We start from the raw sequence: 57,379 nt of genomic DNA on the forward strand, positions 1-57,379 counted from the left end.
TCTGGCGTGCGTGTCGCGGCTGCTCGATCGGCCGCTCGCGGTGATCATCCAGTCGTCGAGCGCGGCCGGCAAAAGCTCGCTGATGGACGCGGTGCTGGCGCTGATGCCGGATGACGCCCAGGTCCGCTATAGCGCGATGACGGGCCAGAGCCTGTTCTACATGGGCGAAACCAACCTCAAGCACCGCATCCTCGCCATCGCCGAGGAGGAGGGCGCGCAGAGCGCGAGCTATGCCTTGAAGCTGCTCCAGTCGGACGGCACGGTGACGATCGCCTCGACCGGCAAGGATGCGACGACCGGCAATCTGGTGACCCAGGAATACCGGGTCGAGGGGCCGGTGATGCTGTTCCTGACCACGACCGCGATCGACATCGACGAGGAGCTGATGAACCGCTGCCTGGTGCTGACGGTCGACGAGAGCCGCGAGCAGACGCGCGCGATCCATGTCCTCCAGCGCCGTCGCCAGACGCTCGCCGGCCTGCTCGACGAGGAGGACCGGCACGCGATCCTGGCGCTGCACCGCAATGCCCAGACCCTCTTGGAGGGGGTGCATGTGGTCAACCCGTTCGCGGATGCGCTGACGTTCCTCGACGACAAGACGCGCACCCGGCGCGATCATATGAAATACCTCACCCTCATCCGCTCGATCGCGCTTCTCCACCAGCATCAGCGGCGCATCCGCACAGTCCAGCATCGCGGTCGCCCGGTGCGCTACATCGAGGTCGAGGCCGGCGACATCGCGCTCGCTAACCGGCTCGCGCACGAGGTGCTGGGCCGAACCCTGGATGAGCTGCCGCCCCAGACGCGCGGCCTGCTCGGCATGGTCCACGCCTGGGCGGCCGAGGAATGCACGCGGCTCCGCATCAAGCGCGCCGAACTGCGGTTCACGCGGCGCCAGATCAGGGCGCTGACGGGCTGGGGCGACACCCAGCTCAAGGTCCATCTCTCGCGCCTGGCCGAGCTGGAATACGTCCTGATCCACCGTGTGAAGGCGGGTCAGGGCTATGAGTACGAGCTGCTTTATGATGGTGCCGGCGAGGCCGGCGAGCGGTTCCTGATGGGGCTGAGCGACCCTGCCGGCCATGCCTATGACGATCACCGGTCGGGGCTGGAGGGGCAGCGGTCGGGCCCCGGTCGGGGTGCGGCCGGGCCTCGGTCGGCGCGCGGTCGGACGGTCCAAAAGCCCGCAATCCCGCAGCCTTCCTCGCGTTCCGGCGATGCGCCGCCCGCGCTGCCCGAAATACACGTCACCCCGTTGAACGGCGCGGGGCCGTCATACCCGCATCCTTTAGCCGCTTCGCACTGACATGCCGCGCAGGGGGCAATATAGGCCCAAGGTGCCGCTCGGCGATGCGGCTGACCCGGACTCGCTGTGGAACCACATGCGCCGGTTCAGTCAGTGGCAGCTCGAAAAGAACTACTCGTCCAAGACCGTGGAAGGCCGCGAAACCACGCTCGGCTTCTTCATCACCTGGTGCCTGGAACGCGGCCTGACGCGCCCGCAGGAGATCACCAAGCCGATCATCGAACGCTATCAGCGGCACCTGTTCCTGCACCGCAAGAAGGACGGTCAGCCGCTCTCGGCGCGCACGCAGATCGCGTTCACGACGCCTATCAAAGCGTTCTTCAAATACCTCGCGAAGGCCAACCACATCCTCTACAACCCGGCCTCGGAGATCGAGCTGCCGCGCCAGGAGCGCCGGCTTCCCCGGCACATCCTCAATGCGAAAGAGGTCGAGACGATCCTCGCGATCCCCGACCTGAAAACCGTGATCGGCATCCGCGACCGCGCCATCCTCGAGACGTTCTACTCGACCGGCATCCGCAGGCTCGAGCTGATCCATCTCAAGCTCTACGACATCGACACCGAGCGCGGCACGATCATGATCCGGCAGGGCAAGGGCAAGAAGGACCGGATGCTGCCGATCGGCGTCCGCGCGCTCGCCTGGATCGTCAAATACCGCGACGATGTGCGCCCCGAGCTGGCTTGCGGCGCGGACGACGCGACGCTGTTCCTGACCACCTTGGGCGAGGCGTTCGCGCCAAATCGGATGACCCAGATGGTGCGCGAATATATCGACGCGGCCGACACCGGAAAGCGCGGATCGTGCCACCTGTTCCGCCACACCATGGCAACGCTGATGCTCGAAAACGGCGCCGATATCCGGTTCATCCAGGCCATGCTCGGGCACGCCGAGCTGTCCACCACCCAAATCTACACGCAGGTATCCGTGCGTAAACTGAAGGCGATCCATACCGCCACGCACCCCGGAAAGCCGATCGCCGCAGGGGCTTCCCGCGCGCCGGAAAACAGCGCTGGCGATGCCGATCTGTTGCTCGCCGCGCTCGCGATCGAGGCCGAGGAAGACGACTGAAACGACCTCGCACCTGCACCGAAAACCGCGTCAGGGGGTCCGTTCCGCTGCCCTCTTAGCCGCCTCGGAAACGCCCGCGCCAACAACCTGAAACGCATCGGGAATATCGCCAGCTGCACCGTAATCCATGGCGGGGTGCTCTGTTGCCGCAGAGAGGATTCCTGTCGCAGGAGATGCCAATTTTATTGGTCCTATTAAGCCGGACTACATCGGATCGATGTCCGAAAGCTGGGGCGATTATCTTACCAGGTTGAAGGGGCCAGCGCCCGAAGGGATGTCCGACCCTCACGCCCATCACGCTCTCTTCCAAAACGGGAATGGCGTCGCCCAAAAGGCTCTGGTTTCTGAGGGGCAGGACATCCTCCGCGAAGTTGGCATTGACCCGATTTTTGGGCCTGAGAATCTGGGTTGGGCGCCAAATCGTGTAGCTAGCCAGCACTCGATTTCGACGTTGCGTCCCCTCGTTGAAGATCTTCGAGCCGCTCAAGGATCAAGGGCGGACATTGAAGCCATTCTGCGCTATCACGGCGACCTCGCCGCCCAACGGAGATGATACCTGTGAACGACGAAAGAGTTCGGTTTAATCCTAAAATCTCTCAGGCTATCAGGGATAGGAATCTTCCTGCTCTAAAAGAGCTCTTTGCTTCCGAACCCGAGCAGGTTGCGGCGTTCACTCCCTTCGCCGGAGGAACGTGGCTGCATTACGCAGCGCGGGAAGGCGATTCCGACGCGGTATCCCTACTGCTGTCTCTAGGCTTAGACGCGAACATAGGAGACGCTCGAGAGGGCCGCGCAGCGATTTGCGATGCGGCGCTGGGTGGGCATGAAGATGTGGTAAGAATTTTGCTAAGTGCGGGGTCCGGGCTAGACACTTCTGAACCGGTTAGAAATCCGTTGTTCTCCGCAATCGTAGGCAAAAGCCTCCCCGTCGCGAAGCTACTGCTTTCGCAAGGCATTAATAGTAAAGTGAGCTACAACGGCACCTCCATGAAAAACATGGACGCAATAGCGTTCGCGCTAGAGCGCGGTGAGACCTCGATCGCAGAAGAAATAGCCTTTTGGAATAGCGATGGCAACGAGCCTGCGGCGAAAGCCCTCCTGCATCAAGGTAGAGAAGTGGCGAGGCTTAACAACGCCTAAGGTCCTGTTGCCGCAGACAGTATTTCTATTGCCGCTGCGGACGTCGGCGGCTCTGGCGGATTGGCGTCACTCTCATCACTGTCCGCACGACAAGCTGCCATCCATGGGCTTTTGCCTGACGCGGGATCCTACACTCTTTTGCCCAAACGGGGCGTTTCCATGAGCGATCTGCGCTCTATCGGCCAGGTGACCGGTGACGAGTACAACATGTTCACCAATGGTGGGCAGCGGCTGATCGTTCGTGGGTCTGGCAACTCTGTAAGCGTTTCAGCCGGAATGTATGACGACATTTTGGCCGGGCAATATGGCAAATACTCGGGACACACCCACCCGCCGGGCTACGATATTTCACCCAGCGTCGGAGACCGAGACTTCCTCACGAAGTTAGGGCAAGGTAGAAGCGCGGTTTGGGGTGATGGCGGTCATCAGGTCTTCGGCCGCACAGCGGGTGAGGATGCGATAATTCAGTCGCAGATAAATCGTGCCAAAATGGCCAAGCTTTATGGGGGCTATTGAGATGCTGAGCTACGATGAAGCGATCGAACGCGCGTTGGACGCCTTCCACTCGGCGCACCCAACTGAAACTCTTCCCGCATGGTTCAAGAGCGGCGCTTTTCGCGAGGACACGGTGAGCCGCCTCGGAAAAATTCAGGTAAGGTACTATGCGCAACCCGCCTTGCCGCTGGCACCTAATCAAAAGTGGATTGAAACGAATAAGGGGCCGATCGTTCAGGAGGTGGATCCTATCTCTGGTGAAACCAGGGTAGTAATTTCGCGAGACGCGCCGAAAAATATTACGTTGTTCCGAGTGGAGGTCGATCCGGTAAGTGGCGATACGTCGGTGATCGAAGATCGGGATATTTCTGCTATCGCCGACCAAGAAATAGAAACCCCTAAACACATCGTGACTTAAAGGCTCGCCTGCCGCTCGATGTCGAAAATTGAGTTGCCGCAGAGAGGATTCCTGTCGCAGGAGATGCCAATTTTATTGGTCCCATTAAGGCGGCGGGCGGCCTGAAAATACCTCCGGCCGCGAAAAATATTTCGCAGCGATTGAACCGCCACGCCCGGCCTCCCGTCTCGGATTCAGGAGCGCGATGCAAAGGGCATCGGTCCTAGGAGACTGAGCAATGAAAGCATTTCAGATCATGATGGTTATGGCGGCCACTGCCATCGTCGCTTTAGCGACCCCCGCTTCCGCAGCGAAGGTCGGCGACGCCTGCAAGACCAGCAAAGGCGAGCCCGGTCATTTCGTCGCGACGAATGCGGCCGGGCTACCCACCATCAAGTGCAAGGCAGACGCCAGAGTCTCCGTCAGCCCGGGCCCGGACGTGTTTGGCGGCGACGAGACACCTTTCACTGCTCAGCCGACCAAGCCGTCTGCGGCTGCCACGCGAGACGGCTTCGCCGCTGCGACCGCCGCACAACGGGTCAATTCAACGGCGGCGCTGGCGCGAAGCGATGCGGTCGATCAGGCAGAGCAGGCCGAAGCGGCCCGGCCCCGCATTCCGCGCCGTCGGACACCGAAATGCGGCGGAATCATCCGCTGCCCAAGGTGGTAACCGACGCTCGGGTCCCCGATAGCTCAATATTCCAAAGCAGATGACACGACCGGCCTAGATGACACTGCCAGTAATGCGCGATCAACAAGCACCTTCATCGATCTTGCGTCAAGACGCGGACAAGCTAGACCATCTTTCAGGTGGGTATGGGGCGTTCCGAACATAGTGGAAGACTTTGGTGAAGCGCTGCGGTTGATCGCGCAAGGCAGTCAGGCCGCCTTTTCCAGGCTCTATTGCGAGCAACAACCGATCATGCTGCACTTCGCAACGGGGTTGATGAGCGGCCATGGCCAAGCCGCCGAGGACATGGTCGATGAGGCATTCTTCGAGGTGTGGCGCAAGGCCGGGCAATATTCCGGCGATGGCCACCCCCAAGGGTGGTTACGGCGGATCGTTCGCAACAAGGTAATTGACTGGTTGCGCAAACAGCCGCGCGCGGGCGTCGAGATACCGGCGGATGACGCCCTGGCGCAGCATTCAGACGAATGCGATACGCCTGAGGAAACGCTTGCAAAACTATCCGACGCTAATGAACTTCGTCGCTTGCTCGGCCGTCTGAGCCTTGAGCACCGCGAAGCATTGTGGCTCTGTTATTTCGAGGAACTGCCCTTGTCCGAGATTGCCTCCATCGTTGAATGTCCGGAGGGCACGGTCAAGACACGGCTGTTTCACGCGCGCCGGGCATTGCGGGCGATGATGGGCGACCAATCGTGACTGCCCCCCGCTCCTTGCAGGATATAGTGGAGTTGTTGCCATTCTATGCAACCGGGTCACTCGCAGAAGACGATCGGTTACGCGTCGAGCAAGCGCTTGCCGGCGATCCTGGTTTGCGTGACACTCTGGCTCGCATTCGGCGTGAACGAGATTTGCTGGCTATTGGGGCCGCATCGCTGGCTCCACCGGATCGGCCCGCCACCGGTGATCGGTTGGCTCGGTTGCTCGAGCGGATCGACGCCGAAACACCGGTGACTCCGGCAGCGGAGCCGGTGCGACCGACAAGGCAGCTTTCCAGCATCACCGATTTTTTCTCCCGGTTCGGCTCGCCTCGTCTGCGCGGTGCCCTTGCTATGGCCGCGATGGCACTGATCACGGTCCAGACCGGAGTAATCGGGTATATGGCCCGGCCGGCAGCCGAACAGAAGTATCAAACCTTGTCGGGACCTGACGAAGGTGTTGTGGAAGTGACGCCACAAATTCTGCTCCGGCCAGCTCACACCACGCGCTGGGATGATCTGACCAATTTGTTCGAACGCGAGCAGTTGCGCGTTGTCGCGGCGCCCAGCGCCGGAATGCTCGGTCTCAGGCTGAAAGAAGGCGTGTCTCCCGCCAAGCTCGACGCCACGATCGACCATCTACGGCAATCGTCATTGGTGTCTTTTGCCGGGAAAGCCAAGTGAGAGCATCGCTATTTCTTGCCCTGGCGATCGGCTGCTTGATCGGCGCGGATGCCGGTCCGGCATATGCGCAGGTGAATGGGCAAGCCCAACAGCCGGTGGAGCCGCAACCCAGACGCGGCATTGGGTTAGGCGGCATCGGATTGTCGATCTCACTTGGCAAGAAACGCCGCCCACCGGTGTTGGAACAGATGGATCAGCCGGTGGACGCGGCGGTGAATGGCGAGTTGATCATCACGATAAGAGGGGACGCGGCGGAGGCGCGCCGGATCGCCGATCGCGCTCAGGTCGGACTTGCCGAAACCTGGCCGCTGGAGTCGCTTGATACCGTAATGGCGGTGGTAAGGTTGAGGTTCGGCGACAGCGCCGAAACCGCAACCGCGCGGCTGCGCGCGATCAATACCGTCCAATTGGTCGTCCCGAACACGATCTATCAAACAATGGGTCGCGGCGAGAGCAAACCGGCATCGGCCCCCGCCTGGTTCACCTCGGCACGAATTCCTCCCGATAGCGTCAGTGGTCCAATCGCCATGATCGACACGCCGATCGATTTTTCGGTCGAACCGCTCAAGGCAGTGCGCGCCAATCAATCGTTCTTCGGCGTCGCAGCGAATGCTGGTGTTCATGGCACCGCCGTTGCGTCGTTGTTGGTCGGGCAACGCGGCGTAACCGGGTCCGCCCGTGGCGCCCAATTGTTCAACGCCGCCGCTTTCAGCCAAGATGCCCGTGGTGCCACGATCGGCGTGACCAGCAACGTAGCCAAGGCATTGAATGCCGTTGTCCTGCAGCGGCCCGCCGTCCTGGTGCTCGCCTTTGGTGGCAACGAGAACCCCCTCCTCGCTCAACTACTGGATGTGGCGCATCAGCGCGGCATTTGCGTCGTGGCCGCCGTCGGCAATGGCGGACCGAATACACCAGTTGCCTTCCCGGCTTCGCACCGGGCCAGTTTCGCGATCACGGCGGTCGATGAACGGTTTTCGATCTATGCTTACGCCAGTCGGGGGAATGCCATCAGCACGGCGGGCGTCGGAGTCGCACAATTGGCCGCGGTGCCCGGCGGATATCGCGTCATGTCGGGGACATCGTTTGCGGCAGCAAGCGTCGGCGGCGCGCTGATGCATCTCGACGCCTGCGCGCGCGATCACCGTCCCGATCAGGCGCGCTCAATCATTACTGATGCGGCGCTCGACCTCGGCCCTCGTGGGCGCGACCCAATATTTGGTGCAGGATTGTTCCGGTTGCCTACGGGTCGATAGGTATTACGAGGAACATGGTACTGCGCCCGAAGACAGCACGTCCTCATCCGCGGTCGTCCGCCTTCGTTGCATCTTCAACGCTGCCGACCGAACCCCAGCCACGAATATTCTGGAAGGTCGGGAAAGTTCTATTTCGGTAGGCAGACAGAGCAACTCTTCAGGAATGCGACGAATGCCCGCAACGACGCTGATTGGTGACGGCGGCTTGGGAAGTAGAGGTAAAGCGGCGATAATTGGGACTCAGCTGGCGGCTGATTACCTAGCAGCGTCCTCGACGCTGTAGAACATTGGGTTGTGCATCCAATCGGCCACAGCGGATTCTCGCCATCCGACGCAGCGGGCGGCAATCTGTACCTGTGCCGGAAACGTGCCTTGATCGACTTTGCGATAAAGCGTTGAGCGGCTGAGCCCGGTACGTTGGAGGACGGTCTTCAGACGAAGGATACGGTCGGGCGTGTCGGTGGTCATGATATGGTCCTGTCTGCGTTGCTTTGGCGCCCCGCGAACAGGATTGGGATCGAGAAGAAGCACGCAAGTGGGCCAGATCCGAGTTGCACCGCATAGCGCCGCACAGAGCCCAAAAAGACACTCTGGCGTAGGGACGATTTTTTGAGGTCGGAATCCCAGGGCGTCTCACGCCTTTGGCGTGACCGCGCTCTACGCCGCTGTCGCGTCGCCGAGTCGCACATCATGCGTCTCGGTCCATTCGGATGACGATCGCATGACGCGGGCCGAAGCTTCGCTCCGGCGTGCGGACATCGCGCGAGCGCGATGGCGTTGTGCCTCCGGCACTCGAACTGGCGGGGTGGGCGTCGCTTTCCCTTAGTCCCGCCGCGGCGTGCCGCAACTCCGGCTGCGCCGGAGTCCTACTCTTCGTTTCGGCCCTGGCGGGTGCGGCCCACCTTTATCCGCGGGACTGTCGGTCCACTCCTGCCGCCCACCCGCCATTCCGGCGCCGGCTGCGGTGGTTGGGAGTAAGGAAGATGAGCAGGATCGAGAATAACCGGCAGAGCCTCTATGCCGAGGTGACGTCGCGGGTAATCGCCGAGCTGGAGGCAGGGCAGCTGCCATGGGTGCAGCCGTGGGACAGTGCGGCGTGCGGTTGCGCCATGCCACATAATGCCGGGACCGGGCGGCGCTATTCCGGGATCAACGTGCTGATCCTGTGGGCGGCGGTCATTGACGGCGGCTATACCTCGCAGCGCTGGCTGACCTACCGGCAAGCGCAGGCAGCGGGCGGCACTGTTCGGCGCGGCGAGAAGGGAACGGTGGTCTGTTATGCCGATCGCTTCACGCCGAAAGGTGAGGAAGCGCGCGCACGGGACGAGGATCGCGATGCGCGGCAGGTTGCGTTCCTCAAGCGCTTCACAGTGTTCAATGTCGATCAGTGCGAGGGATTGCCCGAGGCGCTGACCGGTACGCCCGATCTTCCTGCCGAGGTGGATATTCTGCCGCAGGTCCAGGCACTGATCGAGGTAAGCGGCGCGGACTTCCGGGTCGGTGGGTCGCAAGTCTATTATTCGCCGGGCGCAGATTTTGTCGCGGTACCGCCGCAAGCCGCATTCCATGAGCCGATCAACTGGTATCGCACTGCGCTGCACGAGCTTGGCCACTGGACCGGGCATCGAAGCCGGTTGGATCGCAATCAGCGTGGCGGGTTTGGCAGTGGCGATTATGCGCGCGAGGAACTTGTCGCGGAAATGGCGAGCGCCTTTGCCTGTGCGTCACTGTCGATCGCGCCGACCGTACGCCACGCCGATTATATCGGCAGCTGGCTGGCCGTGTTGCGCGAGGATGAGAAGGCGATCTTCCGCGCGGCGAGCGCTGCCAGCAAGGCTGCCGACTATTTGCTCGCTTTCGCACAGGAGGGGGTGTGATGCGCGAAGAGTTGAGCGACGCCGAGACTATTGCGCGACTGGAACGGGCGCTACGTCGGATGCCGAAGCTACAGCGCGAAATCTTCCTCGCGATCCGGTTCGATAACCTGGCCTATCCGGAAATCGCTGAGCGAACCGGGCTCAGCGTCAGACAGGTGGAGCGGCATTTTGCCAAAAGCCTGATGCACATTGTCGATGCGCAGGTTGGCGGGGCGACCTGGCGGCGGCTGTTCCGATGTATCAAGGAGAGGAGCCAGCGTTGAGGTTCGGACAGCCTCGCCGCCTTGCTGGCGAGGCTGTCCGAACCGCGATCGTGCCGTTAGGATGAACTGCGATGCGAACCGATCTCGATCATCTCCCCGACAGGAAACGGCGCGACCTCGAGCGCGTCGTGCAGATTTTGTTTGCAGAATTCGAGGATGCGACCGCGCTTGCCACCCAGAAATGGAAGAAGCAGGGCCGCATCCTCAAGGTCATCCTCTACGGCTCCTACGCGCGCGGCGACTGGGTCGAGGATCCGGTCGGTGGCTATTATTCCGACTATGATATTCTCGTCGTGGTCAGCGACGAGCGGCTGACCGATCCGGCCGAATATTGGGCCAAGGCCGACGACCATCTCCTGCGTGAGGTGACGATCTCCAAGCGCATCAGTGCGCCGGTCACCTTCATTGTGCACAGCCTTTCCGAAGTGAACGACCATCTGATTCATGGCCGTCCGTTCTTCATCGATGCCATCGAGCAAGGCATCGCACTCTATGAGGCCGGAGATTACCCGTTCGCGACACCGCAGCCGTTGTCAGAGGATGACGCGCGAGCCGAGGCCGAAAAGCACTATGATTATTGGTACGAGCAGGCTGAAAGCGCTCGTCTCGGTGCGAGATTCTATATCGAGAGCAATAAGCCTCGTGACGCTGCATTTCTGCTGCATCAAATGGCCGAGCGCCTTTATCACTGCGTGCTGCTGACGCTGACTCTCTACAGCCCGAAGTCGCACAAGCTGAATTTCCTGCGCAGCCAGGCCGAGCCGCTGGTGCTCGATCTGATCCAGGTCTGGCCACGCGATACGAAGTTCGGACGGCGCTGTTTTGAGCTGCTCCAGCAAGCGTACGTCAATGCGCGCTATTCGCCACATTACAAGATCACGGCGACAGAATTGGAATGGCTCGCCGAGCGGATCGAGCTGCTGCAGAAGCTGGTGAAAGAGGCGTGCGAAAAGCGGCTCGCGCATCGCGATTGATCGCGCTGCACTCGCAAATTTAGATCGAGGATTCCACGAACGCGCGTTTTCCGCGCCGCCGCCAAAGCACCAGCGCCTGTTCGCGATCTTCGCCCCGCAGCGTCGCCGCGGCTTCGACCAGCACGCCGAAGATCACTGCGCGATCATCGTCGGTAAGATCCACAAGCCTTGCCTTGGCGACGAGGCCGCCAAGCTCGATCAATTGGCGTGTTCGCTCGCGACGCTTCATAACCCAAGTGCGCTTGTCGTTACGCGCGATCCGCAGGCGCAGCCGGTTCAGCGCCGCTGCCACCTGCCGGGTTGCCGCGCGCGTTCTGGTAAGTGCCGCTGCCAGTGTTGCGCGCTGTTCGTTGAAAGAAGGCCGCGCCGCGTTTGCGCCAACCCTCCATTGTCGCCGCGTCCTTCGTTTCGGCCGCGGCAAGCAGCGCACCGGCCAGTTGCTCGACCGGCAGCGCGTCGGCGCCACATGCGATCAACAGTTCGCCGAGCTGGTGCAGTTTCTGGTCTTTCAGGCGCTTGGCCTTGTCGTTCAGCGCCTTCACCTCGGCATCGAAATCGCGGGGTTTGCGCATCGTCCTTCCTTCCATTGTATCGGTTGGACGAACCAGTTATCGAATTGATCGATCAGTCGCAATGCGCTGAAATCTCTTGGGATTACCGTGTCCCGAGATTGATGAAATCTTTCGAGGGCGCGCTTATACGTCGTGCCGACGTAGCTTCTGTAGTGTAAGTGGATTGCCGCCATGGCGATCTACCACTTCTCGGCCAAGATCATCTCGCGCGCCAACGGATCGTCCGCACTCGCGTCCGCCGCCTATCGCTCCGCATCCCGTCTTTACGATCGGCGCCTCGACCGCCACCACGACTTTTCGAACAAGGCAGGTGTCGTTCACTCCGAAGTGATGCTCCCCGAAGGTGCGCCGGAGCAGTTCCGCGATCGGGAAACCTTCTGGAATGCGGTCGAGGGGGTCGAGTTGCGCAAGGACGCGCAGCTATCGCGCGAGGTGGAGTTCGCGATCCCGCGCGAGCTGGACCAAACCGAAGGCATTCGGTTGGCGCGCAACTTCGTCGAGCGGGAGTTCGTCGCCCGCGGGATGATCGCAGACCTCAATGTGCATTGGGACATCGGCGCCGATGGCGAGCCCAAGCCTCATGCGCATGTGATGCTGACGACCCGCGAAGTCGGGGAGGGCGGCTTCGGCGCGAAGGTGCGCGACTGGAACCGTACCGATCTTCTCAACCATTGGCGCGAAGCCTGGGCGAACCACGTCAACACGCGTCTCGCCGAACTCGATATCGAAGCGCGGGTCGATCATCGCTCCCTGGAGGCGCAGGGGATCGACCTCGAGCCGCAGCCCAAGGTCGGCCCTGCTGCGTCGCGGATGGCGGCGAAGGGGCTGGAGCTCGAACGCGTCGACGAGCATCGTGAAATCGCGCGATCCAACGGTGAGAAGATTATCGCCGAGCCGCGCATCGCGCTCGATGCGATCACCCGCACCCAGGCGACCTTCACCACCCGCGATCTGGCCATGTTCGTGCACCGGCATAGCGACGGCAAGGACCAGTTCGACACCGTGATGGCGGCGGTCCGCGCTTCACCGGAGCTGATCGCGCTGGGCAAAGACGGACGCGGGCAGGACCGCTTCACCAGCCGCGCCATGATCGAGACCGAAAAGCGGCTTGAGCGGGCCACCGTGAAGCTGGAAGCAGGTCGGCGGCACGGCATAGATGAGCAGCATCGCAAACTCGCACTCGTACGCGCCGAAATGCGTGAGCTGGTGCTGTCGAACGAGCAACGCAGCGCCTTCGACCATGTGACTAAGAGCCAAGGGCTCGGTGTGATCATTGGGTATGCCGGCACCGGCAAGTCGGCGATGCTCGGGGTTGCCCGCGAGGCATGGGAGGGCGCCGGCTATCAGGTCCAGGGCTTGGCGTTGTCGGGCATCGCCGCCGAGAATCTGGAAAGCGGTTCGGGGATCCAGTCGCGCACCATCGCCAGCCTGGAGCACCAATGGGCACAGGACCGCGAGCTATTGTCGCGCGACCATGTGCTGGTGATCGACGAAGCTGGCATGATTGGAACGCGGCAGATGGAGCGCGTGATCGCCGAAGCCGAGAAACGCGGCGCCAAGGTCGTGTTGGTCGGCGATCCCGAACAGCTTCAGGCGATCGAGGCCGGCGCCGCGTTCCGCTCGATCGCCGAACGGCATGGCAGTGTCGAGATCACCCAGATCCGCCGCCAGCGCGAGGATTGGCAGCGCGACGCTACACGCTACCTCGCTACCGGCCGGACTGGCGAGGCGCTGCTCGCCTATGAGGCGCATGGCCATATTCGAACCGCCGAGACCCGCGAGCAGGCCCGCTCCGATCTGGTCGATCGCTGGGACCGCGATCGTTCCGCGGTGCCGACAGCGACGCGGATCATTCTCACCCACGCCAATGACGAGGTGCAGGCGCTCAACCAAGCCGCGCGCGATCGGATGCGTGCTGCCGGGCAGCTTGGTGAGGATGTAACGCTTCGGGCAGAGCGAGGGCCGCGGACGTTCGCAGCTGGCGACCGCGTCATGTTCCTCAAGAACGAGCGCGGCATGGGCGTGAAGAATGGTTCGCTTGGCATCGTGCAGAGCGTCACGACCGCGCGCATGGCGGTGCTGCTCGATGACGGCCGCGCTGTGGCGTTCGATCTCAAGGATTATGCGCAGATTGATCACGGCTACGCCGCGACGATCCACAAAGCCCAGGGCGTCACCGTCGATCGGGCACTTGTGCTGGCGACACCGGGGCTTGATCGGCACGCCGCCTACGTCGCGTTGTCGCGGCACCGCGATCATGTCGACCTTCATTATGGTCGCGACGACTTCGCTGAACCATCGAAGCTCGTCCGCGCACTATCGCGCGATCGGGCCAAGGACATGGCCTCGGATTACACGCGCGACTTCGCCGACCGACGGCAGATACGGCTGCCAGAGCCAGCGACGGAGCGAGCCAAGCTCGCCCCGACGCGTGATCCATTCGCCGGGCTAGACCTGGGTATGGTCGCACCGAAATCCACCGTGCCGGTCAAGGCACCGGTCCTTGATCGTTCAACGTCGGTGGCGTCTGCGGTTGTGCGACACGCGAAGATCGTCCGCGACGTGCGGCACGCCCGCCGTGTCGGTGATCCCTACACCGCCGCGCAGCGCCAGGAGGTTGCAGCCAGTCGCGCAGCGCTAAACGCGATCCGGCCGCATGCCGCCCCAGACCTGGAAACAGCGTTCGGTAACAACCTTGGTCTAATCCACGAAGCGGCCGAGGGACGGACCGTAGCGACCATTCGGGCTATGCAGTTTGAAGCGGAGTTGCGTGTCGACCCGCAACTCCGGGCCGACACCTTCGTCCAACGCTGGCAGGCGCTGGAGCGGCAACGCCGTCTCCTGCTGCGCGATCACGAGACCACGCGCGCGAATGCGGTGGGCGACCGCATGATCAGCATGGCCAAGAGCCTCGAACGTGACCCGCAGGTTGAGTCCATCCTTCGCAATCGTAAGGCGCAGCTCGGCCTGCCGGAGGTACCAGGACGCAGCATTAGCCAAAGCCTCGCCGATATCGTTGGTCATGGCCGGAGCAGGGGGCTTGAAATCGGGATGTAAGCAGGTGGTCGCGGGCTCAACCTAGGCCTGCGAACTGCCCGGTATCCTGAGGTTCAAATCGAAGGCGAGATAAAAGCGCCGCCGTCGGTCAGGGCGCATGTGGTTGTAGAAATGCGAGAAATTGCGCCCTCGCTCTGCCGGGGTTGCCGTCGCGTCAGCGAAATTTCGTAGGAATTTCAACGGCTGAGGCGCTGGCAAGCCTACCGAATTCGTGCCAAGACGCAATGCCTCGTGCGGCTGCATCGGCGCACGCGCGTCATTTCGTCGAGTCTCGCCGTCGGTTGGCATACGTGGAATCCGGCGCTCAGGATTTCTTGCCGGACTTCCTTTTCTGTTTCGCACTGGCAGCCACGAGCGGCGCAGATCGCGTCTGGAATAGGTTGAACAGATGCTCGACCCTTTCGCGCTCGGTGGCGAAACTCTCTTTTCGATAGAGCCTGTCTACCAGTCGGTCATTCGCTTTGTGCGCCTTGCGTAGATCCACCGGCATGCCCCCGGCGTCGTACATGTCCTCCAGCGTCGCGGGGGCGCATGCTTCCCGCGCGGCCACAATAGCCTTCGCTGACGCGTCTAGTTTTGCCTTGTCGGCATCATCGACGACGGGCCACGGGAAGGAATTATAGACGTTTGGCGCATAGCTGTAGCGACTCTCCAGCCTGCCTGCGACCGTCCGCATCCAACCCATATGCATGGCCGATGTCAGCACCGCCATGATCCAGAGTTCTGGTTTAGGCAGGATCAGGAGCTTGTTGCTCCCAATCACATTCTCGTCGAGAACGCAGATGGGAATGTATTCTCGAGTCTCCGACGACACCTCTGGGACCGCCAGATAGGACGATGACGGCTGTCGGTCCTGCGTAAAGACCCAAGGCGTCGCTGCAAATTCCCGAACGCTGTCCGTTGGGCTCTGCAGCCTTCCGTTCTTGACGCGGGCGAGGCGTTCCTGAATCTCGGGCGAGGATTTCAGCTCCGCCGGCGTGGCGTTTTTCAGCCAAAGACACCATCGCCACTCGCCGGAAATAAGCTCCTGTCCGCCAACATATGGGCGAAGCCATTTTGCGATGCCTGACTCACGGGCGAGCGCAGCCTTCCGGTCTTCCTCGTCAAGGATCAGGTTGCTCGTCGTGACGTATTTCCCGTTCGGGCCTTTGAGCCGTGCGCCGTCCGCAGGCTTGCTGCCTTGGAATAACTTGGGCATCCCGGCGGGCGGGCGGCCCCGTGCGGTGATGAATATTTGCGGGGAGGAGATTAGGTAGCTGTTGATCTGCGGAACGATCGACATGTGAGGATCGCCCTTCACATTGTCGTAGTCGTATATCTGCCTTGATCCATCGCGGTCGAAATCGAGCCCGACTATGATGACGTGAACCGCTGCTTTGCCTCGTGCCTCGCTGAGCCATTGGAACGTGCGGTGGGCGAAGAAAATCCGTGCCCCCGACCGGAAAAGCGGGGGCCACAGGATCGAAGCCTGCTCGCCCTGACATATCGAGTTCGTCGAAACGAAGGCGATTTTAATTGTGGGATTCTTCTGGGCGTAGTCGGTCGCGAGCTTGAACCAGCAGGTAACATAATCGAGCCGGTTGACTTGACCGTCGCGGCCCCAGACCCGGTGCATACCGGCTTTCTGGTCATCGTCGCGCAATGCATGCCCGATGAAGGGCGGATTTCCTAGGACATGCGTGCACTCGTCAGGCGGCAGGACGCTTTCCCACGCCACATTCAGAGCATCGTCATGCCGGATCACAGGCGACTTCCTAAGCGGGATGCGGACGTAGCTCTTGCCGAATGCGAGGGAGAGCCGTGAGTTCATGATGTGATCCATCATCCACATCGCCGTCTCCGCGATGCGCGACGCAAACTCGCCGATCTCGATGCCCGCAAACTGATCAACGTCAACCTTTGAAAGCGCCGAGACGTCTAGGATGAGCTGGTCTTTACCCGCAAAAATCTCGGTGAGGACGTCGAGTTCGAGCAGGCGAAGCTCGCGGTAGGCGATGACAAGGAAGTTGCCGCAACCGCAGGCGGGATCGAGAAATCGCAGCTTGCTCAGCTTTTCTTGAAATTCCGTGAGCCTTGCAATTTTGGCGATGCGCAGGGCCTTTAGCCGCTCAAATTCGGCCCGCAGCTCGTCAAGAAAGAGCGGCCCAATGACTTTGAGGATGTTCTTCTCGGTTGTATAATGCGCACCCTGCCGTCGCCGTTCTGCTCGGTCCATCACAGACTGGAACAGCGATCCGAAGATTGCGGGCGAAATAGGGGACCAGTCGAAAGCAGAAACTTCTATGAGGGCTTCGCGCATCGACCGGTTGAAGTCCGGGATGCGTGTTGACGTTTTGAACAGGTCGCCGTTCACGTAGGGGAACTGGGCCAAGTCCTCATCGAGATTCTTGCTACGCTTGTCCTCTTGGGTATCGAGAACCTCGAACAGCTTGGTCAGCCAGCCGCCCAGATCGGATCCATCCTCGTTGGTCCGGGTCTCTAGAAATTCGAGGAATATTCCGCGCGGCTCGAAAACGCCCGTGTCGTCGGCAAACAGACAGAACACCAAGCGGACGAGAAACCGTTCAAGGTCGTAGCCGGTATAGCCTGACTCCTCTAGAGCATCGTGGAGCTTCCCGACAAGCTCTGCGGCCTTGATGTTTACAGGGTCCTGATCCTGAAACGTGCGCTTTTGCACGCCGAGGATGAAACCGAATTTGTCGATGTTGGCTGGAAGATCGGCCAGCTTGAACGAGGCGTGCTGGCGCTCGTCGAGATCGTGCAATTCGAACGACTGGAAATCGCTGAGCAGGATGTAGCGCGGACGGTCGGCCTCTTTCAGAGAGTCGAAGTAGGCCCCGGCTTGATCGTAGGCAGCGACGAGATCGCGACCGACACTTTTCTGCTCGACGATCAACACACCCGGCCAGAACAGGTCGATGAACCCGGATTTGTTATCGAGCTTTTTGACGTGGTTCTCGAAGCGAGCGATTGACCGGCGACGGACGCCGAACATTTCGAAAAACTCGTTGTAAAAGGTCTGAGTGTCGCCCTTTTCATAGCCTTGGCCTGCCCACTCCGCCGCAAACGTTGCAGCTCTGGCCCGAATTTCATTCCAACTTAGACGCATGAATGTCCCGGCTCCTTTGGAGAGCGTTCTGCATCGGCGATCGGCTAAAAGCCACACCCGGAACAAAAAGCTCAAGACAGACCGCAGACTACTGTAGATCCACTGCCTTCCGGCTCGGGTGACTGGAAATGTCGGCTATGTCGAGAAGACAGCCTAAAAACGGACGGCCTCTAGCCGGCCTAATGGCTGCCGGGCTGGAATGCGCCCCAAAAACTCGCCGTTCTGAGCCGCGAACAACCCCTGAAAGCGGTCCCTCGGATTGCCTAGCGGTGGACGCGATCAGGGGATCAATCCGGCGAACTGCTGCGATGTTCGCCTAGGTCAATCAAGCTACGCCGCTATTTCTTGGATAGATCGATCTGAAGCTTCTCGCGATAGACGCCGATCCGCTGGCTGGCCCGCTTGACGATATCTTCGAAGAAGAGGGTTTCTGCGTAGAGTTCACCCAGGTTCCGCCCGCTTTCGGGATCCTCGAGCGGCGTCGAGCGAAAATAGCCTTTGCCCGCTGCAAACCGGGTCCAGCCCGCCATTCGTAGCGGCGCGATCGTGTCGCCGATTAGATAGCCGTAAAACTTCTTCAGGCGGCCATTCGATTTGGCGGCAAGCAAGTGAGCATATTCTGAGAGGTCGCCGATATGGTCGTCCATGCTGACCCCAGGCGCCTTGAACTCAATGATGATCGCCGAACCTTCTTTGCCGAAGATCGCGATGTCGGGCCGCATCGCGCCATTGTCATCGGCGCGCCGCCGCAACGTCTCGGCCAGCTCGCCATCGATGCTCGCATCGAACAGCTTTTCGCCATCGGCCCATTCGATTTGCGCGAGGGGCTTATCCGAGGCGATATACTCGTAATATTGGTACTCTTCGCTCAGCAGCCAGATGTCGTGATCGGACGCCTCCGTGCTGTCCTTCTTCATCGGGAAGAAGATGCTGTGGATGATACGCTCGTCCTGCCGTCGCTGTCCTTCCTTCACCGCCTGGACCTCTAGCTGGCGGTCGCATGCAAGTGCGAGGATTTCGACTATCGCTGCACGGCGCACGACGAGCTGGGAGAGGTTTGCCATGTCGATCGTCTTGAGCGACGCGGTGTATTTCCAAGAAAGTTCGTGGATCTTTTGCCGAAAGTCCTCGGTGTGCGGCTCGGCTTTTTTGATCCCTTCCCTGAGGTCGAAGATCTCCGCCGTGTCGGCGATGATGCGCTCCTGATATTTTCTCAGCACGCGCTCCGCGACACTCTTCGGGGTATCGCCATAAACGACCCTCGTCTCGGTGTCGGCTAGCATGCCCGCATTGACGCCGAACTTCTCAGTTACGTCCGCCACGACCTGGTCCCTGCTCCAGCCGGACGGCGATACCATTTCTTCGATAATCGGATCGATCTGCTCGAAGATCCCCGCGTAGGACACGGACTCGTCGGCAAAGAAGTCGCCGACCGGAATTTCGTCAGGAATCCCATCAAAGCCATCGCGCTGCTCATTGACGCGCCGATCGAGAAGCTCGCCTTCGATGAGCACGATATGATGAAATCCGTCCACTGCGCGATTTTGCTCGGTGACCGTTCGCAGATAGCGCCGCGTGATGTCTTGGACCGGCGACGATTTAGCGCAGAATGAGATCGCGTTTCGCGGCAGGTCGAAAACGCTCGCGTCGAGCTTGTAGTGCGACAGGATGAGTTTGGTCGACTTACCGAGTGGACTTCCCGACCGTGGGTCCCGTTCCTCCACGTCCGCCGCTCGGACATCCGTCACCAGCGGCAGGTCCGTAGCGCTGAGACTTGCCGTTTCGATCCGATCCTTGGGATATCGCGTCTCGAAAGAGATGCGGAAGTCGCCAAGTTCGGACTTCAGGCTGACGAGGCGCTGCAGAAACGCAATCAGCATGTAGCGCCGCATATTGGCGGCGGAGAACACCTCGCCCAGCGCGTCCGTCTTGTAGAGGCGCTCGCGCGTCGCGGGTTTAAGGCCATCCAATGTGATGGTCGTGCCGATGTCCTCAGCCTTGCCGCCGCTCACGACGAAGTCCGCCAGATCGATCTTTTTGCGCGCCGCGACGAGCGGCAGGGTTCGCGTCAGAACCTTGCCGTTGCTTCGGTAGGTGCTGCGAATGCCGACGCGGTCGAAATGATGGAAGAACTGGATACGGCCCGCGCCCTTGCATTTGCCGATCCCGGCGATCGAGAGGTCGTCCTTGTAGGACGTATCCTTGGTGAGAAACGCCTCGGCCTGGTCGTCGCCAAGGCCGCAACCATTGTCGGTGCAGGAGATGGACAAGTTCTGACCGTCGCCGAGCAGCCCCGTCGAGAGTATCTCCGCGACAAGCTTGACCTCGAGACTCCTTTTCGCGGGATTGTCGTGCTGCCGGATTAGGAAGGAGTCGATTGAGTTGGAAATCAATTCCTCAAGAACCACATAGCGGTTCGAACTGATCTTGGTGTTCTTTAAGCTTCCACGAATATCGAGTGTCATCTGTGATCCGTCGGGAAGCGTTCCCCCTCTAAGAATGTCTGCGGGCCGAGCCATGGCGAAGTCAAGAACCTTCACAACCGGAATCCCCGCGCCTTTAGGAGGGGAGAGCTTCCCTTGAGGCAGCCAGTTGAGAAAATGTCCGCTATCCGGCGCTAGCCGCCCAGATGCTGCATATCCGCAACCGGCCCATCTGCCGCCGTGAATTCCTTGGCGGGAATCGCTTAGATGCTCAAGACGTGCCAAAAGAGGCCGCAACAGCTTCGAAATCCTGTGGGACGAAATGTGGGATGCAATCTGCCCGCATCGTCCGATATGGCGCATTTCCGCCATTTTCCGCTTGACGATGGTGACCGCTACGGGAGTCGAACGGCAGTATTTGGGGAGATCGCTGCCTGGCAGATTTCGATGGGCGATCCCGAGAAAGCTCCCGTCCGTTCAATCAGCGTGTGGAAGGCGAAAAGACCCACAAGTGGACGTTCAGGCCGATCTGCTGGCTTACCAGCTTCGGTCGTTCATTCATGTAGATTGATCCATCGCCGCGAGCGACGTGTCGAGGACGCGGAACGGTGAAAAGTAGGACGAAGCCGTCATTCCTACCCGGATCTCTAATCGTCAGCTCTTGGTAGAAGCTCACGTTCAGCGCCGGCCCGAGCGACGTGGTGTTACGACAGAACCTGGGCCGGTTGCCGACGGGCCACTTTAAAGAAGCTGGCAGAAAAAGGTCTTTCGATTGCTGCGACCAGCGTCTCGACTCCTCACGCCGCCTCCGATTTCTCGCTCCACAGCTGGTCGGCGATGGCCACGAAGTGCGGGATCGAACAGAATTCGCAGTCGACGATGCGGGGGCGACAGCTGCGGAGCTTCCCGATGGGTGACCCCCATGGATCGACCTGCCAGTAGTTGGTGTCTGCCAGACCGGTCTGAACGCGCAGCATCTCGACCACCAGCAGATTGCCGGCGAGAGCACTGACGAACGCGAAGGGGGCGAGAACCTGCTTGCCCTCAGCGGATTTCAACGCCTGCTCAGCGCACAGCTGCTTGAACAGGCTGTCATAGGCCATGCCCTCGATTGCCGCCGGCTGGATCCCCGCGTTGGCGCCAGCGATTAGCGCCGCCGCATCGGCGGAGATGAGACTTTCCCTGACCATGTCCAGGCTGATCCCGAGTCCGCCGGCGATGGCCCGTTCCCGTGCCTGCTCGTCGGGAACGTGGCGGTAGATGCACGATAGGCACGCATTGGTCGTCGGCTGGCGGTGCGAATGCACGACTACCGCCCGGATGTCGGTAGTCGACGCGTCGAACACGCATCCGGGAACTTCGGCCTGAATAGCGCGACGGACGCGACGACTGTCGACAGTAACGAGCGCAGTGCGCTGAGGGCCGTTCTTCGCCACGTAATCGTGGAATTCCCCATTGAAGGGGATTAGCGCGACGTGCGAAAAATCGGGACTGGCGTTCCGCGCCAAAGTTTCAGCCTTGGGGTGCTCGACGTCCGCCTCGGTGAAATAGAGGCACCGGTTCGGATTGCCGCCGCCGACGGCCTTGGGATCGACGATCGGCAGCGTGCCCCGCGCGTCGACATGGCGCAGCGCTCGCAGGAAGGCGTTGCCAACGGCGCCCGCGCCGATGAGCACGGCGCCGTCTAGGTTGATCGACGCATCAAGAGCCTCGCGCGAGATGCCGAGTTGATCGAACGGCACCGTGATCGGAAGGCTGACCTTCGGGAGTCCCTCGGCGTCGATCGCCAAAGACAGCGTCGCGGCCGCCGCCGAACATGCCGCGATCGCCGCGAAGAGGGGAGGCGGCTCCGTAGACGCTACCTTCGGCGGTTCCAAGCCGATCACCGCCTTCGACGCATCGATCCTCGCGTACAACCGCCTGGCGTCCGAACGCGGCACGGCATCGCCGACGATAAGTTCGACCTTCACCTCGTCTGCCGGATCCCGCGTCACCGACATCGTGCGATCGAGAAGATCGCAGATCTCTCTGGCCCAGTCGCCGCAGGAAGCGCGCTCGCCCACCGTGACCAAGATGCGTCCAGCGAGACGGGCCGATGCGGCATCCTCATCGATGCCGAGCGCCGACGCGAGCATCCGCGCATTCTCCTGCCTGGCGTTGATCATGCCACGACTCCGATGCATCCGTCTGGCCCACCTGTCGGTACACGAACCCATTCGTTTTCGCTGGAAAGGCGATAGCTGGCGGCCTGCTCCGCGAAGTTCGCCGGCGTGGTGTTGCGGGCGAATTCCGGCAGCACGAGCGACAGGGCGCCGACATGGCGGACGATCGCCCATTCGTCGTCGGCCTCCGAGTGGAAGGCCCTGCCGGGGTGGCTATGGACCTGCGCCAGTATCTTCAGGCGCGCGCCGCGCAGATGGGTCATCAGGGCGCGCAAGCTCGCCGGCGGCAGCTTGAAATAGTCGATGTCGGTGATCTGATCGGGCTCGTAGACCTCCGTCACCGGCATCGGTTCTCGGATACCGGAGGCGGGTCCCAGCCAGAGGACGACGCGTTCCTCGGAACGTGCGCCGCCCGCACGCAGGATGTCGATCGTTCGTGCGAGCGTATCGGTGGTGCAGCTTAGCGCGGTCATCCTACTGCCTTCTTCCATGAGCGGTAGATTTGGGTGACGATGCCGATGAGGTCGTTGCCCGACGTGCCTCGATAGTTCGACCATGCCTCGGTGAGGTGGCTTTCATGGGTATGGTACTCCCGGACCCCGCGCATGCACACGAACAGACGCCTCGTCACCGGATGGGGGCACGGATGGAAGATGCTGCCCGCGGAAGACGGCGCCGCATCCACCGGCGTGCCGTCGGCACGCAGGAGCTGGATGCTGGGGGGCAGCTCGTTCCACTGCTCGCATTCCAGCCGCAGGCGCAGCGCCGCCGCGGTCGGGTGGTGGAAGATGACGTCGAAGACGGGGTACTCCGCCGACACGATCTCCCAACCCCAGCGACGCACGGCGGCGACGTCAAGGCGGCTCACGTCCGCCTCGAACGCCGCCCGCGAGATCAGCTCAAGCATTGCCGCCACCACCTTCGCGCGGCATCCAGTCGAGTTCGACGGTACCGGTCAGGCCCGCCTGTGCGAAGGTCAGCGAGACGTTGATGTCGTTGCCTGCGACGCTGACAATCCAGCCCGACGTGTCGGCGAGGTCGAGCTTCCGCGCCGCCTTCTCCAGCACGGACGAGATCGTCTCGTCGCTCTTGACGCGCAGCCCGCCTTCCGCCGGGAACACGCCGCTGAGCGTCATCACCGTCACCAGCAGCTTGTCGGCGCCGTGACGCTTGCGCGAGACGATGTGCTCGACGCCCTTCGGGCCGAACGCGATGGTGCTTCCAGGCCGGAGGACCACGTCCGGTTCGTCCTTCCGCTCGAGAACCCAGTCCTGCCCCTCCGGCGCCGGCCAGATGAGGTTGAACTCGTCCGTCTCGATCTGATCCTTTGGCCAGATCTGCCCGATCTCATTCACGGTGAAGGCGGAGGCCTCGTCGGACAGGATAGCGCGCAGCTGACCATGAGGATGATCAGCAAGGACGATTTTCGCGTCTGTGGTCAGATGGCTGGTGCGTCCGTTCTCGATCATGACGGCCTGATGTTCGCTGGCCGGCGTCAATCGGACGGCATTGAGCGCCTCGCGCACCCTGATGATGGCGTCGTCGAACTTGATGAGTTTGCCGTTGATGGGGAATTCGTCGGCGGCGCGATCGCGCCCGGGGTCGAAGATGGTCATTGTGTTTTTCGCTCCACTACAATGCCGGCCACGTCGCCGGGACTCTTGACGATCGAATCATCTGGACTAAAGTACCTAAACAGTCTCGATCTGGACGATGTATGCATCGGGACTAAATCGCGCGTCAAGTCCACATATGGACAAGGAGTAATTTAAGATGGCGATAAACGCCCCCGACACCCATGTGGTCGTCGGGCGATCAGGGATTCCGGCCGAGCTGGAGGCCTTCTTCGCAATGGCCGAGCGGTGGGGCCTTTCCACCGACGAGCAGATCCTACTGCTAGGGTCCCCCGGTCGTTCGACCTTTTTCAAATGGAAGAAGGAGGGCGGCAACCTGCCCGCCGACACGCAGGAGCGGCTCTCCTATATCTTCGGCATCTGGAAATCGCTGCGGATCCTCTTCACCGTCGACGAGCGCGGCGAGGAGTGGGTGCGCAAGAAGAACACGTATTTCGACGGTGCCAGCGCGCTCGACGTGATGCTCGAGGGCAAGGTCACCAGCCTCTACAAGGTGAAGAGCTTCCTGGATGCCCAGCGTGGTGGTTGAGATCGGACCCGTCGTGCCCTGGAAGGGCGAGACCTTCCGGCTCATCCCGTCCCGCTTCCCGCCAGTCTCGGTGTATGAAGGCCTAGTCGCGAACGATCGCCTGGACGCGCTGGTCGACATCGAGAACCTGACCAACCCCCGCCTCCAGTCGCAGGCTCGCATCGCCAGCCTCGAGAACAAGGACCCGAACACTTCGGCGCGCCTCCAGAACTGGAACCTGGCTCCCTTCGCCTACGGCCATCCGGACGGCAGCACCTTTTTCGATGCCGACCGTCCGTGCCTCGAGGTCGCTGCTGACCGCCAGACCGCGCTGGCGATCTCAGTGGCGAAGCGTCAGCGCTTTCTCGCCTGCACTTCGGAGGGCCCGATCGGCCTGGACATGCGGATGTTCAAGACGCCACTGTCGGGCCGGTTTGTCGATCTGCGCGGCCTAGGCGCGGAGAAGGCGCGAGACTGCGGGCGCGAACTCGGCAAGTCCATCGGGGACGATGTGGACGGGGTGCTCTTCCACCCGATCGAACGCCCCAGCGCGACGGCGATCTCTGTGCTGAACGGGTCGATTCTCGAGCAGACCCTCCAGGGGGTCCACTACCGCTATCGGTGGAACGGCGAACGGATATCGCTTCTCTACGCGTTCGACGACAAAGGTACCCAGATTGAGCCGGACCATCTGCGCAGCGAAGCGGACTGCCTCGCCGCCTAGATCGCGGCGGGAATCCTGCCTGCCCGCCAGCCTTCGAGGCGGACGATCTCGTGGAAATCGCAGCCCTGAGTCCTGCACACGATGCTGGGAACGACGCGGCCGTCGGCTTCGATCGTGTGGTCGCGAAGCGCGATGCCGTGCCCTTGGGAGCACGTCACCTCCGCCTTGAAGCGACGTATCGTGGAGGGATGGCTCGCCTTCCAGTGCAGCCTTTCGGGCCGACCTTCTCCGGCATGCTCCTTGAGGCCGATGAGCGGATAAGATCGCTGGCGCGAAGCAGCGCCTGTCGGCCGGGACGTTCGGGAAGCTGGTCGCTGGACGTTCGGCTCGCCGACGAAGAAGTGCAGTACCGCCTTCAACCACTTTGGCATCGAATTCTCCACGCGCGCGCCGCCACAAATTTCCATACGCAGCGGTCTGACTATAGCAAATCGTGGGCGTCTTCGCTGCTATGGATCGGTCTACGGGCTACATGTCCAGAACCTAATGTGTCGCTGAACCCTATCGGGATCTCGATAGGGGCTAAGAAAACGGCGAATTCAGGACCGAAAGTTGAACTCGAAATGGCTGAAATTGCGCGCGTTCCTTACATGGCAAGGCGCTGTGCAATGCCCACCGTCAAACACGACAGGATCTGTCGTTCGACCAAGCCATCTTCAATCTTGGCGGCGGCACCGAGTCGCCGCGAAATCGGAGAACGACATGAGCAAGAGCAAAGGCGGCGGCAGCTTCCGCAGCGCGATAAGCGGGCGATACGTCACGGCGAAGCATGGCAACGCCAGTCCGCATACCACCGTGCGCGAAAGCGCCGGATCGAGCGGCAGCTCGGGCAGCCACTACCGGAGCGCCATCTCGGGTCGGTACGTAACTACCGCCCACGGGAAGGCGAGCCCCCGCACCACCGTCAAGGAATCTTGAGCATGGCGAAGCGATACGTCCGGGCGACTGGCAAGAACACGCAGGGTGACATCGCGAAGCTCTGCAATTCCGGCGACTACTGGTCCCCCCGCAGCAAGGCGGACGCGATCAGCGACATCGAGTGTGGCACCCACGAATACTGGGTGAACTGGGCCAGCGCGCCGGAGACGAAGATTCGGGTCGTGCAGGGCCCGACTGGCAAGTACCTCCGCACCGATCGCGATACCACGTCGCGCAACAACCTCGACGACCTGCCCGACTGCTGACCGGGCCACTCGGGCCGGGGCATAGCCCTCGCCCCGCCTTCTCACGGCATCGAGGGGAAGTCGTCCCGGCGGTGATCCGCGACCATGCAAGCCAGCTCGGGCGGCGACAGCACCTCGACGGCGTCGCCCCACATGTAGAGATGCCAGCACATCTCCAGCAGGCCCGATGCCCGGAAGCGGATCAGCAGCGAACCGTCCGGCTGCTTCTCGACCACCTGCGTCGGATGGAACCGGAAGCTTTCCGCGCGCGGAACCGCCTTCGGGGAGAACCGCCACGCCACGTCGTGCATGCCGTCCGCCTGCTGATACGACCCGAAGCATCGCTGCGCATGTTCGTTGAGGTCGAACCCGGGCTTGCGGACGAACGTCTCCGGCAGGACCGTCGCCTCTTCAATCGCATCAACCCTGAAGTGCTGGATGCCACCGCCGGTCTTCTCCAGATCGACCGCCACGACGTACCTCCTTGCACCCAGCAGAAGTCCATGTGGCGCGATCACCCTGTCCCGGGCCGACGCATCCTTCCAGCCGCGATACCGTATTCGCAGGTGGGAACATCCCTTCAGCGCCGTGGATATGGCAGCGTCGATGGTGTCTCGACCGATCGGACGAGGACCCGGCCGGGCGGCATGGCCAAGGGCGAGCAGCAGCACCTCCTCATCCGCCTCGATACGACGGCTGCGCTCGTCCGGTATCAGCGCGAGGATCTTGGCATGGAGCGACCGGAGCGCCTTGACCTGATCCGCACCCGCTCCGTTCGCAAGCATCTCCTCGGCGAGCGACATCGCAGCCAGTTCGTCCGCCGTGGGCGTCAGCAGCGGTGCTATTCCGGTACGCGGCAGCTTCCATCTCGTCCGGCCCGATTCCTCGTCGCGGAAGTCCTCGAGCTCGGGGAAGCGCTCCCTCAGAGCCCTGATCACCCGCTGTGCTGTCCTGTAGTCGCGTTCCAGCACGCGCTCGATGTCCTCGAGCCCCACTCCCCTTGCCGATGCTGCAAGCGCAGCTATCGTCAGAAGATCGATCGCGTTGCGATACGACATCCTCCCATCTCCCATGCGACAGGATCTGTCGTCTGGCATCGATATGGTCTTCGTGCATTATCGAGTCCAGCGGACGAAAGATCCGAAACGGGGAAACCACATATGCTTCGACATCAGGGCCGAACGATCTTCTCCGCGAGCGATCTCGTGAACTTCATGGGCTGCGTCCATGCGACGACGTTCGATACGGGCAATCTGACCGCGCCGACCGCGTTCCCACCCGACGACGACAGCGCCGTCCTCCTTCAGGAGAAGGGCATCGAGCACGAGCTGGCCTATCTCGCCCGGCTGCGCGGCGAAGGCCGCAGCATCGCGGAGATCGCGGCGGAGGGAACGCTGGAGGAGCGCGTCGAGGCGACCCGGCGGGCGATGCGCGAAGGTCCCGACGTCATCTATCAGGGCGCCTTCCTGGTCGGACGATGGCACGGCTATTCCGACTTCCTGCTCAAGCGCGACGACCTAGTCTCGTCATTCGGCCCGTACGCCTACGACGTCGCCGACACGAAGCTCGCCCGGTCGGCGAAGGCGAAGCACGTCCTCCAGCTCTGCGTCTACGCCGACATGCTGGCCGCCGAGCAGGGCGTCGTACCGGCGGAGATGCACGTCGTCCTCGGGACCGATGAGATCGCGTCGCTGCCCACCGCTTCCGTCCTCCACTACTTCCGTCGCGCGCGGGAACGGTTCGAGGCGTTCGTCGACGCCTCGCCGATCGCATCGTCGACCGATCCCTGCGGCCACTGCACCTTCTGCCGCTGGATCAACCGATGCGACGCCGAATGGGAGGCCGCCGACCACCTGTCGATCGTGGCGGGGATGGGACGCAGCCAGATCGCGGCCCTCCGGTCCTTCGGCGTTGACGACATCGGCGCCCTGGCGGCCATCCCGCCCGGCGAGCGGGTTCCCGGCATGCAGCCCGCGACCGTCGCGAAGCTCTCCGGTCAGGCCAGCCTCCAGCATCACCATCGAACGACCGGCGAACGCCGCATCGATATCCTGCCGCCTGTCGAATGCCGCGGGTTCGGTCGGATGCCCCTCCCCGACGCAGGCGACATGTTCTTCGACATGGAGGGGGATCCCCTTTTCGAGGGTGGGCTGGAGTACCTCTTCGGCGTCGTGGCGTTCGACGACGCGGGCGTCGACCGCTTCCACGCGTTCTGGGCGCACGACCGCGAAGCGGAGAAGCGGGCGTTCGAGGCGTTCATGGACTTCGTGACCGAGCGCATCGCCCGCCATCCGCAGGCGCACGTCTACCACTACGCCTCGTACGAAGAGACGGCGCTGAAGCGTCTCGCGATGTACCACGGCACTCGCGAGAAGGAGGTGGATGATCTGCTCCGCGGCGATCGTCTCGTCGATCTCTACAAGGTCGTGGCCGAATCCATTCGCACGTCGGAACCCCGCTACTCGATCAAGAACATGGAGGCGTTCTACCTCCCAGGCGGCCGACAGGGCGAGGTGAAGACCGCAGGCGACAGCATCGTCATCTACGAACGCTGGCGGCAGCTGGGCGACGACGCCATGCTGCAGGAGATATCCGCCTACAACGAGATCGACTGCCGGTCGACGCGGATGTGCCGCGACTGGCTGCTGTCCCTCCGCCCGCTTGGGACGGAGTGGTTCACCGGTCGGCAGGTCGCGCCGCCGGACCCGGCCAAGGTCGCGGCGCGTGAGGAGGCCGACGAACGCACGCGGGTGCTGACGGAGCGTCTCGTCGCCGGCGACGACGAACCCTGGCGTCGGCTGCTGGTCGACCTGCTCGAATTCCACCGGCGCGAGGCCAAGCCGACATGGTGGGCGATGTTCGCGCGGCAGGACATGGACGCCGAGGAACTGCTGAACGACGCGGAATGCATCGCCGATCTGCAGCCGCACCCGACGATGCGGCCGTGGAATGACAAGCGATCGGTCGTCCACACCTTCGTCTTCCCGCCCCAGGACTTCAAGATGAAGGTCGGCGACAAGCCCCTGCGATCGGGCAGCCTCGAACCCGCCGGCGAGATCGTCTCCCTGGACGAGGACGAACGCATCCTGGCACTGAAGCTCGGTCCCACGCGATCGGCCATCGAACCAGGATGCGCGCTGATCCCCGAAGGCCCCGTGGCCGACAAGGCCCTGCGCGACGCGGTCCATCGGTACGCGACCGACGTGGCGGCGGGCGGATGCCGGTATCCGGCCCTCACCTCGATCCTGCGTCGCGACCGGCCGAGGCTATCCGGCCGTGAACCCGGCCAGCCGATCATCCCCGTGACGGCCGACGCGACGGCGGGGACCATCGACGCCCTGCACATCCTCGACCACAGCTACCTGCTCGTCCAGGGACCGCCGGGCGCGGGCAAGACCTACACCTCATCCCAAGCGATCGTCGCACTGCTGGCCGCCGGCAAACGCATCGGCGTCGCATCGAACTCGCACAAGGCGATCAACAACCTGCTCAAGGAGATCCAGGCGATGGCCACGGCGCAGGGCCTGAACCTCCGCGGCATGAAGAAGTCCAGCCGGGAGGACCAGAAGCTCGACGGTGGCGGCTGGATCGAGGACGTTGTGGGCGGCAGCGGCAGCGGCGTCCAGCCGCATCACCGCCTCGTCGCTGGGACTGCGTGGCTGTTCGCCCGCGAGGAACTAGATCAAGCGTTCGACCACCTCTTCATCGACGAGGCCGGGCAGGTCAGTCTCGCCAACGTGCTGGCCATGGGAACGTCGGCGAGGAACGTGGTCCTCGTCGGCGACCAGATGCAGCTGTCCCAGCCCATCAAGGGCACGCATCCCGGCGGCAGCGGACGATCGGCGCTCGAACACCTTCTTGAAGGACACGCCACCGTCCCGCCCGACCAGGGCGTCTTCCTGCCTATTACCCGCCGCATGCACCCCGACCTCTGCCGCTTCGTTTCGGACGCCGTGTATGAGGGACGGCTGGAGGCCGAGGCGACCACCGCCGTCCAGCGCATCGAGGTCGACGAAGCCCTCGATCCCGAGGCTCTCGCCCCGCACGGCCTCCGCTTCGTCGACGTGCACCATGCCGGACGCACGCAGCGCGCACCCGAGGAGGCGAGGAGGCTGGTGACGAGCTATCGCGCGCTGCTGGGATCGCACTGGACCGATCGCCACGGCGTCCGGCACCGCATCGGAACCGACGACATCCTGGTCGTGTCGCCGTACAACATGCAGGTCGAGCTGCTGAAGCGCACGCTTCCGGAAGGCGCAAGGGTCGGGACGGTGGACAAGTTCCAGGGTCAGGAGGCACCGGTCGTGCTCGTGTCGATGGCGACGTCCTCCGGGGACGACCTCCCACGCAACATCGAGTTCCTCTACAGCCGCAACAGGATGAACGTGGCGATCAGCCGGGCGCGCTGCCTCGCCGTCGTCTACGCCAACCCGCGTCTGCTCGAGATACCGTGCAGGACCATCGCGCAGATGGAACTGGTGGACGGGCTCTGCTGGGCTCGGGAATTCGCGGTCGATCAGGCGTCGCGGAATCGGGCGACGGACGTCGACGACGGAATCGAGGCGCCGATGCATGCGGCATGATCCAACGACGAGGCACGCGACGACCATGGCGATGCCGGACACGCTGCCGAAGTCAGTGAGCACGGAAATACGGTCGTTCTGCCGCGCCATCTCCGAATACGATCCGATCTGGGTACGCTGCCGTCCCGACCGCGACGCCGTCGCTTCGGAATGCTTCGACAACGTGGCGAGGAAGGTCGCCCGCGCTGGCGGATCGGTCGTCAGCGGGTGGGCGATCTGGACGACGCCTGGCCTCTACTTCGAGGCAGAGCATCACGGCGTCTGGCGTCGTCGGACGGGGGAACTCGTCGATGCCTCGCCCCAACCCAATCTGCCCAAGCGCATCCTGTTCCTGCCCGATCCCGAAGCCGTCTATGATCCGCTGCGGCACAGGGACAACGTGCTGGTCGCGGCCAGCGAGGATCCCGCGGCCATTGAATTCGTTGCATTGGGAAACCGAAGGAATCAGATCCACGGCGCCTACCGGGCAGGCGGAAACAGATTGGCGCTGTTCACCCTCTCAGACCAGAAGGAGCTAGGCGTGATTGAGACGCGACTGAGAACGCTCTCGACGCAGTTGTTTCGCTGCGCATGAAGTCCGGCCGACCGTTCGGCTCTTCCACAGGCATGAGATGGATCGACTGCCCGCCCCCGCCGTTCGAAAAGCCCGTCTGGCAGTACCACGCGAACACATGTACGCAGCAGAGATGCATTGGGAAGCACGGCCGAGCGGCTGGATCAAGAACGCCGAGGACGCACGTTCGAATTCGGACATCGACTACGGTCGCATCATCCATTCGGCATCGTTCCGTCGACTACAGGGCAAGACCCAGATCCTGAACCTCGGCGACAGCGACTTCTATCGGACCCGGCTCACCCATTCTCTGGAGGTGGCGCAGATCGCCGGCGGGATCGTCCGACAACTCCGGCAGGACAACGGCGATCACGCCGGGGTCGCCCATCTGCCCGATCTCGCCATGATCCAGGCCATCGGATCGACACATGATCTCGGTCATCCGCCCTTCGGCCACGGCGGCGAGGTCGCTCTCAACTTCTGCATGGCTGGAAATGGCGGATTTGAGGGGAACGGTCAGACGCTCCGCATCCTCACGAAGCTCGAGAAGTTCTCCGATAGGCATGGCGCCGACCTCACCCGCCGGACCTTGCTCGGCACGCTGAAATACCCCGCCTGCTACTCCACCACCTGTCATCCGGAACGGACCCCACGCCTGCAGGCAGGCCCCGTCAGCATCGCCCTGGTGGACCGCGACGCGTCCAAACCGCCGAAATGCCACATGGATAGCGAATGTCCGGAGGTCGATTGGATACTGGAAGTGCTGTCGGAGACGGACAGACGCCTTTTCACCGCGACCGACCGCACGATGGCGGAGGCACGGAGCGAAGCGAAGGCGAAGCATCTCAAGACGCTGCACAAGTCCCTCGACTGCAGCATCATGGACGTCGCCGACGACATTGCGTTCGGCGTGCATGATCTCGAGGACTCGGCGGCGCTCGGCCTCGTGACAGCCGAAGACTGGGAGGCCCATGTCGCGCCGGCCATGTGCGAAGGCTTCTTCGTCTGGATGAGCGATCGCGGCCGGAGCCGCTTCGGGAACGATGCCTACGCCACCCTCATGCGCAAGCTGTTCGGGGATGCTTCCAACCGGAAGCACGCCGTGAGCCTGCTGGTCGGCTACTTCATCCATCGCTGCGAGATTGTCGAACTCGACGAGTTCGACGAACCCCTGCTGCGTTTCCGCGTAACGATGGAGTCGAAGGCCCGCATATTCCTGGATGCGTTGAAGACGCTCGTCTATGAAGCCGTCATCCGCAGCGCCGAGGTCCAGCACCTGGAATTCAAGGGGCAGCGCATGGTGGTCGCCGTCTTCGAGGCGCTAGCGTCAGAACCGGTTGCATTCCTGCCGAAGAACACCTTCCGGCAGTACGAAGCGGCCGGAAAGGACATTCGGGTCATCTGCGACCACGTCGCCGGGATGACCGACATGTTCCTGTTAAAGACCTACGAGCGCCTGTTCAGCCCCCGCATGGGATCCGTGTTCGATAGGATCTAGCCATCAGCGGCGCATTGGGCGTCCTAATTGCGCCCGGCATCAGCAAGGATCGAACGGAAGAGCTGCGGGGGTTCAATTATCGGCGACCGAACGCCGGATTTGATCGAGGTGATCTCCGGAACGCGATACCTCTGCCGAACGTGGATCGTGCTCCGGTGTAGACGGAACGGTTCGGTCGGCAGTCGAGCCATGCCCAGCCACAGGAACGAGCGACAGTTTGTGACTATATCGCTCGGAAGCGAAGGAGCGGCATACCACCATTCACGGGCGCTCACACCCTCGCGGTTGCTACCTGAACGAATGGCCGCCTGTCGCAGTCAGCCTTCGGAAAGCGGCCATTCCGGTTTCCACCAGTCGTTCACCCCGTTCTGGACACACGGTGGCTTTCGGGATCAGCTTTGGAGCGCCCCAATGGCCGGAATTAGGACGCATGGCCGTCACAAGTCGTGCCGCATCGCTCCAGAAAATCTCACGTGCAGTGTGGGGAAAAATGTGGGGTAGCGGATAGTGGGTCTATAAATTTCTCTTTTAGATCAATCTGTTATAGCAGAATCTGGCATTCCTCCCGCTCCGCCACCTAGTCGTAGGTTATCGTTATGAAACGATAGCTGCGCGCAAAGGTGCGCGTTTGCGCGGGGTATCGAAACGGTTCGGCAGATAGAGAGCGGCCGATCGGGGACGAATCTCTGATTTCTCCGGTTCTTTCTCCGCTCACCTTTCGAGTGGTACGGAATTGGATTGGCGATCTTCTTTGGCTCGCCATTCGAGGGCTGTTTGGGGTCAATGTTCACATGGCCGATAGACGCCTGTCCGCTTTCTAGTGGTGAGTGCGGGAAAGCCGCCATTCGTTCGACTAGCTGCCGTATCCAGAAGACCCAGTTGTGGACGTTCAGCGCTCGCCGGCTGCTGCCCAAAAACGGACGCCCGTTCATCTGAGTTGAACGGCAGGTTCCAGGCATCGTTGCGGTTCGGCTAATGACCAAGTGTGGTGGATTGCTGATGGTCAGCTATCGAACTGACGACCGGCGAGCTTTCATCCTATACGAGGTTGGCGGCAAACGCGAACGCCGCCTCGCTGATCACGACCAACCCCAGCACACCGCGACCGATCAAGATCCGCGCGTTGACCGCGGAGAACGGCAGATCGGACGACACGGAACATGACCGGGAGAGACGCGTATTAAAGCGTTACTCGGCCGGAATGACCGATTGGAGATATGAGTGATCGTCAGCGACCCGGCCACGATGTGCGATTTTCTGACTGGTGACGGTGAAATGGCGCAACGGATCGCCGGCTTCGATTATCTGATGCTCCGCCGGGGGGAGCGCCATTCTCTCAGTCAAGCCTGATCGATATTCCACCGAGTTTGTCCGAAATCATTGCTCGATATACCTGCGCGGAGTGCCACGGCCTTGCGGCAAAACGAACATTTGTTATCATTAACACACGTCACATGTTAAGGCGGTCACATCGTCGGCAGCTTAACCGGGTCGTGGCGACTGAGAGATGCGTGAGCTCCCGCCCAGCGGAGAGCCACCGTGTCGCCAGACGAGCCCGTTTTATTGAATATGGTGCGTAAATTCGAGACGCGGGTGCATCTCGACGCCGATGATCGTGCCGCCATTCTGGCGCTGCCGCACGTCCTGCGAACCTATGAAGCGCCTTCCTACGTGCTTCGCGAGGGTGAGCCGTCGAAGAAGCATTGCAGCTTCATCGTGTCGGGGCTGGCCTTTCGCCAAAAACTGGCTGCGACCGGTGCCCGGCAAATCGTTTCGATCCATCTGGCGGGTGACTTCCTCGATCTCCAGCATCTGTTCCTCAACTGGGCCGATCACAGCGTTCAGGCGCTTAACCGTCTCCAGACCGCCGAGGTCGAAAGATCGGCGCTGCAGGACCTGGTCTTGAAGCGTCCGGCCATCGGCAGGGCGATGTGGGTCGACGCGCTGGTGGACGCATCGATCTTTCGGGAATGGGTGCTCAATGTTGGTCGCCGCGACGCGCGCACGCGTGTCGCGCATCTGTTGTGCGAGGTTTCACTGCGCATGGAAATCGCCGGTCTGACCGATGGGCAGGGCTATGATCTTCCCATGACGCAGGAGCAGATCGGCGACGCGGTCGGCCTGACCAGCGTTCATGTGAACAGAACGCTGAAAGCCCTGGCAAGCGAAGGATTGATCCGGCGGGAAAAACGGCATGTGCAATTCGATGACATGGCCCGTCTGAGAGCGGTGGCGGATTTCAGCGCTCTTTACCTTCATCTCGACCGGACGAGTCCGCTCCCGGCGTAACGGCTTCGGATAGAGTGCTCATCTGGCTCTGCAGGCTCAAGTCCGCGCCGCAGGTTCACCGCGCGACCATTTCGTCTCAATAATTGGGCCAAAGGCCCGGTGTCGCCACCTCGAGCACATGGGCATCGGGGTCCTCGAAATAGAAGCTTCGGCCACCGCCCCGCCAGCGCATCTCGCCGCGCTCGACCACGCCTGCGCGGCGAAGATGCCCCCGCCATTCCTCATAGCTTTCGGCTGTAATCGCGAACGCCATATGAAGTGGGCCCGATCCATCATGGCCGGGAATGGTGCCCATGTCGCTATGGGTATCCTGGGTTGAGCCGCCGCGCTGAAAAAGCAGCAGCACGGTACCGCTGCCAGCGTCGAATGCCGCCAGCGTTTCAGTTTCCAGCATGGAGACGAGGCCCATCACATCCCGGAAGAAGCGGACCGACCGGCCCATATCCTCCACGTACAAGGCTGTTTCCAGCAACCCCATGATCTTCGGCATGTAACGCTCCTTCCGGATGGGGCATTCAACTCCATCCCGCACGACTTTAAGCCTGGGATACCGTTGGGCGTCTATGCGCCGCAGCCGGATCGAGGCTGTCAGGTCCTTGCTTGCGTACTATTTCGGACAATGAGCTGGTGAGACAAGGTGATCTGGTCGGCGGGGCTCTCCGATCCGATGAGAATCCTGACAAGCATTTCGACCGTACCGCGGCCGATCATTTCCTTGGGCTGTGCGATGGTCGTGAGTGCGGGCTGAAAGAAGCGCGCCAGAGGCAGGTCGTCGAATCCGACGATCGACACATCGCCCGGGCAGGAGAGCCCGGCGTCGCGCACGGCGCCGATCGCACCCATGGCCATTTCGTCGTTGAAACAGAACAGCGCCGTCACGCCGGCCGCGATCAGATCATTGGCCTGATCATAACCGGACTGAGCCGAATAGTCGCCGGTTCTCACCCTCAAGCGGTCGCGAAGTCCATGCTGCTCCGCCGCCTTCAGGGCGCCGGACAGGCGATCGCGGCTGATTGGGCTGATGAGCGGCCCGGTAATCGCGCCGATCTCACAATGCCCCAGGTCGATCAGATGCATGATCGCATCATGACCCGCCGCGGCGTTATCGATATGGACGCTCGGTACGCCGATATCGGGGCTGTACTCGCATCCGTTGACGATAGGTGCGCGTGCGCCCTGGCTCAGGACCAAAGAGCGAAGGCTTTTCGGTATGCGGTGTCCGAGGAAGATGAGGCCATCGACCTCCCGACGCGACAGCATATCGGCATATTGATCCTCGATGATGGGATCATGGCGCGTGTCGCCCAGGACGACCGCATAGCCCGCGTCCCGTGCCGCCTCCTCGGCGCCGCGGATCACGCTTGCGAAAAATGGGTTGGAGATGTCGGGGACCGTGACCAGGATTTTGGCCGCGCGCAACGTCCGCAGCGACCGGGCCGCCACATTGGGTTTGTAATCCAGCGCATGGACGACCTTGAGGACCCGCGTCCGCGTCTCCTTCGACACCCGGTCGGGATGACTCAGGGCCCGGGAAACCGTGGCTGTGGATACGCCGGCAAGTGCGGCGACCTCAATGATGGTCGGCATTGCAGCTACATGTATCTTGTCGGCCATGCTGTCGACAGCAAAGCGATGTAATCCTTTACATCGGCTTTCGGCTGACATACTCAAATGCCGGAAGCAGCAAAACTGCACAGTGGAGGGGCGTAGGCATGAGCACCGCCGGTACGAGTGTTTCGGAGGCTGTCGCGCAGCCGGTGTCGGCGATGCTGACCGGGCGGCTGAGTGGGCTCATGTTCATGCAGTTCTTCGTGTGGGGCGCATGGAACGTCACGCTCGGCCTGGTCATGCAGACCGTCGGGATCGGCAGCCTGATCGGTAACGCCTTTTCGGTTGGCCCGGTCGCCTCGATCGCGGGATCGTTCCTGCTCGGCATGGCAGCGGCGCGGTATCTCAGCCCGCGCATGCTGATGGTGATCCTCCATCTGGTCGGCGGCGTGATCCTGTTCTTCCTGCCATCCCTGGTGACGCCGGAACATGGTGATACCTTTGTCTGGCTGCTGCTCGGCTATATGATTCTCTATATGCCGACTGTCGGCCTCGCCAACACGATCGCACTCAAGAGCCTGGGCGACCGCGTTGATCGCTTTCCGTTCGTGCGCGCGTTCGGCACGCTGGGCTGGATCGCCGCCGGGCTGATCATCGGCTGGGCCGGCCTGTCCGCCAGCCCGCAGATATTCCAGGTCGCGGCGGTCGTATCGATCGCGCTCGGGCTCTACAGCTTCACGCTGCCTAACGTGGCGCCGGACACGCCGCCTGAGGAAGGGCTGATCAAGCAGATTCTCTGCGTCGATGCGTTTGGCCTGATGCGGCAGCGCTCTTTCCTGGTCTTCATCCTGTGCGCGACGCTCATCTCGATCCCGCTCGCAATGTATTATGCCTATGCCTCGGCCTATGTCGGATCGGTCGGCATCCAGAATGTCGGCGGGACGCTCGCCATCGGGCAAATGTCCGAACTGCTCTTCATGTTCTCAATGCCGTGGCTCTATCGGCGCTTCGGCGTGAAGCCGCTGCTGCTGGTCGGCATGATCGCCTGGGCGCTGCGCTACGCGCTGTTCGCGATCGGTGATGGCGGATCGTCGCTATGGGCGATCTACTCCGGCGTGGCGCTGCACGGTGTGTGCTATGACTTCTTCTTTGTCGCGGGTGCGATCTATACCGGCACGATAGCGTCGCCAAAGGGCGTGAACGCGCAGGCGCAGGGCATGTTGACGCTCTTTACCTATGGCGTCGGCATGTTGCTCGGCTCGCAGATCGGCGCGCTTCTTTACGCTCAGCTGCCCGCGTCTCCAAGTATCGCCGACTGGCACGGCATGTGGTGGTATCCGGCGATTGCCGCAGCGCTGATCGCGATCCTGTTTCAGTTCACCTTCCGCGCCGACACCAGGACGGAGGCGGCGGCATGACAGCGATGAAGGGGCCGGGGATCTTTCTCGCCCAGTTCCTCGGCGATACGGCGCCGTTCGATACGCTCGACGGGCTGGCGGAATGGGCTGCCGGTCTCGGCTATGTTGGCGTGCAGATTCCGTGCGATCCGCGGCTGATCGACCTGCGCCTGGCGGCCGAGAGCAAGGGTTATTGCGACGATTTGAGGGGCGGGCTCGCCAAATTCGGCATCGAACCGACCGAGCTGTCGACTCATCTTCAGGGTCAGCTGGTCGCCGTGCACCCGGCATATGACGCGCTGTTCGACGGGTTCGCGCCGGCCGAGCTGCATGGCAAGCCGGCCGAGCGCCAGCAATGGGCGGTCGAGCAGGTCAAGCTTGCCGCCAGGGCGAGCGCCAATCTGGGCCTGAGCGCCCATGCCACCTTCTCCGGTGCGCTGGCCTGGCCCTATGTCTATCCGTGGCCGCAGCGGCCTGCCGGATTGATCGAGGAAGCCTTCGCTGAACTCGCACGGCGCTGGACGCCGATCCTCGATGCGTTCGACGAGGCCGGCGTGGATTGCGCGTTCGAGCTGCACCCGGGCGAGGATCTGTTCGATGGTGCGACATGGGAGCGCTTCCTTGCGAGCGTGAACGAGCATCCGCGTGCGCGCATCCTGTTCGACCCGTCGCATTATGTGCTGCAGCAGCTCGACTATCTCGACTTTATCGACCGTTATCACGACCGGATCGCCTGTTTCCATGTGAAGGATGCCGAGTTCAATCCGACCGGACGTTCCGGGGCGTATGGCGGATATGAAAATTGGGTTGATCGCGCCGGGCGCTTCCGTTCGCTGGGTGACGGCCAGGTCGATTTCATCTCGATCTTCAGCAAGATGGCACAATATGGCTATGACGGCTGGGCGGTACTCGAATGGGAGTGCGCGCTGAAGCGCGCCGAGGATGGCGCCCGTGAGGGTGCGCCCTTCATTCGCGACCACATCATTCATCTGACGGATCACCCGTTCGACGATTTCGCCTCAAGCGGGATCGAGCGGGATGCGATCCGTTCGCTGCTTGGTCTTACGCCACATCGTTAACTGGACGGCTCCGGCCGGACACATCGGAGATCCAATGGCTCGACACGCTCTTCGGCTCGGCATGGTTGGCGGCGGGGAAGGTGCGTTCATCGGCGCGGTCCACCGCATGGCGGCCGCGCTGGACGGCGACTGGCGGTTGGTGGCCGGTGCCTTCAGTAGCGATGCCGGGCGCAATATGCGGACCGGCGAAGTGCTCGATCTCGACCCGACGCGTGTCTATCCCTCGATCGAGGTGATGATCGAGCGGGAACAGGCGCTGCCGGCTGACAGTCGCATTGACGCGGTGGCGATCGTCACGCCCAACCACCTGCACGCGCCGATGGCGATCACCACGCTCAATGCGGGCTTCCATGTCATGTGTGAAAAGCCGATGGCGATGAATGTCGCCGAAGCCGAGGCGATTGCCGCAGCGGTCGAGGCCAGCGGACGCCAGTTCGCGCTTGCCTTTACCTATAGCGGCTATCCGCTGATCAAGGACGCGCGCGCACGGGTCGCGCGCGGCGATTTCGGCGCAATCCGGCTGGTGCAGGTCGAGTATCTGCAAGGCTGGCTGAGCCAGCCGGTGGAGAGCGGCGGCAACAGGCAGGCTGAGTGGCGCACCGATCCGGCACGGGCCGGGATGGGCGGATGCCTTGGCGATATCGGCACCCATGCCTTCCAGTTGGCCGAGCATGTGTCGGGCTTGCGGGTTCAGGCCGTGTGCGCCGACCTGGCGACGCATGTCGCAGGCCGGCGGCTCGACGATGATGTCAGTGCGCTGCTGCGCTTCGACGGCGGGGCACACGGGGTGCTGAAGGCGACGCAGGTGGCGGCGGGAGAGGAAAACGGGCTGAAGCTGCGGATTCATGGCGAGAAAGGCGGCCTCGAATGGGCCCAGATGGAGCCGAACACACTTGTGTTGCGCTGGCTCGATCGGCCGACCGAGCTGGTACGGGCGGGTGGGCCGGGGACGCTGCCTGGCACGAGTGCGTTGTTCAGAACGCCGGCCGGACATCCCGAGGGCTATATCGAGGCCTTCGCCAATATCTATCGGGCGTTTGCCGCAGCAATTCGTGGTGGACCGGGGCCCGAAAGTCGCGCCTGGATGCCGGGGATCGAGGAGGGTCTGCGCACCATGGCATTCGTCGAAGCTGCAGTGAGAAATTCGGCGTCGAACGAGAAATGGACCGCTGTTGGTGCAGCGCAAAGCAATTTCAGTTAGCCTATATGATATTGATTATACTGGATTTAGCTATGAAAAAAGGCCTGTCACCATGCCTTGGAGATATGGAATGAAGCATCGGGCATATCTGGGAGTAGCGGCCATCGCGAGTGTGGCGCTTGGTGCGGCACTCAGCCCGATTGCTGCGCAAACGGCGCCCGGCACCGCGCCGCCGGCGTTCGCGGCGTGCAAGGCATGCCACACCGTTCAGAAGGGCGGCAAGAACGGCATTGGCCCCAATCTCTACGGCATCATCGGCAAGCCGGCGGCATCGACGCCCGGCTTCGCCTATTCCCCGGCGCTCAAGGCGTCGAAGCTGAAATGGGACGAAGCGACGCTGAACGACTTTCTTGCCGGACCGATGAAGAAGGTGCCGGGCACCAAAATGCCGATCGGCACGCCCGATGCGACGAAGCGGACGGCGATCATCGGCTATTTGAAGGCGGAGGGCGCAAAGTGATTGCGCTCCAGGCATGACTGTCTCGCGTAGAACTGTGCTCGCCGGCGGCGCCGTATCGACGATCCTCGCCGGGGCAGGCGCGACCGTCGCACGCTCGTCGAATGCAGCGACCTTCTCTTTGGGCTTCGCGCCGCATGAGGGCAGCTTCGCCAGTCGCGGCGGCCTGATCGAACAGATCGCCTTTGCCGCCGACCAGGGCTTCCGGGCATGGGAAGACAATGAAGCAGCGGCGCGACCGATCGCGCAGCAGACGCAGATGGCCAGGGCGTTCGCGCAGCGCGGCATGGCGATGGGCGTGTTCGTCGCGAGCATGCCCAAATGGTCGCAGTCGCGCCCGGTGCTCGGCGGCAACGACGAGGCGGAGCGCGAAGGATTCCTCGCCGATGTTCGTGCCTCGATCGACGTCGCGAAGCGGCTCAATGCGACGCATATGACGGTGGTTACCGGTTTTCTCGATGCGCGTTTGCCGTTGGATATCCAGACTGCACGGGTCATCGATGTGATGCGGCGTGCGGGCGACATCGTCGCGCCGCATCGCCTGACTCTGGTGATGGAGCCGCTCAACACCCGGACCAACCATCCCGGCGTGTTCATGCAGACGATCGCGCAAGGCTTCGCCGTCGCACGCGGGGTGAACAGCCCGGCCGTCAAAATTCTGTCCGACCTCTATCACGAGCAGATTCAGTCCGGGAATTTGATCCCGACGCTCGGCACTTGCTGGTCCGAAATCGGCTATATCCAGTTCGGCGACAATCCGGGGCGCAAGGAGCCCACGACCGGCGAAATCAACTACGCCACGATCGTCAAATGGCTTCGCGCAAAGCGCTACACCGGGGTCATCGGCATGGAACATGGTAACTCGATCGAGGGTCGCGCCGGCGAGGAACGCCTGATCGCCGCTTATCGTGAAATTGACCGGGGAGGAGACGCATGATCGATCGCAGAGCCGCGCTTGCCGGCATCGTCGGCATGTTCGGTGCTCAGCTTTTCGCGCCGATCGCCCGCGCCGCTGGACTGGTACCGGCCCAGGCTGCGCCGGTGATCAGTCAGGGGGCTGCCTCAATCCAGGTATTCACTCCCGCCCAGCATGCGCTGATGGCGGCGCTGAGCGAGCGCGTGATCCCGACCACCGATACACCCGGCGCACTGGCCGCGGGCGTGCCGGACTATATCGATAAGCTGCTCGCCGATTGGGCGGAGCCGGGGGACCGCATTCCAATCCTCTCGGGGCTCGACGTCATCGAAATGCGCAGCCTGGCGGACAATAAGGTGTCGGCCGTCCAAGCAAATGCTGCGCAGCAAGACGCGTTGCTGACACTGGCCATGGAAGACAAGATCCCCGGCGGTAAGGTTTTTTTCGAGGCGTTCCGGCAGCTCGTCATCACCGGCTACTACACGTCAGAAATCGGCATGACGCAGGAGCGGGAATATCTCCCCGTTCCCGGCGAGTATAATGGCGAATTCCTCTATTCCCAGATCAACAAGGTGTATTCCGCATGATGCTGAGCCGTCGAGACCTGCTTGCCGGCGCGGGTGGCGCCGCCGCCATCGCTTGCGCTGCGCTGCCCATGAAGAGTGCCTTTGCCGCGCCGCTCAAGAAGATCGGCCTGCAACTCTACACGGTGCGCGAGATCTTCGCCAAGGATCCCGCCGGCACGCTCGAGCAAGTCGCGCGGGTCGGTTACCGTGAGGTCGAGTTCGGCGGTGGCGGATATGACGCCATGGACCACGCCATGTTGCGCAAGACGATGGACCGGCTTGGCCTCAAGGCGCCGTCGATCCATGTCGGCTATGATCTGCTGCTCGGAAGCTTTGAGAAAAGCGTGGCGATGGCGAAGACGCTCGGCGCCGATACCGTCATCCTGCCGTACATGACCGATGAACACCGCAACGAAGCGGCGTGGCAGGTCGCGCTGCCGAACATCAGTCGCATCGGCGCGCAGTTGCAAAAGGCCGGGCTTGGCTTCGCCTATCACAATCACGACTTCGAATTCACCACCAAGCCGGGCGGGATCAGCCTGTACGAACGGCTCGTGACGGGCGTGGACCCGGCACTGATGAAGGTCGAGCTCGACCTTTATTGGGCCGCGCACGCCGGAGAGAACCTGCCGTCGCTGATCGCGAAGCTTGCCGGGCGGCTCTATTCCTATCACGTCAAGGACATGCGGCCCGACCGCAGCATGGTCGCGGTCGGGCAGGGCACGATCGACTTTGCTGCGCTGTTCAAGCTGCCCGGCAGCGCGGGCGTGCGGCACTTTTTCGTCGAGAACGACCAAGCCCCAGCGCCGTACATTCCCGACATTACCACGAGTTTCGCGGCACTTAGCAAGCTGCGCTCTTAACCGGCACCCAGGAAGGAAGATCATGGCTTCGACCAACAGGTTCGACGCGATTGTCATAGGATCGGGCGTCAGCGGCGGCTTCGCCGCGAAGGAGCTTACCGAAAAGGGGCTGCGCGTGCTCATGCTCGATCGCGGCTTCATGGTCGAGCATGGCGAGGGGTATCGCTATGACGGCACGCCGGCCTATGACGTGCCGGCGCGCAACATCATGCCAAAACCGCTCATCAACAGCGATTATTTCATCGCCACGCACGGTTATGTCTCGCCAAGCAATCAGGCATTTTACAACAATGACCGGCTGAATCCCTACGCGTTCGACGAGGGTGACAAATTCTACTGGATTCGTCCCGCGGCGGTCGGCGGCAAATCGATCATTTGGGGGCGGTGGTGCTTCCGCTGGAGTCCTGCCGATTTCGAGGCGAACAAGCGCGAGGGGATCGATGGCGACTGGCCGATCCGCTATGACGACGTTGCGCCGTGGTACAGCTATGTCGAGAAATATATCGGCGTGTCGGGCTCGCGCGAGAATTTGCCCTATTTGCCCGACAGCGAGTTCCAGCCACCGATGCCGATGAACGTGGCCGAAAAATGGCTCAAGCCGCGGCTCGAAGCGCAGTTTCCCGGCCGCAAATTGATCCATGCGCGGCTGTCCAATATGACCGAGGACAAACCGGACCAGAACCGCACCAAATGCCAGTTCCGCAATCAATGCAGCAATGGCTGCTCGTTCGGCGCCTATTTCTCGACTCAGGCAGTGACGTTGCCCGCCGCGCGCGCGACCGGCCGACTGACGCTGCGATCGGACGCGGTGGTCACTAATCTTGACTATGACGCGTCACGCAAGCGGGTAACCGGCGTCAGGTTCATCGACGCGAAAACCGGACAGGCGGAGACGGTCAAGGCCGATCTCGTGTTCCTCTGCGCGTCGGCAATGGCATCGACGCAGATCCTGCTCAACTCGCGGCCGGCGGGCAGCGACCGCAGCTATTTCGATGGCAGCGGAACGCTCGGGCGTTACGTGATGGATCATATCTTCCGTGTGAACATCAAGGGCGACATCCCGGGGATGGAAGAGTTCATCGAATATGGCCGCCGGCCCGGTGGTGTGTACATTCCGCGCTTTCGCAACCTCGGCGACGGCGAGGATGTCGGGTTCAAGCGTGGCTATGGCTATCAGGGCAGCGCGCGCCGCGAAGTCGCGTCGCCGGTCGGCTTCGGCGCGTCGATGAAGCATGGCATGCGCAAATATGGCGGTTGGAAATTCGAAATGGGCGCGTTCGGTGAATGCCTTCCCTACAAGGACAACCGCGTCTCGCTTCATCCGGACAAGGTCGATCGGTTTGGCGTGCCGTTGGCGCGCTTCGATGTCCGCTTCCGCGACAATGAGTTGAAGATGATGACGGACGCCCGCACTCAGGGTGAAGCCATGCTCAAGGCGGCCGGTCTGCAGAACGTCACGAGCGAAGAGAAAGAGCATGTGCCCGGTGACGCGATCCACGAAATGGGTGGCGCGCGGATGGGGGTCGATCCGCATGCGTCGGTGCTGAACCGCTGGAGCCAGGCGCATGATGCGACCAATCTGTACGTCACCGACGGCGCGCAAATGGCCTCCATCTCATGCATCAATCCATCGCTGACGTTCATGGCCATGACCGCCAGAGCAGTCGACCATGCGGTCAAACGAATAAAGGCCGGGTGAGTCCCGAGAAGCATCGTTGGTCAGGCGTCGGAAGATAAGGAGCGGCCGATGATCGGAAGCAAGTCCGGGTCTGAGCTCGGTCCGACGATAGTGTCGCGCACCGACGGAGTGGCGGCCGGCATCACCCGGCGAGCGTGGTTGGGCGGTGCGGCGGCGCTGGCGATGCCGGGTGTGGCCAGCGCGCGGCGACGCTCCGCGCCAAGCGACCGCGTGAACCTGGCCGTGATCGGCGCGGGCGGCATGGGCGCTGCCAATATGATGCGGCTGACCAGCCAGAACATCGTCGCTGCCGCCGATCCCGATTTCGACCATGTCGCCAGATCATTCATCGATCGTCAGGGCGCAACGATCCCGCTGCGCGCGCCGCTGCGCGAGGCTTATGATCGCGCCACGCGCTATGCCGATTATCGCCGGATGTTCGACAAGCAGCGTGATCTCGACGCGGTGCTGATCGCGACGCCCGATCATCATCATGCCATCGCCGCGAAAATGGCGATGGAGCGCGGCCTCCATGTCTATGTGCAGAAACCGCTGACCTATACCGTGCGTGAGGGGCGGCTGCTTGGAGATCTGGCCAGACGCAATCCGAAGCTGATCACCCAGATGGGCAATCAGGGTCATTCGGGTCATGATGGCCGCCGGGTGGTGGAAATCGTGCGCGGTGGCGCGATCGGACGCGTGCGTGAAGTCCATGCCTGGACCAATCGTCCGGTATGGCCGCAGGGTATCGCGCGGCCGGCGCCCGTCGCCAAGCCCGCAAGCCTCGACTGGGACGTGTGGCTCGGTCCGGCGACGGTGAATTGGGGCTACAACCCGGATTATGCGCATTTCAACTGGCGCGGCTGGGTCCCGTTCGGCGTGGGCGCGCTGGGCGATATGGGCGCGCATCTGCTCGATTTTCCGCTCTGGGCCCTGTCGCCCGGGCTGCCGACCCGGATCGAAAGCCGCCATTCGATCTGGGGCGGTGACACCGATTTATGGGACGGCCGCGCACCCGCCGAACTCGGCAGCTATCCGCTCGCCGGTGTCACCTATTACGAATTCGGCGATGCGCCGGGCGGGCCAGTGCGGCTCACCTGGTATGACGGGGGATTGATGCCGCCAACGCCGCCCGGGTTGCCGGCGGGCGTCGCCATGAGCCCGGATGGCGGCGTGCTCTATATCGGCGACAAGGGTATGTTGATGCACGAGACATATGGCGAGAAGCCGGTGCTGATCGGGGAGGGGGTGGCGGAGCGCGCGGCCACCGTGCCGCAGACCTTGCTGCGCGTCGCCGGCGGGCGCGATGGTCACGAGATGAACTGGATTTCGGCGATCCGCGGCGAGGCGCCGATCTCGTCGCCCTTTGCCGAGGCGGTGACGCTGAATGAGACGATGCTGCTCGGTATGGTCGCGATGCGCGCCGGCCAGCCGATCCGCTATGACGGACGCGCCGGGCGGATCACCGATGTGACCGATGCCAACCGATTCCTCGAACGCGATTACCGCCAAGGATGGACGCCATGAAGATGCTTATCGCCGCCGCGATGCTGCTGGCCGCTCAGGACCAGCCCGGGCCCCGGCCGGAGGATACCGAGGTATGGAAGCCGGAACCTCCGGTCGTGACGGTCGGCGCCTATGCGGCCACGCCGCCGCCTTCCGATGCGGTCGTACTGTTCGACGGTCGCGATCTGTCGCAATGGGCCGCGGTGAAAGACGGCGCGCCGGCACGCTGGGTGGTCAGTGACGGTGTGGTTACCGTCGCCAAAGGCACCGGCAATATCCAGACGCGGCGGCGTTTCGGCAGCTATCAGCTGCATATCGAATGGCGTATTCCCGCAGGCATCACCGGAGAAGGCCAGAAGCGCGGCAATAGCGGCGTGTTCCTCGCCTCGACCGGAGACGGCGATGCGGGGTATGAATTGCAGATCCTCGACAGCTATCGAAACTCGACATACGTCAACGGCCAGGCCGGCAGCATCTACAAACAGTTTGCCCCGCTTGCCAATCCGATGCGACCGCCCGGCGAATGGCAGAGCTACGACATTGCCTGGACCGCGCCGATTTTTGACGCCGCCGGCCGCGTCACCCGGCCGGCGATGGTCACCGTCATGCTCAACGGGGTGCTCGTGCAGAACAACACGGTGCTCAAAGGGCCGACGCAATATATCGGTCAGCCCAGCTACAAGCCGCACGGCCCGGCCCCGATCAAACTCCAGGATCATGGCGATCCAAGCGCGCCCATCAGCTTCCGCAACATCTGGCTGCGAGAGCTCAAATAGCGAGAATGCCGGGATCGGCTTCACGTCCGGAAAGAAAATGGGCAGATGGCTGGGCGCACGGAGCAAGGATGACGGTGGACATGGTAAGCGGGAATGGCGGCTTCCTCGATCGGGCCCGAACCGTCGCGCGTCCGGGCTTCAATCGCTGGCTGGTGCCACCCTGCGCGCTCGCGATTCATCTCTGCATCGGCATGGCCTATGGGTTCAGCGTGTTCTGGCTGCCGCTCTCGCGCGCGATCGGGATCAAGGAAGCCATAGCCTGCCAGGGCATGACTCTGGTCGATGCGCTCACCACGACCCGCTGCGACTGGCGGGTCAGCGATCTGGTATGGACCTACACATTCTTCTTCGTCGTGCTTGGCGCTGCCGCCGCGATCTGGGGCGGTTGGCTTGAACGCGCCGGGCCGCGCCGCGCCGGCGTTGTCGCGGCGTGCTGCTGGTGTGGCGGCATGGCAATCGGCGCCATCGGCATTGCAATCCATCAACTCTGGCTGATCTGGCTGGGGTCCGGCCTGATCGGCGGTATCGGCCTTGGCCTGGGATATATCTCGCCGGTCTCCACGCTGATCAAATGGTTTCCCGATCGGCGCGGTATGGCCACCGGCATGGCGATCATGGGCTTTGGTGGCGGCGCGATGATCGGCAGCCCGCTCGCCGACTGGCTGATGCGACAGTTCGCCACACCGCAATCAGTCGGCGTCTGGCAAACCTTTCTCGTGATGGCGGCCGGCTATTTCGTTTTCATGATGGCAGGCGCGCTCGGCTATCGCGTACCGGCCGATGGATGGTCGCCCGCCGGGTGGACTCCGCCAGCCGAAGGCAGGGCGGCGATCAGCCGGTTCCACGTCCACCTCAAGGATGCGCACAAGACCCCGCAATTCTGGCTGATCTGGCTGGTGCTCCTGCTGAACGTCTCGGCGTCGATCGGCATCATCGGCATCGCCTCGCCAATGCTGCAGGAGATTTTCGGTGGGCGGCTGATCGACGCGCCCGGCGTCCTCTTCACGGCGTTCGATGACGAACAGAAGAAGGCGGCGGCGGCCGTGGGCGCGGGCTTTGTCGGCGCGATCAGCCTGTTCAACATCGGCGGCCGTTTCCTATGGGCATCGACCTCGGACCGGTTTGGCCGCAAGCCGATTTTTGCCGCCCTGACCGCGCTTGGCCTGCTGCTTTACGGTTTCGCTGCGCCCGCACTGGTCGGCGGCAGTATCGGCCTGTTCATCTTTACCTTCTGCGTGATCGCGTCGATGTATGGCGGCGGCTTCGCAACGGTGCCGGCCTATCTGGCGGATATTTTCGGCACACGTTTTGTCGGTGCGATTCATGGCCGCCTGCTGACCGCCTGGTCGACGGCTGGTGTTCTGGGGCCGCTTCTCGTCGCCTATCTGCGCGACGCGCGCATCGCGCAGGGCGTTGCGCGCGACCAGATCTATCAGCCGATCTACTGGATGCTCGCGGCGATGCTGGCGGTCGCTTTCCTGGCCAATCTGGCGGTGACGCCGGTGCATGCGCGCTTCCATATGATGTCGGAGGATGAACTCGCGCCCGTCACCGATACCCTTGCCGGGTCGGCAAACGAGGCGGTGACGAGCGGCGGCGGATTAAGCCCCAAAATACTCGCTGCCTGGGCCGCCGTTTGCATCCCGATCGCCTGGGGCGTCTACCAAACGCTGATCAAGGCGGCCGTGCTGTTCAAATGAAGCGCCGGCCTGGCGAGGAAATGCTCAATCGTCCCGGCGCACCTACCTGATCGGGCAGGTGCCGTTGCCGCCTCCGAGTTCCTATCTCCCTCCCACAGGAGATCAGACCATGGCCAGCCAATCATCGCCTTTCGCCGACCTCTCGTCCGCATTCGCCGACGCGGTCGCCACGACTTCGCCCCATATCGTCGAGGTACAGTCGCACCGCTCGCTCGCCAGCGGCTTCTTCTGGCGTGAGGGACTTGTCGTCACCCCGGATGAGACCCTCGCCGAAGACGGCAAGATCGAGGTCGAACTGGCGGACGGCACCGTGCTCGACGCGGCGCTGGTGGGACGGGATCCGGCGACTGACATCGCCTTGCTCCGCGTCGCAGGCGCCACGGCGCAAGCGGTCGCATTCGGATCGGATCCGGTCCGCGCCGGCGCGTTGACCCTGATCGTGGCCGCGGCCGAAAGCGCGCCGCTGGTCGCCTTCGGCATGATCGCGGCGGCCGGCCCGTCCTGGCAGTCGATGCGGGGCGGCACAATCGATGCGCGGATCGAGATCGACGGCCGGCTGCGCCATCGGGCGGAAGGTGGGCTGGCGATCGGCGGCGGCGGCGAGGCGTTTGGCATGGCAGTGCGGGGACCGCGTGGGCGGACGCTGATCATCCCCGCCGCCACGATCGATCGGGTCGCTGGCCAACTCGCCGACCATGGTCGCGTTCCCGTCGCCTATATCGGCGCCGGGCTGAGGGACGTGCCGTTGGAGGATGGCACCAACGCCGCCATGGTCATGACGATCGATCGGCAGGGTCCCGCTGCTGCGGCTGGCCTGCAACAGGGCGATATCATCCTGTCCTGGGCGGGCAAACGCATGGCCCATGTCGGTGCGCTGCTCCACACGCTCCGGGCGACGCCGGTCGGCTCGATCGTGACGCTCGGCGTGCAACGCGGCGGCGCGCCGGTCGAGCTCGACATCACGATCGGCGACAGGCCGGCGAGATGAGCGGTCCTGATCCGGCCCCTGACCCGGCCCCTGACCTTGCGATCAGGATCCAGATTGCCGAGCCTGCACTGACTGCGCGCCTCGCTGCGCTGTTCGGACAGGTGCCGGGGCTGCGGATCGCGGCGCCCGGTGAACCGGGCGATCTGGTCCTGAGCGTACCGGACATCGCCGATGGCGGATTCGAGCAGCCGCTCACCCCGCGCGAGCGCGATGTGATCGCACTTCTCGCCGAGGGATTGTCCAACAAGGAGATCGGGTGCCGTCTCGGCATTTCGCCCGACACCGCCAAATTCCATGTCGGCCGCGTGATCGACAAGCTGGACGCGACCGGGCGCACTGACGCGGTCGCTCATGCCGCGCGGCGCGGGATCATTCATCTCTAGCATCGGCCATAGGCGCTTCCCGGTCATGAGAAAGAGCAAGGCAAGAGCGCCTGACCGGCATCTCGCCCAGCCGTCACAATGCCGCATCACGCTGCGCTGTTGAATCGTCCTTGGGCAGATCAGCTCAACTCGGCAAGGCTCCGGCAGGTCGCCGTCGCCGCACGATCGTCTGGGTGTTGGTGTATTCGAGCAATCCCTCCAGCCCGCCTTCAACGCCAACGCCGGACTGCTTCATGCCCCCGAAGGCAGCGAAGGGCGTCAGATGCTGGGTTTCGTTGACCCACACGGTGCCGCTGGCGATGCGCTCGGCGACGGCAAAGGCGCGGTCCTCATCGACCCCCCAGACCGATCCGCCGAGCCCATAATCGCTGGCGTTCGCCCGGGCGATCACATCGTCCAGATCGTCGAACTTGATCAGCGGCAGGACCGGCCCGAACTGCTCCTCCTGCACGATGCGGCTGTCTTCGGGCGGATTGTCGATGATCGTCACCGGGATGAAATAGCCGGGGACATTGGCCGCGTCGCCGCCGAGCAGGAAGGTATAGCCCTTGTCGCGGGCATCCTGGATCAGCTCAAGCACGCGGTCATATTGCGGCTTGTTGTTGATCGGCCCGATCTGCGTACCCTGCTCGGCGCCATCGCCGATCTTTACCGTCCTGGCATAGGTGACCAGCGCCGCCTTGAGCGGTTCATAAATGTCGGCATGGACGTACATCCGCTTGGTCGCGATGCAGATCTGCCCATTGTTGCGGAACGCTGCCCAGAACAGCTCCTCGGCGATCGCCTCGACATCCACATCGGGCATGACGATCGCCGGATCATTGCCGCCGAGTTCAAGCGTGACGCGCTTCAATGTCGCCGATGCGCTTTGCATCACGCGCCGGCCGGTCGCGGTGGAGCCGGTGAAGCTGACCTTGTCGATGCCGGGATGCTCGGTCATCCAGGGGCCGAGCGCGTCGCCGCCGGTGACGATATTGAGTACCCCGGGCGGCAGGATCGCGGCGGCCAGCTCGCCGAATTTGAGCGTGGTCAGCGGCGTAAAGGGCGATGGCTTCAGCACCATGGTGTTGCCGGCGAGCAGCGCCGGGCCGACCTTGAACATCGCCAGGATCATCGGGAAATTCCACGGCGCGATCGCGCCGACCACGCCGATCGGCACATGGCGGGTTTCGCTGTAGCGCTCCGCGCTGTCCTCATTGACCATCACGGGCAGCTCGAGCGTCGCGGCCCCCTTCAGCCACATGCCGGCGCCGCCAATCTCCATCTCGGCATCGCCATGCGGCTTGCCCTGCTCCGCGGTCAGCAGGCGCTTCAGCCCATCGATATTGGCAAGGACTGCATCGCCAAGCGCAGTCAGCGCGGCACGACGCTCAGCGATCGGGGTCGCGGCCCAGTCCGGGAAAGCCGTGCGGGCCGCCGCGACCGCCGCATCGAGCTGATTGCGGCTGGCGTCGGGCGCGCGCGCGATCACGGCTTCGGTCGCAGGGTTGAGCACCTCGAAGGTCGCGCCGCCGCTGACTCGTTCGCCACCGATGGTCATCGCATAATCGCTGTCGAAATTCATCGCTCGCTCTCCTGATCGGCGCCTCGCGAGATCGGAGGCTGCGCTTGCCCATCCGCCTATCAGAAGGCCCGGCATAAACGGACGGGTGCGCAAGATTTGTCAAAAAGGGCGGCAAGTCCGTGCAAAGCCCCTTGCCGTCCGGCCCGCTATCAAGGGGAAATCGAAAGAAGCCCATCAAGAGCTTCGCGGTTCAGGAGATGATGATGAAGGCCCGGACATTCGCACTGCTGCTCACCGGAGCCGCGACAATCCTTCCCGCTGCGGCATTTGCCCAGACCGCCGAGGAGGTCCCCGCGACGGTGGCTGAGCCTGCCGATGCGCAGGCCGCCGCTGACCCGGGCGATATCATCGTCACCGCGCAGCGCCGCGAACAGTCGATTCTGACCGTGCCGATCGCGATCTCCGCGGTCAGCGGCGATGCGCTGGCCACCAAGGGTATTGCCAATTCCGCCGATCTCGCCAGCGCGGTGCCCAATCTGCAGGTCAGCAGCCCTTATGGCTCGACCCAGCCGAATTTCTCGCTGCGCGGCATCAGCGTCGCCAACGAATATAATTCCAACCAGGCGTCGCCGATCGGCGTGTATATCGACGACATCTATCTCGCGAGCCGGACCTCGCACGGCATGGGCCTGTTCGACCTTGACCGGGTCGAGGTGCTGCGCGGCCCGCAAGGCACCTTGTTCGGGCGCAACACCACCGGTGGCGCGATCAACTTCATCACCAAGGCGCCGACGCTTGAGGGCAATGAAGGCTATGCCGAGGCGGGTTTCGGCAATTTCAACACTTATACCGCGCGGGCGGCGATCGAAACGACGATGGTCGACGACCAGCTCGGCCTGCGTGTCTCGGGCAATTATGTGAAGGGCGACGGGCAGATCGAGAATGTCGCCCCCGGCGGCCGCGACGCCAATTCCCAGAACACGCTGCAGGGCCGCGCGACTCTGCGCATCCGGCCCGGCAACGGTCCGCTCGACATCAAGATCAAGATCTATGGCGGGCGCGACAAGGGAACTCAGGCGGCGGTGCAGGGGCTGTTGCCGTTCCGCACCGGCCTTGGCTTCTTCCAGGTCAATGAGAACCGCATCGGCTTCAATCGCACCGAGGCGTACGGCGCGTCGGCGACCATCGCCTATGAGCTGTCGCCGTCGCTGACCTTCACGTCGATCACCTCGCGCGATGGCGGCAAACAGAATCTGCAACAGGCAGCGGACGGTTCCCCGCTCGATGTGCTCGACATCAACTGGCAGTCGAAGTTCCAGCAGTTCAGCGAGGAAGCGCGGTTCAACTACAGCAGCGAGAAGCTGAAGCTGGTCGCGGGCGGATTCTATGGCTGGGATCGCACCATCACCGACAATACCTTCAACATCGGCGGCGCGCTCGGCCCCGGCGTCAATGGCGGCTTCTTCCAGCATTACCGCCAGGTGCGCCGCTCCTATGCGGTGTTCGCTCAGGGCGATTACAGTCTGACCGACAAGCTCGTGCTGACGCTTGGCGCGCGTTACACGCAGGACCGCGCCAAATATGACGACGGCTATGCCTATCTCTTCGCTGGCAATGTCGGCGGACCGCAGCTTCCGCTGGCGACCACGGTTCCGTGCCTCGGCGTGGCCGGCACCTGCGCTTATGATCCCGCCGCACGCTATTCGCTGCCCGGCCGCAACAACGCGCTGACCGGCCGCGCCTCGCTGAGCTACACGTTCGATAGCGGCACCTTGGTCTATGCCAGCTATAATCGCGGCTATCGCTCCGGCGCGTTCAACGGCGGTGGTTATACCTCATCGGCCGGCATCACCTATATCAAGCCCGAGCGCGTCGATGCCTATGAGATCGGCATCAAGGGCCGCTATTTCGGCATGCTCACTCTGTCCGCCGCGGGCTTTTATTATAATTACAAGAACCAGCAGGTGCAGGACACGCGGCCCGGCCCGGTTTCCTTCCTGGTCAATGCGCCCAAGGCCGAAGTTTACGGCGCGGAAGGCGAGGCGCGGCTGCGCCTGTCGCCGGCGGTGACGCTGACCGCTGCGCTGGGTTACCTGCACTCGACCTATAAGGAGCTGACGCTGCAATCGACCGTGCTGAATGGCAATGACCTGCCGTTCGCGCCACGCTTCACGGCACAGGCCGGGGTCGATCTGTCATTGTTCAAATCCGGGTCCGACGGGCTGACCATCTCGCCCAGTGTCGCCTATTTCTCGCGGCAATATTTCTCGCCCTTCAACGAGAAGGACGCCCCCGGCACGGGCCAGGTGAACAGCGAATTGCAGCAGGGCGCCTATGCCAAGGTCAATCTGACAGCCGCCTACACGATCGACCGCTTCACCTTCAAAGCGTTCGCCACCAACCTGTTCAATGAAAAGACCTATGCCTATGGGCTGGACCTGCGCGGCGCCGGTTTCCCGTACAACTTCCTCGTACCCTCCACGCCGCGCACCTATGGCGGATCGATCCGGGTGGCGTTCTAGGACATGGCGACGATCATCGCGCCCGACCTGAAGGACCCGTCGCTCTACGAAGCCGGCGTACCGTGGGACGCATTCGAGGAACTGCGCCGCAGCGATCCGGTCCATTGGAACCCGGAACGCGACGGCGCCGGCTTCTGGGCGGTGATGCGGCACGCTGATATCGTCACGGTGTCGCGCCAGCCCTTGATCTTCTCCTCCGCGCACGAGAATGGCGGGCACCGCATCTTCAACGAGAATGAGGTAGGGCTGACCGGTGCGGGTGAATCCGCCATCGGCATCCCGTTCATTTCCCGCGATCCGCCGATCCACACCCGTTACCGCAAATTCGTCATGCCGGCGCTGTCGCCGGTGCGGCTCGGCGATATTGAGGCGCGCATCCGCGCACGGGTCGAGGCGCTGGTCGATGCGATCCCGCTCAACGAGACGATCGATCTGGTGCCGGCACTATCGGCGCCGCTGCCGCTGATGACTCTCGCCGAACTGCTCGGCGTGTCGATCGACATCTGGCCGAAGCTGTATGACTGGACCAACGCTTTTGTCGGAGAGGACGACCCTGAATTCAGGCAAAGTCCCGAGGCGATGGGGGCGACGCTCGCGGAATTCTTCGCGTTCAGCCAGGAATTGTTCGACGCGCGGCGTGCCGATCCGACTGACGATATCGCCTCGCTGCTCGCCAATGCCGAGATTGACGGCGTGCCGGTGCCATTCCGCGATTTCGTCGGCAATCTCATCCTGGTCCTGGTCGGCGGCAATGAGACGACCCGCAATTCACTCAGCCACAGCGTCGCGGCCTTTTCGCAAAACCCGGATCAATGGGACATGCTGCGCGCCGATCGCGCGCTGCTGAAGACCGGGGCGGTCGAAATGGTGCGCCATGCCAGCCCGGTGATGCACATGCGGCGCACCGCGACCGAGGACACCATGCTGGGCGGGCAGGCGATCGCCAAAGGCGACAAGGTCGTGCTCTGGTATATCTCGGGCAATCGCGACGCGGCGGTCTATGACCAGCCGGACCGGTTCGATGTGGCGCGCAAAGGCGTCCAGCATGTCGGCTTCGGCGCCGGCCAGCATGTCTGTGTCGGATCGCGCCTGGCCGAAATGCAGCTCAGGGTGGCCTTCGACATTCTGACGGATCATGTTACGCGTTTCGAGGTGCAAGCACCGCCGCGACGATTCCGGTCGAACTTCATCAACGGCCTCAAGAATCTTGACGTCACGCTGCGGGCTGGCTGAAGGAGGGCTTGATGAACAGCGCTGAGGTCTGGACCAACGAAGCGATCATCTCCGACGTGCTCGGCCGCGCCGCCGATCTCCAGATCGGCTCTGGCAAGGATGGCTGGGGCTTGTCGCGCTGGCGCCAGTTCGTCGGCAGCTATGACCTGCCGGCGCTGCCCGATCCGATCTTCGTCGTCCATATCGCCGGCAAGCCAAAGGTGCGTACCTGGGAGCGCGATGGCTGGAGCGAGACGAGTTCCATTCCCGGCTGCGCCACGATCGTCCCGGCCGGACGCCCGACCCGGTGGCTGGTCGATGGCGAGCTTGATGTCGTGACGCTGACGCTCTCTTCGAAGGAATTGCAGGGCGCACCGGCGCGCGATCAGTTCCAGCGCATGCGCTTCGCCTTTACCGATCCGCTCGGCGTCGCACTGACCCGACAAGTGCTCGGCGAACTCTATGCGCCGCAGACCGACGAGCGCACCGTCTATGTCGGTGCGCTGGTCAATGCGCTGAAGGCGCACATGCTGCGCGGGCCGATGGCAGCACCGGGCGCGGCATTCCCGACCTCGGACTTTTCCGCCTATCGCATTCACCACATCATGAATGCGATCCTGTCGCATCCCGAGGCCGATCACAGCCTTGAGGCGATGGCCGCCGATGCCGGACTGACGCCGTCGCATTTCTGCCGTGTGTTCAAAAAGGCGACCGGCATCACCCCGCATCAATATGTGATGAAGGCACGGCTCGACCGCGCGCAGGAACTGCTGGGATCGTCCGACCTGTCGATCGCCGCCGTTGCGGAATCGCTAGGCTTCACCAGCCAGAGCCATTTCACTCGCGCATTCCGGCAATATGCCGGCCAGACCCCGAGCGGCTGGCGCACCACTATTCAATAGAGCCGGAGATCCTGATGGAGACGATTGCCGCGGTCGCCCGCGAACCACGCGGTGCGTTCACCATCGAGACGGTCGAGATCGAAGCGCCGCGCGCGGGCGAGGTGCGTGTCAGGATCGCCGGGGTCGGCCTGTGTCATACCGATCTCATCTTCCGCGATCAGTTCGCGCCCTATCCGCTCCCTGCCGTGCTTGGCCATGAAGGCGCCGGGACGATCGAGGCGGTTGGCGAGGGCGTTGACGGCCTTGCGGTCGGCGACCGCGTCGTGCTCGGCTTTTCCAGCTGCGGGCAGTGCGCGCGCTGCGACGAAGGACTGCCGAGCTATTGCCGCGACTTCCCGCCGCTGAACTATGCCGGGATGCGCCTCGAAGACGGGTCGAAAGCATTGTCGGCGAACGGCGAGGCGATCTCTTCGCATTTTTTCGGGCAATCGTCATTCGCCGCCCATGCGATCGTCCGGGCGCACAACGTCGTCCGGGTCGATCAGGCCTCGGCCCCGCTCGACATTCTCGGCCCGCTCGGCTGCGGCTTTCAGACCGGGGCTGGCGGCGTCATGCGCTCGATGGCGTGCCCGGCCGGGTCGTCGATCGTCATTCTCGGCGGCGGCCCGGTCGGGCTGGCCGCGGTGATGGGCGCGGCGATCCAGCGCTGTGCGACGATCATCCTGGTCGAGCCGGTGGCTGCGCGCCGCGTGCTTGGCGAGGAACTCGGCGCCACGCACAGCATCGATCCGCTGGCCGGCGATGTCACCGCAGCGATCCGGGCGATTCTGCCCGACGGCGCTGACTTCGCATTCGACACCAGCGGCCGGGTCGAGGCGATCCAGGCGGCATTGGTGGCGCTGACGCCGCGCGGCATGCTTGGACTGGTCGGCGTGCCGGCGAAGGCGGAGGATGCGCTGACCATCAACATTGCCGGCATGATCACCTTCGGCCAGCGAGTCATTGGCATCATGGAGGGCGACAGCGATCCGCAGGCCTTCATTCCAGAGCTGATCGCGCACCATGCCGCCGGCCGCTTCCCGTTCGACCGGCTGGTTCAGACCTTCCCGCTGGCTGAGATCAACG

The 57,379-nt window shown here is 62.8% G+C and carries 53 protein-coding genes (2 of these 53 only partly in view); 39 read left to right on the forward strand and 14 right to left on the reverse strand.

Annotation, left to right across the window (positions count from 1 at the left end; translation table 11 throughout):
• The 9 genes from ACRECS_RS04340 to ACRECS_RS04380 all read left to right on the forward strand — a co-directional run.
• Positions 1-1,306, forward strand: the end of a protein-coding gene (locus ACRECS_RS04340; protein WP_431581730.1) for a CHC2 zinc finger domain-containing protein. 1,718 nt of this gene lie to the left of the window's left edge; 1,306 of the gene's 3,024 nt are visible here — the last part of the coding sequence; its start codon lies beyond the left edge, outside the window; it ends in the stop codon at positions 1,304-1,306.
• Position 1,307: 1 nt separating this feature from the next.
• Entirely contained in the window at positions 1,308-2,375 is a 1,068-nt protein-coding gene (xerC, locus tag ACRECS_RS04345) for a site-specific tyrosine recombinase XerC (protein WP_431581731.1), read from the forward strand.
• A gap of 558 nt (positions 2,376-2,933) precedes the next feature.
• Complete coding sequence (locus ACRECS_RS04350; RefSeq protein WP_431581732.1) at positions 2,934-3,515, forward strand: ankyrin repeat domain-containing protein; 582 nt, start codon at positions 2,934-2,936, stop codon at positions 3,513-3,515.
• A gap of 159 nt (positions 3,516-3,674) precedes the next feature.
• The gene (locus ACRECS_RS04355) at positions 3,675-4,031 is read left to right on the forward strand and encodes a hypothetical protein (RefSeq protein ID WP_431581733.1); all 357 of its coding nucleotides are present in this window, start codon (positions 3,675-3,677) and stop codon (positions 4,029-4,031) included.
• A gap of 1 nt (position 4,032) precedes the next feature.
• Positions 4,033-4,428 carry a hypothetical protein gene (locus ACRECS_RS04360; RefSeq protein WP_431581734.1) on the forward strand — a complete coding sequence of 132 codons (396 nt, stop codon included), beginning with the start codon at positions 4,033-4,035 and terminating at the stop codon, positions 4,426-4,428.
• Between the two features lie 217 nt (positions 4,429-4,645).
• Positions 4,646-5,077 (forward strand): hypothetical protein, encoded by a 432-nt coding sequence (locus ACRECS_RS04365; RefSeq protein WP_431581735.1) that lies wholly within the window; start codon positions 4,646-4,648, stop codon positions 5,075-5,077.
• 165 nt (positions 5,078-5,242) lie between these two features.
• Entirely contained in the window at positions 5,243-5,791 is a 549-nt protein-coding gene (locus ACRECS_RS04370) for an RNA polymerase sigma factor (protein WP_431581736.1), read from the forward strand.
• A 32-nt stretch (positions 5,792-5,823) separates the two neighbouring features.
• Positions 5,824-6,474, forward strand: coding sequence for a hypothetical protein (locus ACRECS_RS04375; protein WP_431581737.1), 651 nt, complete (start codon positions 5,824-5,826; stop codon positions 6,472-6,474).
• The gene (locus tag ACRECS_RS04380) at positions 6,471-7,727 is read left to right on the forward strand and encodes a S8 family serine peptidase (RefSeq protein WP_431581738.1); all 1,257 of its coding nucleotides are present in this window, start codon (positions 6,471-6,473) and stop codon (positions 7,725-7,727) included. Before ACRECS_RS04375 ends, ACRECS_RS04380 begins: the two co-directional genes overlap by 4 nt.
• A gap of 255 nt (positions 7,728-7,982) precedes the next feature.
• On the opposite strand, the gene ACRECS_RS04385 is transcribed toward ACRECS_RS04380, so the two are convergent.
• Positions 7,983-8,195 (reverse strand): helix-turn-helix transcriptional regulator, encoded by a 213-nt coding sequence (locus tag ACRECS_RS04385; protein WP_431581739.1) that lies wholly within the window; start codon positions 8,193-8,195, stop codon positions 7,983-7,985.
• A 515-nt stretch (positions 8,196-8,710) separates the two neighbouring features.
• Here ACRECS_RS04385 and ACRECS_RS04390 point away from each other — a divergent pair.
• The 3 genes from ACRECS_RS04390 (at position 8,711) to ACRECS_RS04400 (ending at position 10,841) form a co-directional block, all read left to right on the forward strand.
• Positions 8,711-9,604 carry an ArdC family protein gene (locus ACRECS_RS04390; RefSeq protein WP_431581740.1) on the forward strand — a complete coding sequence of 298 codons (894 nt, stop codon included), beginning with the start codon at positions 8,711-8,713 and terminating at the stop codon, positions 9,602-9,604.
• Positions 9,604-9,867: a sigma factor-like helix-turn-helix DNA-binding protein gene (locus ACRECS_RS04395; protein ID WP_431581741.1), complete on the forward strand. Its 264-nt coding sequence runs from the start codon at positions 9,604-9,606 to the stop codon at positions 9,865-9,867. The genes ACRECS_RS04390 and ACRECS_RS04395 overlap by 1 nt, the downstream gene beginning before the upstream one ends.
• 71 nt (positions 9,868-9,938) lie before the next feature.
• Positions 9,939-10,841 (forward strand): HEPN domain-containing protein, encoded by a 903-nt coding sequence (locus tag ACRECS_RS04400; RefSeq protein ID WP_431581742.1) that lies wholly within the window; start codon positions 9,939-9,941, stop codon positions 10,839-10,841.
• 19 nt (positions 10,842-10,860) lie between these two features.
• Here ACRECS_RS04400 and ACRECS_RS04405 read toward each other — a convergent pair whose 3' ends face one another.
• Positions 10,861-11,133, reverse strand: a complete 273-nt coding sequence (locus ACRECS_RS04405) for a conjugal transfer protein TraD (protein ID WP_431581743.1) — start codon at positions 11,131-11,133, stop codon at positions 10,861-10,863.
• Positions 11,090-11,413: a conjugal transfer protein TraD gene (locus tag ACRECS_RS04410; RefSeq protein WP_431581744.1), complete on the reverse strand. Its 324-nt coding sequence runs from the start codon at positions 11,411-11,413 to the stop codon at positions 11,090-11,092. Before ACRECS_RS04410 ends, ACRECS_RS04405 begins: the two co-directional genes overlap by 44 nt.
• A gap of 171 nt (positions 11,414-11,584) precedes the next feature.
• Between ACRECS_RS04410 and traA the strand changes: the two genes are divergently transcribed.
• Positions 11,585-14,470 carry a Ti-type conjugative transfer relaxase TraA gene (gene traA / locus ACRECS_RS04415; protein ID WP_431581745.1) on the forward strand — a complete coding sequence of 962 codons (2,886 nt, stop codon included), beginning with the start codon at positions 11,585-11,587 and terminating at the stop codon, positions 14,468-14,470.
• Positions 14,471-14,774: 304 nt separating this feature from the next.
• Here the strand turns inward: traA and ACRECS_RS04420 are convergent, their stop codons facing one another.
• The 6 genes from ACRECS_RS04420 to ACRECS_RS04445 all read right to left on the reverse strand — a co-directional run bounded on the left by ACRECS_RS04420 (position 14,775) and on the right by ACRECS_RS04445 (position 23,780).
• Entirely contained in the window at positions 14,775-17,579 is a 2,805-nt protein-coding gene (locus ACRECS_RS04420; protein WP_431581746.1) for a DNA methyltransferase, read from the reverse strand.
• A gap of 338 nt (positions 17,580-17,917) precedes the next feature.
• Positions 17,918-20,044, reverse strand: coding sequence for a hypothetical protein (locus ACRECS_RS04425; protein ID WP_431581747.1), 2,127 nt, complete (start codon positions 20,042-20,044; stop codon positions 17,918-17,920).
• A gap of 755 nt (positions 20,045-20,799) precedes the next feature.
• Positions 20,800-22,167 carry a ThiF family adenylyltransferase gene (locus ACRECS_RS04430; protein ID WP_431581748.1) on the reverse strand — a complete coding sequence of 456 codons (1,368 nt, stop codon included), beginning with the start codon at positions 22,165-22,167 and terminating at the stop codon, positions 20,800-20,802.
• Positions 22,164-22,637 (reverse strand): hypothetical protein, encoded by a 474-nt coding sequence (locus tag ACRECS_RS04435; protein ID WP_431581749.1) that lies wholly within the window; start codon positions 22,635-22,637, stop codon positions 22,164-22,166. Before ACRECS_RS04435 ends, ACRECS_RS04430 begins: the two co-directional genes overlap by 4 nt.
• Complete coding sequence (locus tag ACRECS_RS04440) at positions 22,634-23,071, reverse strand: putative metal-binding protein (RefSeq protein WP_431581750.1); 438 nt, start codon at positions 23,069-23,071, stop codon at positions 22,634-22,636. The genes ACRECS_RS04435 and ACRECS_RS04440 overlap by 4 nt, the downstream gene beginning before the upstream one ends.
• Positions 23,064-23,780: a hypothetical protein gene (locus ACRECS_RS04445; protein ID WP_431581751.1), complete on the reverse strand. Its 717-nt coding sequence runs from the start codon at positions 23,778-23,780 to the stop codon at positions 23,064-23,066. Before ACRECS_RS04445 ends, ACRECS_RS04440 begins: the two co-directional genes overlap by 8 nt.
• Before the next feature lie 157 nt (positions 23,781-23,937).
• Between ACRECS_RS04445 and ACRECS_RS04450 the strand changes: the two genes are divergently transcribed.
• Together ACRECS_RS04450 and ACRECS_RS04455 are read left to right on the forward strand one after the other, a co-directional pair.
• The gene (locus ACRECS_RS04450; protein WP_431581752.1) at positions 23,938-24,327 is read left to right on the forward strand and encodes an MbcA/ParS/Xre antitoxin family protein; all 390 of its coding nucleotides are present in this window, start codon (positions 23,938-23,940) and stop codon (positions 24,325-24,327) included.
• Positions 24,308-25,030 carry an RES family NAD+ phosphorylase gene (locus ACRECS_RS04455; RefSeq protein ID WP_431581753.1) on the forward strand — a complete coding sequence of 241 codons (723 nt, stop codon included), beginning with the start codon at positions 24,308-24,310 and terminating at the stop codon, positions 25,028-25,030. Before ACRECS_RS04450 ends, ACRECS_RS04455 begins: the two co-directional genes overlap by 20 nt.
• Here the strand turns inward: ACRECS_RS04455 and ACRECS_RS04460 are convergent.
• On the reverse strand, positions 25,027-25,401 hold the full coding sequence (locus ACRECS_RS04460; RefSeq protein WP_431581754.1) for a hypothetical protein: 375 nt from the start codon (positions 25,399-25,401) through the stop codon (positions 25,027-25,029). The genes ACRECS_RS04455 and ACRECS_RS04460 overlap by 4 nt on opposite strands.
• Before the next feature lie 331 nt (positions 25,402-25,732).
• On the opposite strand from ACRECS_RS04460, the gene ACRECS_RS04465 reads away from it, so the two are divergent.
• Positions 25,733-25,948: a hypothetical protein gene (locus ACRECS_RS04465; protein ID WP_431581755.1), complete on the forward strand. Its 216-nt coding sequence runs from the start codon at positions 25,733-25,735 to the stop codon at positions 25,946-25,948.
• Between the two features lie 2 nt (positions 25,949-25,950).
• Positions 25,951-26,214 (forward strand): DUF3892 domain-containing protein, encoded by a 264-nt coding sequence (locus ACRECS_RS04470; RefSeq protein WP_431581756.1) that lies wholly within the window; start codon positions 25,951-25,953, stop codon positions 26,212-26,214.
• Between the two features lie 41 nt (positions 26,215-26,255).
• Here the strand turns inward: ACRECS_RS04470 and ACRECS_RS04475 are convergent, their stop codons facing one another.
• On the reverse strand, positions 26,256-27,251 hold the full coding sequence (locus ACRECS_RS04475) for a helix-turn-helix transcriptional regulator (protein ID WP_431581757.1): 996 nt from the start codon (positions 27,249-27,251) through the stop codon (positions 26,256-26,258).
• A 102-nt stretch (positions 27,252-27,353) separates the two neighbouring features.
• Here ACRECS_RS04475 and ACRECS_RS04480 point away from each other — a divergent pair, with 102 nt between their 5' ends.
• The 5 genes from ACRECS_RS04480 to ACRECS_RS04500 all read left to right on the forward strand — a co-directional run bounded on the left by ACRECS_RS04480 (position 27,354) and on the right by ACRECS_RS04500 (position 35,116).
• The gene (locus ACRECS_RS04480) at positions 27,354-30,776 is read left to right on the forward strand and encodes a TM0106 family RecB-like putative nuclease (protein WP_431581758.1); all 3,423 of its coding nucleotides are present in this window, start codon (positions 27,354-27,356) and stop codon (positions 30,774-30,776) included.
• A gap of 25 nt (positions 30,777-30,801) precedes the next feature.
• Positions 30,802-31,350 (forward strand): hypothetical protein, encoded by a 549-nt coding sequence (locus ACRECS_RS04485; RefSeq protein ID WP_431581759.1) that lies wholly within the window; start codon positions 30,802-30,804, stop codon positions 31,348-31,350.
• A gap of 97 nt (positions 31,351-31,447) precedes the next feature.
• On the forward strand, positions 31,448-32,827 hold the full coding sequence (locus tag ACRECS_RS04490) for an anti-phage deoxyguanosine triphosphatase (protein WP_431581760.1): 1,380 nt from the start codon (positions 31,448-31,450) through the stop codon (positions 32,825-32,827).
• A gap of 1,221 nt (positions 32,828-34,048) precedes the next feature.
• Entirely contained in the window at positions 34,049-34,177 is a 129-nt protein-coding gene (locus tag ACRECS_RS04495; RefSeq protein WP_431581761.1) for a hypothetical protein, read from the forward strand.
• Positions 34,178-34,396: 219 nt separating this feature from the next.
• Positions 34,397-35,116, forward strand: coding sequence for a Crp/Fnr family transcriptional regulator (locus tag ACRECS_RS04500; RefSeq protein ID WP_431581762.1), 720 nt, complete (start codon positions 34,397-34,399; stop codon positions 35,114-35,116).
• 76 nt (positions 35,117-35,192) lie between these two features.
• Here ACRECS_RS04500 and ACRECS_RS04505 read toward each other — a convergent pair whose 3' ends face one another.
• Together ACRECS_RS04505 and ACRECS_RS04510 are read right to left on the reverse strand one after the other, a co-directional pair.
• Positions 35,193-35,606: a VOC family protein gene (locus tag ACRECS_RS04505; RefSeq protein WP_431581763.1), complete on the reverse strand. Its 414-nt coding sequence runs from the start codon at positions 35,604-35,606 to the stop codon at positions 35,193-35,195.
• Between the two features lie 98 nt (positions 35,607-35,704).
• Positions 35,705-36,703 carry a LacI family DNA-binding transcriptional regulator gene (locus ACRECS_RS04510; RefSeq protein WP_431581764.1) on the reverse strand — a complete coding sequence of 333 codons (999 nt, stop codon included), beginning with the start codon at positions 36,701-36,703 and terminating at the stop codon, positions 35,705-35,707.
• A gap of 125 nt (positions 36,704-36,828) precedes the next feature.
• Between ACRECS_RS04510 and ACRECS_RS04515 the strand changes: the two genes are divergently transcribed.
• The 13 genes from ACRECS_RS04515 to ACRECS_RS04575 all read left to right on the forward strand — a co-directional run bounded on the left by ACRECS_RS04515 (position 36,829) and on the right by ACRECS_RS04575 (position 50,174).
• Positions 36,829-38,082, forward strand: a complete 1,254-nt coding sequence (locus ACRECS_RS04515; RefSeq protein ID WP_431581765.1) for an MFS transporter — start codon at positions 36,829-36,831, stop codon at positions 38,080-38,082.
• Entirely contained in the window at positions 38,079-39,140 is a 1,062-nt protein-coding gene (locus ACRECS_RS04520; protein WP_431581766.1) for a sugar phosphate isomerase/epimerase family protein, read from the forward strand. The genes ACRECS_RS04515 and ACRECS_RS04520 overlap by 4 nt, the downstream gene beginning before the upstream one ends.
• 34 nt (positions 39,141-39,174) lie before the next feature.
• On the forward strand, positions 39,175-40,341 hold the full coding sequence (locus ACRECS_RS04525; protein ID WP_431581767.1) for a Gfo/Idh/MocA family protein: 1,167 nt from the start codon (positions 39,175-39,177) through the stop codon (positions 40,339-40,341).
• Between the two features lie 70 nt (positions 40,342-40,411).
• A complete protein-coding gene (locus tag ACRECS_RS04530) occupies positions 40,412-40,801 on the forward strand; it encodes a c-type cytochrome (RefSeq protein ID WP_431581768.1) in 390 nt (129 codons plus the stop codon).
• Between the two features lie 13 nt (positions 40,802-40,814).
• The gene (locus tag ACRECS_RS04535) at positions 40,815-41,735 is read left to right on the forward strand and encodes a hydroxypyruvate isomerase family protein (RefSeq protein WP_431581769.1); all 921 of its coding nucleotides are present in this window, start codon (positions 40,815-40,817) and stop codon (positions 41,733-41,735) included.
• Positions 41,732-42,301, forward strand: a complete 570-nt coding sequence (locus ACRECS_RS04540) for a gluconate 2-dehydrogenase subunit 3 family protein (protein ID WP_431581770.1) — start codon at positions 41,732-41,734, stop codon at positions 42,299-42,301. The genes ACRECS_RS04535 and ACRECS_RS04540 overlap by 4 nt, the downstream gene beginning before the upstream one ends.
• A complete protein-coding gene (locus ACRECS_RS04545; protein WP_431581771.1) occupies positions 42,298-43,143 on the forward strand; it encodes a sugar phosphate isomerase/epimerase family protein in 846 nt (281 codons plus the stop codon). The genes ACRECS_RS04540 and ACRECS_RS04545 overlap by 4 nt, the downstream gene beginning before the upstream one ends.
• 22 nt (positions 43,144-43,165) lie before the next feature.
• Positions 43,166-44,842: a GMC family oxidoreductase gene (locus tag ACRECS_RS04550; protein ID WP_431581772.1), complete on the forward strand. Its 1,677-nt coding sequence runs from the start codon at positions 43,166-43,168 to the stop codon at positions 44,840-44,842.
• A gap of 48 nt (positions 44,843-44,890) precedes the next feature.
• A complete protein-coding gene (locus ACRECS_RS04555) occupies positions 44,891-46,348 on the forward strand; it encodes a Gfo/Idh/MocA family protein (RefSeq protein WP_431581773.1) in 1,458 nt (485 codons plus the stop codon).
• Positions 46,345-47,103, forward strand: coding sequence for a 3-keto-disaccharide hydrolase (locus tag ACRECS_RS04560; RefSeq protein ID WP_431581774.1), 759 nt, complete (start codon positions 46,345-46,347; stop codon positions 47,101-47,103). Before ACRECS_RS04555 ends, ACRECS_RS04560 begins: the two co-directional genes overlap by 4 nt.
• Positions 47,104-47,171: 68 nt before the next feature.
• Positions 47,172-48,803 (forward strand): OFA family MFS transporter, encoded by a 1,632-nt coding sequence (locus ACRECS_RS04565; protein ID WP_431581775.1) that lies wholly within the window; start codon positions 47,172-47,174, stop codon positions 48,801-48,803.
• Between the two features lie 109 nt (positions 48,804-48,912).
• Positions 48,913-49,791 carry a S1C family serine protease gene (locus ACRECS_RS04570; RefSeq protein ID WP_431581776.1) on the forward strand — a complete coding sequence of 293 codons (879 nt, stop codon included), beginning with the start codon at positions 48,913-48,915 and terminating at the stop codon, positions 49,789-49,791.
• Complete coding sequence (locus ACRECS_RS04575) at positions 49,788-50,174, forward strand: response regulator transcription factor (RefSeq protein WP_431581777.1); 387 nt, start codon at positions 49,788-49,790, stop codon at positions 50,172-50,174. Before ACRECS_RS04570 ends, ACRECS_RS04575 begins: the two co-directional genes overlap by 4 nt.
• Before the next feature lie 124 nt (positions 50,175-50,298).
• On the opposite strand, the gene ACRECS_RS04580 is transcribed toward ACRECS_RS04575, so the two are convergent.
• Positions 50,299-51,738, reverse strand: coding sequence for an aldehyde dehydrogenase family protein (locus ACRECS_RS04580; RefSeq protein ID WP_431581778.1), 1,440 nt, complete (start codon positions 51,736-51,738; stop codon positions 50,299-50,301).
• Between the two features lie 203 nt (positions 51,739-51,941).
• Between ACRECS_RS04580 and ACRECS_RS04585 the strand changes: the two genes are divergently transcribed.
• The 4 genes in view from ACRECS_RS04585 to ACRECS_RS04600 are tightly spaced (at most 14 nt apart) and all read left to right on the forward strand, a layout consistent with a single transcriptional unit that may run on beyond the window.
• Positions 51,942-54,200 (forward strand): TonB-dependent receptor, encoded by a 2,259-nt coding sequence (locus tag ACRECS_RS04585; RefSeq protein ID WP_431581779.1) that lies wholly within the window; start codon positions 51,942-51,944, stop codon positions 54,198-54,200.
• 3 nt (positions 54,201-54,203) lie between these two features.
• On the forward strand, positions 54,204-55,433 hold the full coding sequence (locus ACRECS_RS04590) for a cytochrome P450 (protein WP_431581780.1): 1,230 nt from the start codon (positions 54,204-54,206) through the stop codon (positions 55,431-55,433).
• A gap of 11 nt (positions 55,434-55,444) precedes the next feature.
• Positions 55,445-56,314 (forward strand): helix-turn-helix domain-containing protein, encoded by an 870-nt coding sequence (locus tag ACRECS_RS04595; RefSeq protein WP_431581781.1) that lies wholly within the window; start codon positions 55,445-55,447, stop codon positions 56,312-56,314.
• Between the two features lie 14 nt (positions 56,315-56,328).
• A protein-coding gene (locus ACRECS_RS04600) for an NAD(P)-dependent alcohol dehydrogenase (protein ID WP_431581782.1) crosses the window boundary here: on the forward strand, positions 56,329-57,379 show its 5' portion. Its footprint extends 56 nt past the window's final position; only the first 1,051 of its 1,107 coding nucleotides appear in the window; its start codon is at positions 56,329-56,331; its stop codon lies off the right edge, out of view.

Origin of the sequence: Sphingomonas sp. (assembly GCF_050725575.1) — a bacterium.
Taxonomy (GTDB): domain Bacteria; phylum Pseudomonadota; class Alphaproteobacteria; order Sphingomonadales; family Sphingomonadaceae; genus Sphingomonas.

Coding starts and splice junctions, on each gene's coding strand:
- ACRECS_RS04595 (WP_431581781.1), top strand. CDS start 55,445: ATGAACAGCGCTGAGGTCTGGACCAACGAAGCGATCATCTCCGACGTG.
- ACRECS_RS04400 (WP_431581742.1), top strand. CDS start 9,939: ATGCGAACCGATCTCGATCATCTCCCCGACAGGAAACGGCGCGACCTC.
- ACRECS_RS04395 (WP_431581741.1), top strand. CDS start 9,604: ATGCGCGAAGAGTTGAGCGACGCCGAGACTATTGCGCGACTGGAACGG.
- ACRECS_RS04440 (WP_431581750.1), bottom strand. CDS start 23,071: ATGCTTGAGCTGATCTCGCGGGCGGCGTTCGAGGCGGACGTGAGCCGC.
- ACRECS_RS04580 (WP_431581778.1), bottom strand. CDS start 51,738: ATGAATTTCGACAGCGATTATGCGATGACCATCGGTGGCGAACGAGTC.
- ACRECS_RS04435 (WP_431581749.1), bottom strand. CDS start 22,637: ATGACCGCGCTAAGCTGCACCACCGATACGCTCGCACGAACGATCGAC.
- ACRECS_RS04515 (WP_431581765.1), top strand. CDS start 36,829: ATGAGCACCGCCGGTACGAGTGTTTCGGAGGCTGTCGCGCAGCCGGTG.
- ACRECS_RS04500 (WP_431581762.1), top strand. CDS start 34,397: ATGGTGCGTAAATTCGAGACGCGGGTGCATCTCGACGCCGATGATCGT.
- ACRECS_RS04355 (WP_431581733.1), top strand. CDS start 3,675: ATGAGCGATCTGCGCTCTATCGGCCAGGTGACCGGTGACGAGTACAAC.
- ACRECS_RS04560 (WP_431581774.1), top strand. CDS start 46,345: ATGAAGATGCTTATCGCCGCCGCGATGCTGCTGGCCGCTCAGGACCAG.
- xerC (WP_431581731.1), top strand. CDS start 1,308: ATGCCGCGCAGGGGGCAATATAGGCCCAAGGTGCCGCTCGGCGATGCG.
- ACRECS_RS04575 (WP_431581777.1), top strand. CDS start 49,788: ATGAGCGGTCCTGATCCGGCCCCTGACCCGGCCCCTGACCTTGCGATC.
- ACRECS_RS04525 (WP_431581767.1), top strand. CDS start 39,175: ATGGCTCGACACGCTCTTCGGCTCGGCATGGTTGGCGGCGGGGAAGGT.
- ACRECS_RS04365 (WP_431581735.1), top strand. CDS start 4,646: ATGAAAGCATTTCAGATCATGATGGTTATGGCGGCCACTGCCATCGTC.
- ACRECS_RS04555 (WP_431581773.1), top strand. CDS start 44,891: ATGATCGGAAGCAAGTCCGGGTCTGAGCTCGGTCCGACGATAGTGTCG.
- ACRECS_RS04570 (WP_431581776.1), top strand. CDS start 48,913: ATGGCCAGCCAATCATCGCCTTTCGCCGACCTCTCGTCCGCATTCGCC.
- ACRECS_RS04550 (WP_431581772.1), top strand. CDS start 43,166: ATGGCTTCGACCAACAGGTTCGACGCGATTGTCATAGGATCGGGCGTC.
- ACRECS_RS04590 (WP_431581780.1), top strand. CDS start 54,204: ATGGCGACGATCATCGCGCCCGACCTGAAGGACCCGTCGCTCTACGAA.
- ACRECS_RS04510 (WP_431581764.1), bottom strand. CDS start 36,703: ATGCCGACCATCATTGAGGTCGCCGCACTTGCCGGCGTATCCACAGCC.
- ACRECS_RS04485 (WP_431581759.1), top strand. CDS start 30,802: ATGGCGATGCCGGACACGCTGCCGAAGTCAGTGAGCACGGAAATACGG.
- ACRECS_RS04360 (WP_431581734.1), top strand. CDS start 4,033: ATGCTGAGCTACGATGAAGCGATCGAACGCGCGTTGGACGCCTTCCAC.
- ACRECS_RS04430 (WP_431581748.1), bottom strand. CDS start 22,167: ATGATCAACGCCAGGCAGGAGAATGCGCGGATGCTCGCGTCGGCGCTC.
- ACRECS_RS04450 (WP_431581752.1), top strand. CDS start 23,938: ATGGCGATAAACGCCCCCGACACCCATGTGGTCGTCGGGCGATCAGGG.
- ACRECS_RS04410 (WP_431581744.1), bottom strand. CDS start 11,413: ATGCGCAAACCCCGCGATTTCGATGCCGAGGTGAAGGCGCTGAACGAC.
- ACRECS_RS04505 (WP_431581763.1), bottom strand. CDS start 35,606: ATGCCGAAGATCATGGGGTTGCTGGAAACAGCCTTGTACGTGGAGGAT.
- ACRECS_RS04425 (WP_431581747.1), bottom strand. CDS start 20,044: ATGACACTCGATATTCGTGGAAGCTTAAAGAACACCAAGATCAGTTCG.
- ACRECS_RS04420 (WP_431581746.1), bottom strand. CDS start 17,579: ATGCGTCTAAGTTGGAATGAAATTCGGGCCAGAGCTGCAACGTTTGCG.
- ACRECS_RS04470 (WP_431581756.1), top strand. CDS start 25,951: ATGGCGAAGCGATACGTCCGGGCGACTGGCAAGAACACGCAGGGTGAC.
- ACRECS_RS04540 (WP_431581770.1), top strand. CDS start 41,732: ATGATCGATCGCAGAGCCGCGCTTGCCGGCATCGTCGGCATGTTCGGT.
- ACRECS_RS04475 (WP_431581757.1), bottom strand. CDS start 27,251: ATGTCGTATCGCAACGCGATCGATCTTCTGACGATAGCTGCGCTTGCA.
- ACRECS_RS04530 (WP_431581768.1), top strand. CDS start 40,412: ATGAAGCATCGGGCATATCTGGGAGTAGCGGCCATCGCGAGTGTGGCG.
- ACRECS_RS04390 (WP_431581740.1), top strand. CDS start 8,711: ATGAGCAGGATCGAGAATAACCGGCAGAGCCTCTATGCCGAGGTGACG.
- ACRECS_RS04545 (WP_431581771.1), top strand. CDS start 42,298: ATGATGCTGAGCCGTCGAGACCTGCTTGCCGGCGCGGGTGGCGCCGCC.
- ACRECS_RS04490 (WP_431581760.1), top strand. CDS start 31,448: ATGTACGCAGCAGAGATGCATTGGGAAGCACGGCCGAGCGGCTGGATC.
- ACRECS_RS04455 (WP_431581753.1), top strand. CDS start 24,308: ATGCCCAGCGTGGTGGTTGAGATCGGACCCGTCGTGCCCTGGAAGGGC.
- ACRECS_RS04465 (WP_431581755.1), top strand. CDS start 25,733: ATGAGCAAGAGCAAAGGCGGCGGCAGCTTCCGCAGCGCGATAAGCGGG.
- ACRECS_RS04585 (WP_431581779.1), top strand. CDS start 51,942: ATGAAGGCCCGGACATTCGCACTGCTGCTCACCGGAGCCGCGACAATC.
- traA (WP_431581745.1), top strand. CDS start 11,585: ATGGCGATCTACCACTTCTCGGCCAAGATCATCTCGCGCGCCAACGGA.
- ACRECS_RS04565 (WP_431581775.1), top strand. CDS start 47,172: ATGACGGTGGACATGGTAAGCGGGAATGGCGGCTTCCTCGATCGGGCC.
- ACRECS_RS04460 (WP_431581754.1), bottom strand. CDS start 25,401: ATGCCAAAGTGGTTGAAGGCGGTACTGCACTTCTTCGTCGGCGAGCCG.
- ACRECS_RS04535 (WP_431581769.1), top strand. CDS start 40,815: ATGACTGTCTCGCGTAGAACTGTGCTCGCCGGCGGCGCCGTATCGACG.
- ACRECS_RS04520 (WP_431581766.1), top strand. CDS start 38,079: ATGACAGCGATGAAGGGGCCGGGGATCTTTCTCGCCCAGTTCCTCGGC.
- ACRECS_RS04385 (WP_431581739.1), bottom strand. CDS start 8,195: ATGACCACCGACACGCCCGACCGTATCCTTCGTCTGAAGACCGTCCTC.
- ACRECS_RS04445 (WP_431581751.1), bottom strand. CDS start 23,780: ATGACCATCTTCGACCCCGGGCGCGATCGCGCCGCCGACGAATTCCCC.
- ACRECS_RS04480 (WP_431581758.1), top strand. CDS start 27,354: ATGCTTCGACATCAGGGCCGAACGATCTTCTCCGCGAGCGATCTCGTG.